Origin of the sequence: Paracoccus binzhouensis, assembly GCF_016446475.1 — a bacterium.
Taxonomy (GTDB): domain Bacteria; phylum Pseudomonadota; class Alphaproteobacteria; order Rhodobacterales; family Rhodobacteraceae; genus Paracoccus; species Paracoccus binzhouensis.
The window spans coordinates 1-56,250 of the sequence record NZ_JAEHFP010000011.1; the positions used below are offsets into that span (position 1 = coordinate 1).

Here is a 56,250-nt window from a genome sequence, read left to right on the forward strand (position 1 = left end):
GCTACGACAAAACCGCAGACAGTTTCCTCGGCTTCATCGACATCGCCTGCATCAGGCTCTGGCTTCGCCATTTGTCAACATGACCTAAACAGTAAGGAAGGGACCTCCGCAACTTCTCACGACGCACGGAAATCCAAATAAATTACGACTGCATCATATTTGTAACAGTCAATATCCAGGGCCGGGACACACCAAAAATTTCCCGATTGCAGGGCCCGTCAGCACGACGATAAGTTGTGGGCATGATGCTGAACACGATCCCTCATATCGCCTTTACGGCCTTCCGCCTGATACGCTGATCCATCCGGATCGGGCGCAGGGTATCGCTCAGCCTGATGCTTCCTCTGATCGCCGGAAACGGACCCGAATCGCCTGCCATAAAGCAGGCCGTTCCAGGACCGCCCGGACCATTCAAAGGGCCATCCACCCCCAAGCTTTCCTACGGCAGGCGAAATTCGGCAATCAGGCCGAGTGTTTTTCGCACCGTCGAAGCCCAATCTGGACCGGAGCGGAGGAACTGTCTGTCGCGGCTCCAGAGGGCTGGTCTACAAGACCTGCCCTCACCGGGCGCCAAACGGAATGCTAAAAACGGAATCCCCTTTGGGGTCCAGATCAACCCGTTGATAAGACGTGCTTTCTTCCAATCCAACGGGCTGCGGGATATTGTGCGCGCAAAAGCCACACAGTTTTTGGAGGGATGAACGATGAAGACCTGATGCCCCCAGATACGAAAACGCCGGAATGTTGGCGCATTCCGACGTGATCGTTTCGAGGAAGACCGAAGCCCTCCAGCTCACATACTGGTTCCTTAGCAGATTCAGCGGCCCGCCGCAAGGAATCCGCATGGGCGACGGACTTCCTCACACCAACAAGCCCCTTTCCGGGGTCGGCTAGAACGACCCACCCGGTCCTGATCGCAAGCGCGACGGGCCGGAAACGGCCCGTTCATGCCTGGATCCGGAAAGCGGCTGTGAGTGAACCGCGTCCCGCCGAAGGGGCGCTCCGAAAATCACGGTCATGAGACACCACGGCTGATCCGATGCCCGACAGGCCGGCAAGCTGTGCCTCTCATGCCCATCCCACATTCGCCGGAAGCGTCGCTTCCGGCAACGAGAGGGGTTTGCCCATGGCGAACAAGACGACGAAGAAGGACACCAAGGCCATGCGGCCGGCGGATCCGGGGTATTCCGGGTTGAACTATTTTGGAAACGGTCTCGATCTGCATCTGCCCTCACGGGCGGAGCGGAAGATCGCGCGCTTTTCGAAGGGACATTTCACCGGACGCATCGTGACTGGGGACGCCGAAGGGCACAGCGCCGGACGTCTGGTTATGGTGGAGAGTCACTTGGAGTTTTGCTGGTGCCTGGTGCTGCTTGCGCGGTCCGCCACCACCGACCTTCGTGAACAGGCGGCATTCGACTGGCAGGATCGGGATGGAGAAGTGCATACGCATTACTTCGACTTCCTGGTCACGGAGCGAGATGGGAAGCGGATCGCCTACGCGGTGCGGCCGGCCTTGCGCACCGGCGGCCGCTTCGGTGCGACCATGCCGCGGATCGCACACCAGGCGCGGCAGCGCGGTTTTGTCCATGATGTCCGCCTGCTGACCGATGATGACCTCGATCAGGTCGACCTGTTCAATGGGAAGCTGATGCACGGCATGCGGCAGCCGCAGCCGGATGCGGATATCGCGGCGGAAAGAATGATTTCGGAAATGACCGGCATCGCCGTGATCGAGGATCTGGTCCGACGCATCGGCATGGGCGCCGATGGCTACCGGGCCGTGGTCCGGCTGATCCGCCGCCAGCGCCTCCGTCTCCTCGATCATGTGCGTATCGACTATCAGGCCGCCGTATATGCCGCCCCCGGTTCCAGGGTCTGATGCCATGCAGCAAATCACCTTTGAACCGAGTCCTGCGCATCGGCTGGCTCTGAGCACCTACGACCGCCTGACCATCGCCGGCATGTCGGTGCCGCTGCGCCCGATCAGCTGCAATGACCATGGTTGGGTCTTGGCCGAGACCGAAGGGAATGGCCTGTCTGAGGTCTATCCGCACATGCAGCTGGCCGGTCTCGACAGGGCAGGCCATATCCGGCACGAGCGCGGATACTTTGACCAGAACCGGGCACGGGCGCGCTCGAGCAGGCCGTCCCAGGCGCTGATTTCCGCGCTCCCGCCAAAGCAGCTCGCCGCTTTCCTGAAGAGCAGCGCCTATCTCGCGGCCTACGAGAAGCTCAGGTCGGAAGGGCTGATCAAGGCCAGCCAAGAGTCGTATACGGCGAATGAAGCCCTGCTTTTCGCCACCGCGTCGCGACTGGTCGATGAACTTTACCCGACGGGCGGGAGCGGTCTGTCGAAGTCGGCAGATTTCCGCGAGGTTCCATCCTGGTCGACGCTGAAGCGCTGGCAGAAGCGAGCTCGCCTCGGTGGTGAGGCCGCATTGCCGGGGCGTTTCCACAAGCGCGGCAACCGGAACCGCAAGATGGATGGAGAGGCCATCGCCCTGATGGTCAAGACGATCCGGCGCGCTTGGCTCGACGAGAACCGCAAGGAGGCAAAACAGGTCTGGGAAGCGGTCGATCGCGCTTTCAAGATCGCCAACGAACAACGCAGGATCGACGGCCATCTGCCGCTGGTTCCCCCTTCGCGGGAGACCGTGAGAAAAGAGATCGCGCTTATCGATCCTTTCGGTGCAACGCTCGCACGCATCGGCCCTGGTGCCGCCCGGACGAAGTTCAGACCGGTAGGGGCTGGCATCGAGGTAACCCGGGCTGGTGAGCGGGTGGAGATCGACGAGATCTCCCTCGACCTCTTCACCATTCCCGAGATGCGCATGTTCATCGACGGAATCCCTGCGGCGCTGCGCAGACGGCTCGGCCTCGAGAAGAAGTCTGTTCGATGGACCGTCACCGTGGCCATCGACGTCCGGACGCGTTGCATCCTGGGCATCGCAATCAGCCGGACGCCCAATCACCGCGCTGCGCGGCAGGTGCTGCAGATGACCATGGTGAACAAGGGTCGATGGGCCTGTGCCGCCGACTGCCATGACCCTTGGGACATGGCCTGCCCGCCGGAACTGATCGTCTCGGATGGTGGATCCGCCTTTATCGCGCCCGAGTTCAAGATGGCCTGCGCCGACCTCGGCATCGCCACCGAGATCGCTGTCGGGGGGCTGCCTGAGCTTCGGGCCTTCATCGAGAGAATCTTCGGAACACTCAACCTACGCCTGCTTCCACTGCTGAGCGGCCGGACCTTCGGTGATGTGGTTGAAAAGGGCGAGGCGGATCCGCAGTCGCTCGCCGCCCTGACCTTCGACGATCTGGCCTTCTGCCTGACCAGATGGATCGTCGACGCATATCACAACACGCCGCATTCGGGCCTGGGCGGCAAGACACCCCGACAGGTTTGGCAGGAACTCGTGGCCCGGGACGGGGTCGCCCCGTCCCCCGACAACCAGCGCTGGCGAATGGTGTTCGGAGAACGCCTGATCCGCGCCCTGGACAAACGCGGCATCGTGGTTCTGGGGGTGCGCTATCACTGCGAGGCGCTGGCGCTCTGGATGAGCCGCAAAGGTGAACAGAAGCTGCATGTGCGCTGGCATCCCCGCGACCTCGGCGGCATCGAGGTTTACCTCGGCGATCAATGGATCACGGTGCCTGCGGTCAAGAACGGCTTCGAGACCTGGGACGCGCTGGTTGGAAAAAGCGCCAACATTTGGCTGGATGCCATTCGCAACCTCCGCGCCGCCCATCCGGACCGCAAGACCCTCTACTTCGACATGATCGACGAGGCGATGCAGGCGATCGATGCACGCAACGAGCAGGCCAGGTGGCTGGCCGATCTGTTCGTCGACGAATGGACCGAGGAGCGTATCGAAAAGGCGCGGCAACGCCTCTTCATCGGTTTCCGCACCTCCGCCCGTCCGCAGTCGGGGATGCCGGCCACCGATGGCCCGGGCCGTTCGATTCCTGCACCTGACGACGATGAGGAGGAAGATCGGCTGCCGATCCCGCGCGCCGCCGAGAGGCCTGCCCTGCACAAGCCCAACATTCCCGCCCGCACCGCCTCCGCCCCGCCGGCCGAAATTCCCTCTGACAAAAACTGGAGCATCGAAGAATGACCATGCGTAGCCCCGCCGACATCACCGAGACCATGAACAAGATCCGGAGCCTCTATATCCGGACCGAGCGCGACAATAACTTTGGCGACCACCTGGACCGCCTGCTTTCCCGCGACGCCGAGGGCAACCTCCTGCCCGTGGCGCAGCGATTTACCACGACCCGCGAAACCCGCGGGGTGATGGTGATCGACGAGCCAGGCGGCGGCAAGTCCACCCTCATCGACCATGCTCTCCGGCGCCATCCGGCGCTCAATGCCGGGCCGGACGGACAGCAGGCATGGCTTGCCGGCTCGGTTCCGTCGCCTGCCACGTTCAAGAGCATGATTGGCCATCTTCTGGAACAGAGCGGCTATCCTCCAATCGAGGGCCGCCGGGAGGCGTGGTCGCTGGTGCAGTTGCTACGAGCCCGGTTCACGGTCCGCGGCATTGCCGTCCTTTTGATCGACGAGGCCCATGACCTGTTCTGCGCCGACCGCGGCCTGATCCTGCGGGCGATCAAATCGCTGATGCAGGGCGACGAGGCTGTTGCCATCATTCTCTCCGGCACCGGGAAGCTGCGCGATATCCTGCGGTCCGATCCCCAGGTCCAGCGTCGCTTCACCACGCTCCTCCTACCGCCTGTCGACGCGGTGGCCGACCGTGCTCATATCACCGACATGATCGCGGCCTATTGTAAGCGGGCCAACCTGGAGCCGCCCGCCGAGGCCGATCTGGTCGACCGGCTGGTCCATGCTTCCCGCCACCGTTTCGGTCGCTGCATCGAAGCCGTCATCGGCGCCATCGAACGCGCCTTGATCTGCGGGCACGAAAGTCTGGACATGGGTCATTTCGCCGAGGACTGGACGCTGAAGGAGGGGAGCGAGCCGCATCGCAATATCTTCCTCGCGGAAGAATGGTGGCTCATCGATCCCGACCGCGAGCCGGAGGAGGACATGCCTGTTGTCGTCCCGCGCCGGAAGCGGAGCAAATGATCATGGCCTTTCTGTTCCCCCGCCTGCCCTTCGTGCCCGACGAAACTCCGCTCTCCTGGGCCGCGCGCCTTGCCGCCTTCCATACCGGCGGGCGGCTGGTGCCGTTCCTCAACGATCTCGGCATCGCGCTCAAGGATCTGGTCGCGGGCGCGACGGACGCGATCACCCGTCTCTGCGACGTGGCGGATCAGGATCCTGAGCCGGTGCTGCACAATACCATTCACGCCTTGGGAGAGCGCCAGTTCCTTTTGCGCAGCGAGGCCTTTACCGCCGAGATGACCACCGGACCGCAGACGCGGTTCTGTCCGGCCTGTCTGGCCGAGGATGATACGGGCCACCACAGACCCGATGCCATGCGCCGCGGGCGGCTCATTTGGCGCTTGCAACCGGTCCGGGTCTGCCCGGTCCATCATCTGACGCTGATCTCGCGCCGGCTGAACAAGTGGGACGATATCACGCATGAGCTTTCGGTTCTCGTGCCGGAAGACCAACGGGCGTTGCTGGCCTTGGCGGAAACCGCCCACGTCCAACCGCCTTCCCCTCTGCAGGACTATGTCCTTGCGCGCTTTGAGGGCCGATCGGGTCCCGCCTGGGCTGACGGACAGGGTATCGAACAGGTCACCCGTGCAACCGAAATGCTCGGCGGGGTGCTGGAGTTCGGGACGCAGGCCAAGCCGGCGGAGCTCTCGATGACCGACTGGAATCGTGCCAGCAACAATGCTTGGTCATATGTCCGGCAGGGCGAGGACGGTGTCCGATCCGGGCTGGAAATGCTGCAACAGAGGGCTATTGAGCGGGGCATGGTCGGTCATCATAACCGGTTCGCCACCTTCGGCATGCTCTACCGATGGCTTTCCTCCCCAAAACTTACCAAGGATCCCGGTCCGATCCGCGAATTGCTGCGCCAGCACATCATCGACACCACGGATATCCTGCCTCAGGAAAAACTGCTCGGTAAGATGGTGACCATGCCGAAATGGGGCAGTATCACCTCCATCGCGAAATCTGGTGGCGTGCATCCGCTCACCCTGCGGGACGTGCTCATCGCCAGGCGGGTCATCCCGGCCAAGGCGAAAGACCAGCCTTGTTCAGCCACGCTTGTGGACTTTCAGATCGGGCATGAGGTGGCGTTGGAGATGCGCCGGGCCGTCGCGGTCACCGCGCTGCCCAGCCTCCTGAACGCTTCGCGCCCGATGGCGACCTGTCTCATCAACACCGGTCTTCTGGCCGCGCTGCATGGCGGCAACGGTCAGAAACAGGGCAAGGTCAGCCGTTCGATTGACGGGTTACGTGTGGAAGCGCTGATCAACGAAATCAACCGAGGCTTCCCAAAGGTGGGCACCGCGCCAGAGGGATTCGTGAAGCTGGCAAAGGCCGCCGAGATGAGCCGGGTGCCGATGGAGGTCATCCTTATCGGGGTGTTCCGGCACCATCTAGAACGCGTGTTCCGTCTGCAGAGCGAGCCGGGTCTGGGTGGTTTGCTCGTCGATCCACAAGAGGTGAAAGTGCTGCCCGCCAGGATTCCGGACAAGGACATGCCCTTCGTGCTCTGAACCTGTCCCAGCGGATTCCGCTTTCGGCTCGGACATCATCTATGCTCAGGTGATTCCGCCTCATCCTCCCCCGAGCATCTTTCGAACGCCTCCAATCCTGGGACTTCATACATGCCGCCTTCGGGCGGCATTTTTCTTGCCTGAATCTCGAAGATTCGAGGGTCATTTTATGCTTGCAAAAGGGGCAAAGACTTGACGTTTCCGAGGAACCCATAAAAATTATTAAGTCCTTTCAGTGCATTGTAGATCGCCCTGATTGAAATGGCTCATTTTATGCTTGGCGGCACAGCCCCACCACCTGACCAGCCCCCAAGCCCCGGGCGGGTCGTCGGCGCCGCCGCCCGGTTACGGCTTGTTGGCCAGCAAGGCGCGCAGCTGCGCCGGGAAAAGCTGCAACAGCAGGGTTTCGGTCACCGCGGCATCGCCGTTCGAGACGAAGGCGCGCAGGTCGATGGGGCTGTCGTCGCGCGGCGCCTGCGCGTCGAAGCTGCCGAAGCCCAGATCGAACATGGCCCGCCATGTCGGCCGGCCGACGATGGGATAGACCGCATCGTTCGACACCACCCCGCGCGAGGCCGAGATGTTGAAGCGCGGCTTGTCGCCCGGCGACAGGCCATGCGGGGTGAAGTCGCAGACGATCTTCATGGTATCGCGCGGCCGCGGCTGGCCGGGCACGCCGCCGGCGCCGACGCGGACCGCCACGAACTGCCCGGTGCTGCCGGTCAGCGGGCTGTCCTTGAGCCAGGACAGCGTATAGTCCAGCGCATAGGCATCGCCGGCCCTGGCCGGGACAGCGGGCTGCCAGAAGGCGACGATATTGTCGTGGATCTCGTCCTCGGTGCGCAGCTCGACCAGGGTGACGGTGCCGTCGCCCCAGTCGCCCCTGGGCGCCACCCAGGCGCTGGCGCGCTTCTCGTAGAAAACGCCATCATCCTGGTATTGCTCGAAATTCCTTTCCCGCTGCATCAGCCCGAACCCCTTGATCGAGGGTGCGGCGAAGGTGTTGGCCATGGTATGCGGCGGGTTGTTCAGCGGCCGCCAGATGCGCTCGCCGCTGCCAGTCAGGATCTCGAGCCCGTCGGAATCGTGGATCTCGGGGCGCCAATCGGCGGCCAGATGCGGCGTGTTCTTGCCGAACCAGTACATCGAGGTCAGGGGCGCGATGCCCAGCCGCTCGACCGCGTCGCGCATGAAGATGCGGGCGGTCACCTCCTGCACCACGCCCTCGCCCCGGCGCGAGACGATGCGATAGGCGCCGGTCGCCCGCGGGCTGTCCAGCAGCGCATAGGTGGTCTGGCCGCTTTCGGTTTCCGGCTCCAGCCAGAAATGCGTGAACAGCGGGAATTCCTCGGGGCCGTCGGGAATGGCGGTGTCGATCGCCAGGCCGCGGGCCGACAGGCCGAACTGGCCGCTATAGCCCGAGGTTCGCCAGTAGGAGGCGCCCAGGAACGCCATCCAGTCCAGCCCAGTTTCCGCATCCATGACGCTGAAGCCGGCAAATCCGTCGGTCTTGGCCAGCCGCCGCGCCGGGTTGTCCGGGGGGATGTCGAACAGCTCCAGCGAGAACGGGATTTCCGAGGCCATGCCGTCGTCGAGGCTGTAAAGATGCACCGGCTGCTTGAAATAGCGGCCGGGAAAGAAGAACCGCACCTGCGAGGCGACCGGGCGGTCGCGCCACAGCGCCCGGTCCTGGCGGAAGCGGATCTCGTTATGGCGGTCGTAATCCACCTGTTCCAGGATCTCGGCATCCTCGACCTGCGGTGGCTGGTGGGCCTGCTGCGCCAGGTCGCGCGCCCGATCCGTCAGCATCTCGAAGGAGAACGGCTGCGGCTCGCCGGCGGCGGCACCGTTCCCCGCCGCCTGCGCGATCCGCGGCAGCAGGAAGAAAGCGCCGCCGCCCAGGGCGGCCTGCAGCATGGTGCGGCGGGCGAGTTTGCGCGAATACATGATACCCCGAGAAAATTGAGATTCCTTCCGCGGCCATCGAGACGCAGGTTGACCGACAATACAAGATCTTGCCCTGTTCTTGGCCGAGTTTTGCCGATCCTGACGCGGAAAAAATACGGTGGCTTGCCCGGTCTTGCCAAGCCCACAGGCATTTGCGGCACCTCTTGCTGACGATAGGGTCGATCCGCATGATTTCGCTTACCATTGCTCGGCCGGCCCAAGGCGCAAGCAGCGGCGCGGCACTAGGCCCGCAGCCAGCCCGGCGCGTGACGGATCTCCTCCACCCCGGCCAGCGGTGCGATGCGCTGCAATTCGGCCGCCAGCCCGGCCAGCCGGGCCCGGCCCATGCGCAGCCCAGGCTCGGGCCAGAAGGCGCGGACCACCAGCGCGCCCTCCTCGCGCTTGGCATCCAGCCGCCCGATCAGCCTGTCGCCCTGCAGGACCGGAAAGACATAATAGCCGTATTGCCGCTTTTCCGCCGGCACGAAGATCTCGATGCGGTAGCGAAAGCCGAACAGCCGCTCGGCCCGCGCCCGGTCGCGCAGGGCCGGATCGAAGGGCGAGAGCAGCCGGATGCGCGAGGACGGCTCGGGCAGCATGGCGACCTGGTCCAGCAGCGCCGGGGTCGAGAAACTGCGCCGCAGCGAGCCGTCGGCCATTTCCACGTCGATCTCGACGATGCGGCCGGCGGCCAGCGCCCGGGCGCACCAGAGCCTCGCCTCGTCGCGCGTGGCGATGGCGAAGAAGCCGGCCAGCTCGCCGCTGGTGGCGAAGCCCAGCCGCTCCAGCGCCGCGGCCAGCGCCCAGTCGACGATCTCGGTCTCGTCAAGGCGTGTCGCCAGGTGCTCGGCCGGGATCACCCGCTCGGCCAGGTCATAGACCTTGCGGAAACCGGCGCGATGCCGGATTGCCAGCCGGCCCGAGCGCCACAGGTATTCCAGCGCCGTCTTGGACGGGTGCCAGTCCCACCAGCCGCCCGACGCCCTGGGCTCGTCACCGCCCAGGTCCGAGGCGCTGGCGGGACCGTGATCGGCGATATGGCGCAGCACGCTGTCGAACTCCGCATCCCAGCCCTCGCGCCGCCATTTCGGCCAGCGGCGCTGCATATGCGCCTCGTCCCGGGCGAATTTCAGCCGCCACATCGGATAGAAGCGCATCGGGATCACGGCGGCGTCGTGGGTCCAGTGCTCGAAACCGGCGCGGTGGCGGGCGATCAGGCTGTCCAGCGCCGGCGGCCGGTAGCGCCCGCGCCGCGACCACAGGATCAGGTCATGCGCGCGCGCCAGGGTGTTGACGCTGTCCACCTGCACGAAGCCCAGGCCGGTCAGCAGCTGTTCCAGATCCGCGCCGCGGCCGGGCCCCGCAGCGGGGCGCAGCAGCAGATGCCGGTCCAGGAACAGCCGGCGTGCGTCGCGGTTCATCAGCAGGGGGCGGGTCGTCATGGTTCCGTTTGTCCTGTTGCGCGTTCTGCTCTACAGGTTTTGCCACATCAACGGGGGACAAAGAATGACCGATGCCGATCTGGACACCTTGTCGCTGGCCGAGCTGAAGCAGCTGCGCCGGAACGTCGAAAGGGCCATCGACGGCTACGAGGCCCGGCGCATGGCCGAAGCCAAGGCCAAGGCCGAGGACGCCGCGAAGGAATACGGCTTCTCGCTGGCCGAGCTGGTCGTGGCAGCGGCGGCACGCCCGGCCCCGGCCGCGAAATACCGCCACCCGGAAAACCCGGCCCTGACCTGGAGTGGCCGCGGCCGCAAGCCCGGCTGGATCGCCGACGCCCTGGCCGCCGGCAAGCCGCTCGAGGATTTCGCCATCTGAATGGCCGGCGGGCCACGTCAAGAAACCGGGTGACAAGCCGCGCCGCAGCCGCTATGCAGGGCGCATGTCGCAACAGATGTCCTACACCGCCTCGTTTTATTGGTTCCGCTGCATCCAGCGGAGCCGGGCTGCCGTGTAGCGCATAGGCGCGATACCGATCCCCGAAGCCGCTGGCCAGACCGGCGGCTTTTTTCTTGCGATGCGCGTCCGGTCCGGCCTCTCCACCAGGAAAGAGCCATGCCCATCCAGACCGAGAACCTGCATATCGACACGCTTCGCCCCCTGCCCGCCCCGGCCGCGCTGGCCGCCAGCCTGCCGCGGGATGAGGCGATCTCGCGCCTCGTGACCGACAGCCGCGCCGCCATCCGCGCCATCCTGGCCGGCCGCGACGACAGGCTGCTGGTCATCGCCGGCCCCTGCTCGATCCACGATCCCGACGCGGCGCTGGATTACGCCGCCCGGCTGGCCGAGTTGCGCCACGCGCTTGCCGACCGGCTGGAGATCGTCATGCGGGTCTATTTCGAGAAGCCCCGCACCACCCTGGGCTGGAAGGGGCTGATCAGCGACCCGCATCTGGACGGCTCGGACCGCATCGAGGACGGGCTGCCGCTGGCTCGCCGCCTGCTCCTGGAGATCAACCGCATGGGCCTGCCGGCGGCGACCGAGTTCCTGGACCCGATCCTGCCGCAATATTTCGCCGACCTGATCGCCTGGGGCGCCATCGGCGCGCGCACCACCGAAAGCCAGATCCATCGCCAGCTGGCCTCGGGCCTGTCCTGCCCGGTCGGGTTCAAGAACGGCACCGATGGCGGGGTGCAGGTGGCGCTGGACGCCATCCGCTCGGCGGCCGGTCCGCACAGCTTCCCGGCCATCACCGCCGAGGGGCGCGCGGCCATCGCCACGACCACCGGCAACCCTGACTGCCATGTGGTGCTGCGCGGCGGCCATGCCGGGCCGAATTACGGCGCCGCCCATGTCGCGGCGGTGGCCGAGGCGGCGGCGAAGGCGGGGATCGATCCCGGCATCGTCATCGACGCGAGCCATGCCAACAGCGGCAAGGATCCGGCCCGCCAGCCAGCGGTCATCGCCGATATCGCCGCGCAGATCCGCGGCGGCGAGGCGCGCATTCGCGGCGTCATGCTGGAAAGCAACCTGGTTGCCGGCCGGCAGGAACTGGTCGCCGGCCATGCCCCGGCCTATGGCCAGAGCATCACCGACGGCTGCATCGGCTGGGAGGAGACCCGCGCCCTGCTGCGGAACCTAGCCGAGACGGCGGCGGCCGGCCGGCTGCGCATCGCCGCCTGACCGGCGGCTTAGGGCTGATGCGGTCCGGCCCGGTGGTTGCGGCCGGCCCGCATCCTGCCGCCGCCGGCCGGCGGTCACAGCGGCCAGAACAGCGGGATGGTCAGGCAGGCCACGATGCCGCAGATGATGTCCAGGGGCACGCCCACCTTGACGAAATCGCTGAACTTGTAGCCGCCGGGCCCGTAGACCATCAGATGCGTCTGGTAGCCGATGGGCGTCGCGAAGGCGACCGTGGCCGAGAACATCACCGCCACCACATAGGCGCGCGGATCGTGACCCAGGGATTTCGCCAGCGCGATGGCCATGGGCGTCAGCAGCACGGCGACGGCGTTGTTCGACAGCACCTCGGTCATCACCAGGCCCAGGAAATAGACCGCGATCAGCGTGGCAAAGGCCGGAAGGCCCTGCAGCCAGGGCGCGACAAAATCCACCACCAGCTGCACCGTGCCGGTATGTTCCAGCGCCTCGCCCACCGCCAGCATGGCGAAGATCATCGCCATCAGCCTTGCATCGACGAAGGAGAAGGCCTCCTCGGCATCGACGCAATGGGTGATCAGCACGATCGCCGCGGCGATGAAGGCCAGCGCCATGATCGGCGCCACGTCCAGCGCCGCCAGGCTGACCACGGCCAGCAGGCAGAGGATGGCGATGGGCGCCTTCGAGCGCCGGAACGGCCGGGCCGAGGGCCGCGAGACATCGACCAGCTCCATGTCGGCGGCCAGGCGGGCGATGTCCTCGGGCGCGCCTTCCAGAAGCAGCGTGTCGCCGGTCTGCACCACCAGGTCGTCCAGCTGCCGGCCGATGTTCTGGCTGCGGCGATGCGCGGCCAGCACATAGACGCCATAGCGCCGGCGCAGGCGCATGTCGCCCAGCCGCCGCCCGATCAGCCGCGCCCCGGGCGAGATCAGCACCTCGACCGTTTCGGTCGCGACCGAACTGAGCTTGTCGACCATCTGGAAGTTCTTGTTTTCCTGCATCTCCAGCAGCTCGGCCATTTCCGAACGCAGCACCACGCGGTCGCCCGGCTCCAGCACCACCTCGGCCAGGTTGCGGCGCAGCGAGGCATCGCCGCGCAGCACGTCGATCACCCGCACCGAATCGCGCTTGAAGATCGGCGCCGACAGCACCGGCTGGCCGACCAGGCTGGAATCCTCGGGGATGGCGACCTCGGTGAAGTATTTCATCTCGCGCCGGGTGCCCAGGAAACCGGCCAGCGAGGTGCGCTCGGGCAGAAGCTTCCAGCCGATCAGCACGAAATAGGCGATCCCGGCCAGGGTGATGGCGATGCCGACCGGGGCGATCTCGAAGATGGAAAAGGGCGTCATGCCCTGCTCGCGCGCCACCCCGTCGACCAGCAGGCTGGTCGAGGTGCCGATCAGCGTCATCATGCCGCCCAGGATGGTGAAATAGCTCAGCGGCATCAGGAATTTCGACGGCGAGGCGCCCAGCCGCAGCGCCAGCTGGATGAAGATCGGGATCATCACCGCTACCACCGGCGTGTTGTTCATGATCGCCGAGGCGAGGATGACGAAACCGAACAGCGCGCACAGCGTCAGTCGGGGATGGGTGTCGGCCCGCGCCGTCACCAGCCGCGACATGATCTCGAGCGCGCCGGTCCGCAAGAGACCGCCCATGATCAGGAACATGAAGGCGATGGTCCAGGGCGCCGAATTCGACAGCACCGAGGCAGCATCCTTGATCGGCAGAAGGCCCAGCAGCATCAGCACCGCGGCCGTGCCGATGGCGACGACCTCGGGCGGGCGCCGTTCCCGGATGAACTCGATGAACATGATGGTCACGATGATCAGCATGGCGATCGCCGCGTTCGTTCCGGTCAGTGCAAAACCAAACATGCAAGTCCTGTCCAGAGGCCCGGTTAATCACGGCCCATTCGATGGGGTAATAGAATTATTTTCCCCGCCGTCGCAAGCGAAAGCGCCGGCCCGGCCACGCTCAGGCGGAAATCGGCGAGGCGGACAGCCGGCCGCCGGCGCGCACCGCCTCGACCGCGGTGGCCTTGCCGGTGCGGTCGTCGGTGGTGACCAGCACGCCCGACAGCGTCGCCTCGCCCTCGGCCGGGGTGAAGCGTTCCGCGGCCATGCCGGTCAGGAAGCGGCGCAGCGGCTCGGTCTTTTCCATGCCGATCACGCTGTCGTAGTCGCCGCACATGCCGGCGTCGGTCTGATAGGCGGAGCCGCGGTTCAGGATCATGGTGTCGGCGGTCGGCACATGGGTATGGGTGCCGACGACCAGGCTGGCGCGGCCGTCGCACCAATGGCCCATGGCCATCTTCTCGCTGGTGGCCTCGGCATGGATGTCCACCACCGTGGCCTGCACCAACCCACCCAGCGGATGCGCCTTCAGCACCGCGTCGATGGCCGAGAAGGGGTCGTCGAAGGGCCGCTTCATGAAGACCTGGCCCAGCACCTGCGCCACCAGCACCTTGCGGCCGCGCGTCGCCTCGAACACGCGGGCGCCGCGGCCGGGCGCAACCTTGGAATAGTTCAGCGGCCGGATGATGCGCGGCTCGGTCTCGATATAGGACAGCATTTCCTTCTGGTCGAAGGCATGGTCGCCCAGTGTCACGCAATCTGCACCCGAATCGAGTATGAGCTTGGCGTGTCCCCCGGTCAGACCCATGCCGCCGCTGGCATTCTCGCCGTTGACGACGGTGAAATCGACCCCCAGTCGCTGTTTCAGCGGCCCGAGCCTTTCCGAAATGGCGCGCCGACCGGCGCGCCCCATCACATCGCCAAGATAGAGAATCCGCATGCGCCAGCGTTAGGCCAAAGCACCAGCACGCTCAAGCCCCGCCGCGTGGCGGCCGCAAGGCTCAGCCCAGCCAGGCCCCCAGCGCCGTGCCCGCCAAGGCGGCCACAGCCCCCAGGACCATGCCAAGCGCCAATCCCCGCCCCCGGTGCGGCGGGGGCGGCGACGCGACCGGCTCGCGCAGCAGCTCGGGCATGCGGCGTTCCAGGAATTCCGGCAGCAGCGGCGCGAAGCGGCCCAGCACCTGCGCCGCCCGCGCCAGGTCGCGCGTCGCGGCCCTGGGCCCCAGGTTGTCGCGGATATAGCTTTCCACCACCGGCCGCGCGACCTGCCACATGTTGATCTGCGGGTCGAGCGAGCGCGCCACCCCCTCGACCACCACCATGGTGCGCTGCAGCAGGATCAGTTCGGTCCGCGTGGCCATGCCGAAGCGCTCGGTCACCTCGAACAGATAGGCCAGCAGGTTCGCCATCGAGATCTGGCTGGCATCGGCGCCGAAGATCGGCTCGCCCACCGCCCGCAGCGCGCGGGCGAATTCCTTGATGTCGCGGTCGGGCGGCACATAGCCCGCCTCGAAATGCACCCGCGCCACGCGCTCGTAGTCGCGGCGGATGAAGCCCATCAGGATCTCGGCATAGACCCGGCGGGTGTATTCGTCGATCTCGCCCATGATGCCGAAATCGTAGATGACGATATCGCCGTTCCTTGCCACCTTCAGGTTGCCCTGGTGCATGTCGGCGTGGAAATAGCCGTCGCGCAGCGCATGGCGCAGGAACAGCTGCAGCACCCGCTCGCCCAGCTTCGGCAGGTCGTGGCCGGCAGCGCGCAACGCGGCGATGTCGCCCAGCGGCGTGCCCTCGGCCCAATCGGTGGTCAGCACCCGGCGGGCGCTGAGATGCCAATGCGGGCGCGGCACCTTCATCCCCTCGTCGCCCCCGGTGTTCTCGGCGAATTCCGAGGCGGAGGCGGCCTCGAGCCGCAGATCCAGTTCGCCCGTGACCACCGATTCGAAATGCGCCACCACGTCGCGCGGCCGCAGCCGGCGGGTGGCGGGTGACAGCCGCTCGATCATGCCGGCGGCGAAGTGGAAGGCGTCGATGTCGCGGCGGAAGGCGGATTCGATGCCCGGCCGCAGCACCTTGACCGCCACCTCGCGGCCGTTGTCGGCGCGGCGCGCGCGATGGACCTGGGCGATCGAGGCCGCCGCCACCGGCTCGGAGAATTCGTCGAACAGCGCCTCGACCGGCTGGCCCAGCTCGACCCGCAGGGTGCGGCGCGCCTGTTCCTGGGAAAAGGGCGGCAGGCGGTCCTGCAGCATGGAAAGCTGGTCGGCCAACTCGACCCCCACCACATCCGGCCGGGTCGAGAGGATCTGGCCGAACTTCACATAGGCCGGCCCCAGCGCGGTGATTGCGCGGGTGACCGGCGGCAGGGCCGGGTCGCCCCTGTAGCCCAGCCAGGCGAAGGGCCAGCCAAGGATGCGGGCGGCGATGCGCAGCCGGGCGGGCGCGTCCGCCGCGTCCAGCGCCACCTTCATCGCGCCGGTGCGTTCGAAGGTGGCGCCGGTGCGGATCAGGCGCCAGATGTTGTGCGGGCCGCGCATGTCAGAGCTTCCAGCCTGAATGCAGCGCGGCGATGCCCATGGACAGGTTGCGCCATTGCACGCGGCCGAAGCCCGCCTCGCGGATCATCTCGGCGAAGGTTTCCTGATCGGGGAACTTGCGGATCGATTCGACCAGGTATTGATAGCTGTCGCGGTCGTTCGCCACGATCTGGCCCATGACCGGGATCACGTTGAAGCTGTAGCGGTCATAGAGCCATTGCAGCATCGGCACCGGCATCTGGCTGAATTCCAGCACCAGCAGCCGGCCGCCGGGCTTGAGCACGCGCCGCGCCTCGGCCAGCGCCTGCGGGATGCGGGTGACGTTGCGGATGCCGAAACTGATCGTGTAGCGGTCGAAACTGTCATCGGCGAAGGGCAGCGCCATGGCGTCGCCGGTGACCCAGGCGAGGCGATCCGCAAGCTTGCCGGCCTCGGCCCGCTTCCTGCCCTCGACCAGCATCGACTCGGTCATGTCGCAGACGGTGACGCGGGCGCCCGGCGCGCGTTCCAGGAAGCGGAAGGCGATGTCGCCGGTGCCGCCGGCCACGTCCAGCAAATGCTGGCCGTCGCGCGGCGCCAGCCAGTCCATCATCGCCGTTTTCCAGACCCGGTGGATGCCAACGCTCATCAGGTCGTTCATCACGTCATAGCGCGAGGCGACGCGCGAGAAGACGCCATGGACCAGCCCGGCCTTGTCCTTTTCGGCCACGGTGCGAAAGCCGAAATGGGTCTCCCCGTTGCTGTTGCCGCTGGTCTCGCCGCGCTCGTCTGGGGTCATGTCGCTTGTCCATCCGTCGTTTCGCGCCCAGATAGTCCGAAAGCGCGCCGCGCGCCATACCGGGGACGCGGGCCGCACCATGCGACGAACGGGAAGAAAATGCCAGAACTGCCAGAGGTCGAAACCGTCCGACGCGGCCTTCAGCCGTATCTCGAGGGGCGCGTCATCGCCCGCGCCGAAGCCCGCCGCCCCGACCTGCGCTGGCCCCTGCCGCCCGATCTGGTGCAGGTGCTGACCGGCGCGCGGGTGACGCGCCTGCTGCGGCGCTCGAAATACATCCTCGCCGAGTTGGAGGATCGGGGCAGCCTGCTTTTGCACCTGGGCATGTCGGGGCGGATGCTGATCGAGGGGGAAACGCAGGGCGAATTCCACCGCGACCCGGCGATCCTGCCGCGCCACGACCATGTGGTGCTGTGGACCGACCAGGGCACCCGCATCACCTTCAACGACGCGCGGCGGTTCGGCATGGTCGACCTGGTGGCGCCGGGCGCGACGCATCCGCTGCTGGCGCATCTGGGCCCCGAGCCGCTGTCCGAGGCCTTCACCCCCGAGGCCCTGGGGCGGGCCTTCGCCGGGCGGCGGATGCCGGTCAAGGCGGCGCTGCTCGACCAGCGGATCGTGGCCGGGCTGGGCAATATCTACGTCTCCGAGGCGCTGCACCGCGCCGGCATCGACCCGCGCCGGCTGGCCGGCGCGGTCGCGGCGCCCGAACTCGTGGCGCTGGTCGGCCATGTCCGCGCCGTGCTGGAGGAGGCGATCGCCGCCGGCGGCTCGTCGCTGCGCGACCACCGGCAGGCGACGGGCGAGCTTGGCTATTTCCAGCATGCCTTCCGCGTCTACGACCGTGAGGGGGCGCCCTGCCCCCGTCCGGGCTGCGGCGGCACCGTGCAGCGCATCGTGCAATCCGGCCGGTCGAGCTATTTCTGCCCGCTCTGCCAAGGCTGAAGCCGCCGCCGGCGGGAGCATTGGCCCGACAGAGAAGCGCGCTGGCCTTGCGGTCGCGCTTTTGTTACGAGTCGCGGTCAGCTTGTTTGCGAAAGGCAAGGAGTCGATGGCTTACCAGACCCTCACCGTCGAGATCGACGACTACGTAGCGCTGATCCGGCTGAACCGGCCCGAGGCGCTGAACGCACTGAACTCTCAGCTCATGGGCGAACTGGCCGAGGCGATGGCCGAGGCCGACCGCAACGAGAAGGTGCGCTGCATCGTCCTGACCGGCAGCGAAAAGGCCTTCGCCGCCGGCGCCGACATCAAGGAGATGTCCCGCAAGAGCTTCGTCGAGGTCTATAACGAGAACATCTTCGGCGACGAGATCGACCGCATCACCGCCACCCGCAAGCCGATCATCGCCGCCGTCTCGGGCTATGCGCTGGGGGGCGGTTGCGAGCTGGCCATGGCCTGCGACTTCATCCTCTGCGCCGACAATGCCAAGTTCGGCCAGCCCGAGATCAACCTGGGCGTCATCGCCGGCATCGGCGGAACCCAGCGCCTGACCCGCTTCGTCGGCAAGTCGAAGTCGATGGAGATGCACCTGACCGGCCGCTTCATGGATGCGGCCGAGGCCGAGCGCTCGGGCCTGGTCAGCCGCGTGGTGCCGGCCGCCAAGCTGATCCCCGAGGCGCTGGCGGCGGCGAAGAAGATCGCCGAAAAGAGCCAGATCGCCGTCGCCGCCGCCAAGGAGGCGGTGAACCGCGCCTATGAGACCACGCTGCGCGAGGGCGTGCTGTTCGAGCGCCGCAGCTTCCAGGCGCTCTTCGCCACCGAGGACCAGAAGGAGGGCATGGCCGCCTTCCTGGAAAAGCGCGAGCCGCAGTTCCGCGACCGCTGATTCCGGCTTGGCTTTCGCCCCGGGCCGCTGTATAGGCCCGGGCTTACATGCGCGTGGGCCCGCTTAAGGCAAGAATCATGACCGTCCGCTTTCGGACGGTGCCGTGGGGCTTTTGCGTAATCGAGATACGAGAAAGAGAACAGGACCCATGGCCAACACGCCCCAGTCGAAGAAACGCGCCCGCCAGATCGAGCGCCAGACCGCCGTCAACAAGGCCCGCCGCTCGCGCATCCGCACCTTCCTGCGCAAGGTCGAGGAAGCCATCGCCAGCGGCAATGCCGACGCCGCCCGCGAAGCCCTGAAGAGCGCGCAGCCCGAACTGATGCGCGGCGTGACCAAAGGCGTCGTCCACAAGAACACCGCCGCGCGCAAGATCTCGCGCCTGTCGGCCCGGGTGAAGGCCCTGGCGACCGCCTGATCGGCTGCGGCATTTGCGCAACTATCGGTAGCAATGACTTGGGCGCGCTCCACCCGGGCGCGCCCGATTTTGTCTGGCCTTCCAGGATTTCCCGATCATTTTCAGCGACTTGCCCAATGTCACGGCAATGTCGCATCCTTGCGAGATTCGATCCGGCAAAGTGACTGTCAAGCGCGAAGATCGGTTGCTGGCCGGCGCGGGTTCTTGCTAGCTTGTTCCCTGCGATTCACCGTCGCGCCTGGGGGACATGCTCGGAGCGGGGGACAATTACTGTCAACCGTCAGAGCGGCAGCAGGATCACAGCGATCCGCTACCGAAGATGCACGAGCCGGCTGCCACCGGCATCGTGCGCGTGTCTAATCGTTTCGGCCGCAGGACGGCCCCTGAACGCCGCTTCGGTGGTGCGGGGTGTCTTGTTGCCGAGGCTTGTCCGTTCGGGCCGCGCCGTCGAATCGCCTCACGCCGGAGGATTTCGGCGGGCATGGGGACAAGAGACGGAACTGGGCGAGATGGACAGACTTTGGGGGCAGGCACGTGAAGAACTTCAGAAGATCGTCGGAACCGACAGTTTCTCGACCTGGATCGAGCCGCTCCGCCTGACCGGGGTCGAGGACGGCACGGCGATCATCGCCTGCCCGACCCGTTTCCTGTCCGACTGGGTGTCGCGCCATTACAGCGACGACATCCTGAAGGTTCTGGACCGCATGGGCGGCCCGGTGCAGCGCCTGAGCTTCCAGACCCGCAGCCAGACCGCCCGCCAGGCCGCCGCGCCGGCCGCCAGGCGCCCCGCCGCCCCGCGCCCCTCGGGCGAGGAGGAGCTGGCCGCGCCGCTCGACAGCCGCTTCACCTTCGACAATTTCGTTGTCGGCAAGCCCAACGAGCTGGCCCATGCCGCCGCCCGCCGGGTGGCCGAGGGCGGGCCGGTGACCTTCAACCCGTTGTTCCTTTACGGCGGCGTGGGCTTGGGCAAGACCCACCTGATGCATGCCATCGCCCGCGAGATCCAGAACCGCCAGCCCGAGGCACGGGTGCTCTACTTGTCCGCCGAGCAGTTCATGTATCGCTTCGTCCAGGCACTGCGCGACCGCACGGTGATGGATTTCAAGGAACTGTTCCGCACGGTTTCGGTGCTGATGGTCGATGACGTGCAATTCATCGCCGGCAAGGAATCCACGCAGGAGGAATTCTTCCACACATTCAACACCCTGGTCGATCAGGGCAAGCAGATCGTCATCTCGGCCGACCGCGCGCCGGGCGAGATCAAGGACATGGAGGAGCGCATCAAGTCCCGCCTGCAATGCGGGCTGGTGGTGGACCTGCACCCGACCGATTACGAGCTGCGCCTGGGCATCCTGCAAAGCAAGACCGACAGTTTCCGCGCGCAATATCCCGGGCTGCAGATCGCGCCGGGGGTGCTGGAATTCCTGGCGCATCGCATCACCTCGAACGTCCGGGTGCTGGAAGGCGCGCTGCAGCGGCTGTTTGCCTTCGCCAGCCTGATGGGCCGCGAGATCACGCTGGACATGACCCAGGAATGCCTAGCCGACATCCTGCGCGCCAACGACCGCAAGGTCTCGATCGAGGAGATCCAGCGGAAAGTGGCCGAGCATTACAACATCCGCCTCGCCGACATGATCGGGCCCAAGCGCGTGCGCACCGTCGCCCGGCCGCGGCAGATCGCCATGTATCTGTCCAAGCAGATGACCTCGCGCAGCCTGCCCGAGATCGGGCGCCGCTTCGGCGGCCGCGACCACACCACCATCATGCATGGGGTGAAGAAGATCGAGGAGCTGCGCAGCGCCGACCGCAGCCTGGCGGAAGACATCGACCTGCTGCGCCGGCTGCTGGAAGCCTGATCGCATCCGCTTGACCTTGCGCGGGATTGTGCCACATTGGCGCCCCGCGCCGGGCGCGGCAAGGCCAAGACATAAGGGTGGACCATGAAGTTTTCCATTGAACGCGCCGATCTGGTGAAGGCCGTTTCCCAGGCCCAGTCCGTCGTCGAACGCCGCAACACCATCCCGATCCTGGCCAATGTGCTGATCGAGGCCACGCCCGACGGCGTCAGCTTCCGCGCCACCGATCTGGATACCGAGATCGTGGACCGCGCCACGGCCCAGGTCGAGCGGCCCGGCGCCACCACCGTCTCGGCCGGGATGCTGAACGACATCGCCCGCAAGCTGCCGGACGGTGCGCTGGTGCAGCTCAGCCTCGACGCCGCCTCGCAGCGGCTGGCGGTGCAAGCCGGGCGTTCGAATTTCAGCCTGGCCACCCTGCCGCGCGAGGATTTCCCGGTCATGTCTTCCTCGGAATATTCGGCGAATTTCTCGGCCCCCGCCACGGTGCTGCGCCGGCTGTTCGACAAGTCCAAGTTCGCCATCTCGAACGAGGAGACCCGCTATTACCTGAACGGCGTCTACATGCATGTCGCGCAGGGCGAGGACGGCCCGACCCTGCGCTGCGTCGCCACCGACGGCCACCGGCTGGCGCGGATCGACGCGCCGCTGCCCTCGGGCGCCGAAGAGATGCCGGGCGTGATCGTGCCGCGCAAGACCGTGGCCGAGCTGCGCAAGCTGCTGGACGACGACGAGGCCGAGATCGCGGTCTCGGTCAGCGAGACCAAGGTGCGCTTCGCCACGCCCACCATCACGCTCACCTCGAAGGTGATCGACGGCACCTTCCCGGATTACAGCCGCGTGATCCCCTCGGCCAATGCCCGCAAGCTGGAGGTCGATGCCGGCGATTTCGCCAAGGCGGTGGACCGGGTGGCGACGGTCAGCAGCGAGCGTTCGCGCGCCGTCAAGCTGTCGCTCGACGAGGATCGGCTGGTCCTGTCGGTGAACGCCCCCGATGCCGGCGCGGCCGACGAGGAGCTGCCGGTCGCCTATGCCGACGAGCCGCTGGAGATCGGCTTCAACGCCAAATACCTGCACGAGATCGCCAGCCAGATCGAGCGCGAGAACGCGGTCTTCCTGTTCAACGGCTCGGGCGACGCGGCGCTGATCCGCGAGGGCGGCGACACCAGCGCGGTCTATGTCGTCATGCCGATGCGCGTGTGACGCTGAGCCTGCTGCACCTGACCCAGTTCCGCAGCTGGGCCAGGCTGGAGATCGAGGCCGACCGCCGCCCCCTTGCCATCCATGGCCCGAACGGCGCCGGCAAGACCAATATCCTGGAAGCCGTCTCGATGCTGTCGCCCGGCCGCGGCATGCGCGGCGCCGCGCCCGGCGACCAGGCCCGCAAGGGGCCGGATGTCGGCTGGCAGATCCGCGCCCGGATCGGCGAGCACGAGGTGGCGACCCGCGCCCTGCCCGGCGAGCGGCGTGAGGTGGTGATCGACGACAAGCCCGCGACGCAGATCGCGCTTGGCGGGCTGATGCGGGTGATCTGGCTGACCCCGGCCATGGACCGGCTGTGGACCGACGCGCCGGAACAGCGCCGGCGCTTCCTGGACCGGGTGACGCTGAGCTTCACCCCCGGCCATGCCGAGGATGCGCTGTCCTATGAAAAGGCCATGCGCGAGCGCAACCGGCTGCTCAAGGACGAGATCCGCGACCCCGGCTGGTATCGGGCGCTGGAGGCGCAGATGGCCGATACTGGTTCGGCGGTGACGCGCAACCGGCTGGGCGCCATCGCCCGGATCATGGCAGCGCAGGATGGGGCCGGGACCGCCTTCCCCTCGGCCAGCCTGACCCTGCTGCCGGGCGAGGGTTTCGCGGACGATCCCGATCCCGATAGCATCGCCGCCCGGCTGGCCGAGGGGCGCGGCCGCGACATGGCCGCCGGCCGCAGCCTGACCGGCCCGCATCGCGCCGACCTAGGCGCGCATTGGGGGCCGCAGGCGATGCCCGCCGCGCTGTCCTCGACCGGCGAGCAAAAGGCGCTGCTCTTGTCGCTGATCCTCGCCAATGCCCGGGCGCTGGCCGAGGAAAGCCCGGTGCTGCTGTTGGACGAGGTGGCGGCGCATCTGGACGCAAACCGCCGTGCCGCGCTTTACGACGAGATCTGCGCGCTTGGCGCCCAGGCCTGGCTGACCGGCTCCGGGCCGGAGCTGTTCGAGGCGCTGCGCGGCCGGGCGCAATTCCTGGCGGTCGCGCGCGACGCCGAGGTCTCGCGCATCATGGGTATTTGAGGAGCAAAGAAGCCGGCTGGGCGCCGAAAGCGGTGAAGCTCAAGGGTCGAGCATCAGCTCCACCAATTCGAAGCGGGTGACATCGACCAGCCCCAGGTCCGAGATCCGCAATTCGGGGATCACCACCAGCGCCAGCAGCGAATGCTGCATATAGGCGTTGTTGAGCGTGCAACCGCAATCCTGCATCGCCCTGACGATGCCCTGCGCGGCCTCGGCCACCTCCTCGGCCGGGCGGTCGGACATCAGCCCGGCGATGGGCAGCGGCACGGTCGCCAGTTCCTCACCGTCGCGGAACGCGGTGACGCCGCCGCCGATCCGGCCCAGGTGGTTCGCCGCCGCCGCCATGCTGTCGCGATCCGTGCCGACGACGATCATGTGATGGCTGTCATGCGCCACGGTCGAGGCCACCGCCATCCGGCCTCGGTAGCCAAAGCCCGAGACGAAGCCGTTCACCACGGCGCCGGTCGCCCGGTGGCGCTCGACCAGCGCGATATGGCAGGTCTCGCCCTGCCCCTCGATCACGCCGTCGCGGATCGGCAGCTCGGCGGTCAGCGCCTTGGTCGGGGCCTGGTTCTCGACCACGCCGATGACGCGGACGCGGGCGCTGTCGCCGGTGGCGCGGATTTCGAAGTCGCCGGCGGTCAGGGTCTTGCCCAGGTGGATCGAGTTGCGGGCGCTCTCGGGCCAGTCGATGCGCGGGCAGGCGGCCAGCAGGCGGCCGTTCTCGGCCACGAGCCTGCCTTGGGCGATCACCGTCTCGATGGGCAGGGTCTTGAGGTCGCTGGTCAGGATCAGGTCGGCCCGCCGGCCCGGGGTGATGCTGCCCAGCTCGCGTTGCAGCCCGAAATGGCTGGCGGCATTGATCGTCGCCATCTGGATCGCCACCAGCGGATCGCAGCCGCAGTCGATGGCGTGGCGCACCACGCGGTTCATGTGGCCCTCATGGACCAGCGTGCCGGAATGGCTGTCGTCGGTGCAGAGGATGAAGAAGCGCGGATCGAGCCCCTTGTCGGTGATCGCGGTGATCTGGCTTGCCACGTCATACCAGGCCGAGCCCAACCGCATCATGCAGCCCATGCCCTGGCGCACGCGGGCGATGCCCTGCGCCTCGGTCGTGGTCTCGTGATCGTCATTGGCGCCGCCGGCGACATAGGCGTGGAAGGGCCGGCCAAGGTCGGGGCTGGCGTAATGCCCGCCAACGGTCTTGCCCGCCGCGCGGGTCGCGGCGATCTCGGCCAGCATCTGGCGGTCGCCCGCGGCGACGCCGGGGAAATTCATCATCTCGCCCAAGGCCACGATGCCCTCCCAGCCCATGGCCTGCGCCACCTCGCCCTCGGTGATCGGCTGGCCGGTGGTCTCCAGCCCCGGGGCAGAGGGCGCACAGCTGGGCATCTGGGTGAACATGCTGATCGGCTGAAGCAGCGATTCGTCCCGCATCAGCCGCACACCTTCAAGGCCCAGCACGTTCGCGATCTCGTGCGGGTCGTGGAAGATCGTCGTGGTGCCATGCGGGATCACCGCCGCCGCGAAGCCGGCCGGCGTGAGCATCCCCGATTCGACATGCATATGCGCGTCGATCAGGCCCGGGACCATGAAGCGGCCCGCCGCCTCGATCACCTGCGTGTCGGGGCCGATCGCGGGGCCCGCATCCGGCCCGACATAGGCCACCCGGCCGTCGGCCACGGCGATGTCGGTGGCGGGGATCACCTCGCGCGTGTGGACATTGACCCATTGCCCGCCCCGGATCACCAGATCGGCGGGCGCACGCCCCGCCGCCACCTCGACCAGCCGGGCCTGCGATTGGGTCCACGGTTTCAACATGCCTGCCTCCTTGTTCATCGCCCCCAGATTGCGGCAGGGTGGCACGGAAGGAAAGGCGGCGCGATGGAATGGAGCGGCGAGGCCAGCGTGATGGCGCTGCAAAGGCACGGCGAAAGCGCGGTGATCCTGACCGTGCTGTCGCGCGAGGCCGGACTGCTGCGCGGCCTGGTGCCGGGCGGCGCCAGCGCCAGGCGCGCCGCCATGCTGCAGCCCGGGAACCGGGTCAGCCTGCGCTGGCGGGCCCGGCTGGAGGAGCAGCTGGGCACCTTCGCGGCCGAGCCGGCGCGGGCGCGGCCGGGGCTGCTGGCCGGCGCCGATGCGTTGGCGGGCGTGAACGCGGTCACCGCGCTGCTGACCTATGCCCTGCCCGAGCGTGACCCGCATCCGCGCCTGGCCGACGCGACCGAGGCACTGCTGGACCTGATGGATGCGGGGAAAAACTGGGCCGAGGCCTATCTGCGCTGGGAAATGCGGCTGCTCGATGAGCTGGGCTTCGGCCTTGACCTGGCAAGCTGCGCGGTGACCGGCACGCGCGAGGGGCTGGCCTATGTCAGCCCGCGCTCGGGCCGGGCGGTTTCGGCCCAGGCGGCGGGGGAATGGGCGCCGCGGCTGCTGCCCTTGCCCGCCATGCTGGGCGGGCGCGGCAATGGCGGCATCGAGGATGCGCTGGCCCTGACCGGGCATTTCCTGCAGGCGCGGCTGGCCGAGGCGCATGCGGGCAAGCCCTTGCCGCCCGCCCGCGCCCGGCTGGTCGCCCGGCTTATTGCGTCACCGCCCGCCAGCGGATGGTGACATCGGGCCCGGTCATCACCAGCTCCTCGCCCTCGCGCCTGGCCTCGCGCACGGCGCCGAGCGCCTGGAAGAAGGCCTGCTCGCCGCCCTCCTGCAGGCAGGCGCGGCGGGTGGTGGCCAGCGCGCCCAGGTCCAGCCTCGGCAGCGCCGCATTGTTGCGGCCGCTGAACAGGTTGCACGGCCCCTGCCCCGAGACCGCGCCATCCTCGGCGATCCGCAGCGTAGGCGTGCCCGAGATCGCAACCCCTTCCACCGCGACCAGTTCGTAATCTCCGGGGATGGCCGCGGGATCCGACTCAGACATGCAGGCGGCCAGCGCCAGAGGCAGGGCCAACAAGATCTTGCGCATCATTCTCTCCTTCAGGCCGTGGCCGCAAGCTCACTTCTCCTTGCGATAGCCCGGCTCATAGGTCAGGTAGGTCGGTCCCTTGATGGTCAGCACGCCGCCTTCATAGGTAATGCCGTTGGCTGCCGACAGCGCCTGGAAATAGCGCGATTCCAGCCGCCCGGCCAACCCGCTGCAAGCCATTTCCGTCCGGGTCAGCGACCCCAGAGCAAAGGCAGGCGGCTCGGCGTTCTGGCTTGCCGAGTAATGGTTGCAGGGCGCCTGGCCCGAGATCGAGCCGTCCGCCTCGATGGTCATGCCGACATTGCGCTGCGGCACGGTGTCCGAGCCGATGCCGACCAGCACATAGGGGCCGGTCGGGATATTGGCGCCGGGGGTCGGCGGCGTGGTCGGCTCGCAGGCGGCAAGGCCGAGCGTGGCGGCAATCGCCGCGGAAATCATGGGGATGCGGGTCATTGGCAGCTCCGTTCTGTTCTCTTGCCGCCATAATGCCCTAACGGCCCCCGCTGTCCAGCAGGGGCCGGCATTTCATCCTAGTCCAGTAGCCTGCGTGCAATAACCTGGGCCTGGATCTCGGCCGCGCCCTCGAAGATGTTGAGGATGCGCGCGTCGCACAGCACCCGGCTGATGGCGTATTCCAGCGCAAAGCCGTTGCCGCCGTGGATCTGCAGCGCATTGTCGGCCGCGGCCCAGGCGACGCGGGCGCCCAGGAGCTTGGCCATCCCGGCCTCGAGATCGCAGCGACGGCCGTGGTCCTTTTCCCAGGCGCTGAAATAGGTCAGCTGCCGGGCGATCATGATCTCGACCGCCATCATGGCCAGCTTGTCGGCGACGCGCGGGAACTCGATCAGCGGTTTGCCGAACTGCTTGCGGTCGATGGCATATTGCATGCCGATCTCGGCCGCGCATTGCGCCACGCCGACGGCACGGGCGGCCGTCTGGATCCGGGCCGATTCAAAGGTTTCCATCAGCTGCTTGAAGCCACGTCCCGGCTCGCCGCCCAGCAGGTTCTCGCCCTTGACGCGGAAGCCATCGAAGCCCAGCTCGTATTCCTTCATGCCGCGATAGCCCAGCACCTCGATCTCGCCGCCGGTCATGCCGGGGGTCGGGAAGGGGTCGTCATCGGTGCCGGGGGTCTTTTCCGCCAGGAACATCGACAGGCCGCGCCAGTCGCTGCTTTCGGGATCGGTGCGCGCCAGCAGCGTCATGACATGCGTGCGCTGCGCATGGGTGATCCAGGTCTTGTTGCCGGTGATCACCCAGTCCTCGCCATCGCGCACGGCGCGGGTGCGCAGGCTGCCCAGGTCGCTGCCGGTATTCGGCTCGGTGAACACCGCCGTCGACAGGATCTCACCCGAGGCAAGGGCCGGCAGCCATTTCGCCTTCTGCGCCTCGGTGCCGCCGCAAAGGATCAACTCGGCGGCGATCTCGCTGCGGGTGCCCAGGCTGCCCACGCCGATATAGCCGCGCGACAGCTCCTCGGTGACAACGACCATGGACGCCTTGGACAGGCCCAGACCGCCGAATTCCTCGGGGATGGTCAGGCCGAAGACGCCGAGCTCCGCCAGTTCCTCGATGATCTCCATCGGGATCAGCTGATCCTTCAGATGCCATTCGTGCGCATTCGGAATCACCCGGTCCTCGGCATAGCGGCGGAACTGGTCGCGGATCATTTCCAGATCTTCGTCGAGCCCGGTGGCGCCGAAGGTCGCCCCGCCCCGGTTGTCCTGCATCAGCCGCACGAGCTCCGCCCGCGCCGGGGCGCTGTTGCCGCGCATCAGCCCCAGCGCCGCCTCGCCCGGCTGCCAGTCGATCCCCAGATCCGAGAGCCGGGCGAATTCCGTCTGGCTCATCGGGATGCCGCCGGCGATCTGGGTCAGGTATTCGCCCAGGCCGATCTGCAGGATCAGCGCCTCGGTCCGGCCCAGCTTGCCCGCCTCGGCCAGCCGCGCCGCCCAGCCGGTCAGCTGGCGGATCGATTCGACATAGGTGGCAAGCCAGGACAGGGCATGGGCGGCGTGCTGGTGCTGCTCGAGCAGGTCCGGTTGCGGCTTGCCCGAGGGCGCCACCAGCGTCCGCAGCGCCTCGGTGGCACGGGATTGCAGGGCCTCGAGCTCGGGCAGGGCGGCGGCGGCAAGCGCCAGCAGAGCGGAAGGCGTATCGGCGGGCATCGCGGGCATGTCCTTCATGGCAGACTCCTTGTGCGGCGTTGCGGCATAAGTAGCGCCTTCGCATCCGCAGCGCAACTATCATGCGCAATGTCGACAATACGCGAACTAAAATGTCCTTCCGGAGAATGGCCAAATACCACTCCTGCCCTTGCCGCGATCGGCGCGCCGACCGACCGAACATCCGCGGCCGGGGCCGGAAAACCCGCATGGAAGGCTTCCGGAATCCTGTCGGAATATCAACGATGATCGGGGGGAGATGGCGCGGCGGCGACGGAAAGCCTTGCACATCTTCGCACTGCCGTGCTCCTCCAACGGAGGGCGAGTGCGGTGGCCAGACTCCGCGCGGGGTCGGCCAGGATCTGGTGAGCCGCGCAGAACCAACTGGTCAGGCGCAACACAAACCAGCCGGTCTTTCGGCGGAAAGGCAGCAAGCAGCTGCCCAGGTCGCCCAACCGCATCAGATGAATGCGCAACAACGCATCCCGCACGCCCTTCACGATAGCCAGGTGCTCCTTGTCATGCAGCGCCTTGACCGGCCGCTGTTCTCCGGGCTGCCAGGATGCGTGGGCGCGCCACTTGACCGCATGGTCACGCGCATTGATTACCAGCAACCCCACCCCGCGCCAGATGGCGTAGATCAACGCGCGGGACCGAGACGCCGCTGATTCCGTTCGCGAGCGGTCTTGAACCGGCACCGACTCGCTGATGCGGGCCTCCAGGTCGACATAGCCGAACAGTGACTCGCTCGCCCCGGCCGAACGAGCGATGCCGCCCTGCCATTGCCCGACGGGGGGAACCATGTTCTGTAAACCGCGTCGAGGCCCGACTGTTTCAGCGGCCTGCCAGGTCCCGAATGCGGAAGCAAGCCCAGGCCATGCCAAGATCAGAGCCGGCATTCTCGATCTCCATCCGTGACGCGCCTTGCCTACGTTCAGCGTCTGACAGCCGCAGGCCGGGAGAACCCGCAGCCAGAGACGGCGCCCTGAACATTATGGATAGCCGGTTACCCGGTGCCATTGGTCTCCGGTTCGACCGACCATGGAGCGGGCGGGGGCCGGCTTGGTCTGCGCCGTGGCGGTTCGCCGCGCCTTGACGGCCGAAGCAAGGAATCGCCGTCCCGGACGCCGGTCCTGGCTCCGGCCGAACAAGGCCGCCGGGGGTCGTGGACAGGCCGCGAAGAACGCCCACCATGTCCGGACAACGGGATCGGTCTCGGTTCGGGATAGGGCATGCAGGGCACATTCGCGGGAGTGGTGATCAGCCGGCTGATCGCCCATGTTCGTGACGGCCGGGATGGCGTCATCCTGATTGACGCCCTGTCCGGGACGGGACGCCGGGCCCTGCTTTCGACACTGGCTCATCGCCTTTGGGGGACATGTCTCGACCGCCTGGCTGGTGTCGCAGCCGACGGCTGTTCTTCAGCTTGCTGAAGCAACGCTCGCCCATGTTGCGCAGCGTGCAGATGGTGATGTCGACGGCCTTGCGCAGCTTTCGGTGCCTGCGCATCGGAATCATCGACAGGGCGTTGCGACTCTCGATGTCTTCGCGGATTCTATCAGGGTCATAGCCCCTGTCCGCCACCAGAACGGCAGGCTGCGGCAGGTTGTCGGCCATCACCGGATCATAGCCCGTATGATCGGAATCCTGGCCGGGCGTGATCTCGGTCCTCATCGGACGGCCCGCACCGTTGACGCGGCGATGGATCCTGGTCGGAAGGCCGCCCCCTGAACGGCCAAGAGCCTCTTTCGGAGTCCCCCTTTTGCGCCCACCGCATGATGATGGGCGCGGATCGCCGCACAGGGGCCTGGGCATGCAGGGGATTGCGGTGGCGCGGCGACAACCTGCCCGAGGGGCGCGGCCTGACCGGCCGGTTCCGGCCGCGATTCTGCGATGCAGCGGAAAGAATTTCCTTCCGTCGCCGATGCGAGATCCGCCTTCAGCCCAAATGTTCTGCCACCGGGAGACAGGGAAGCAAAACATCCCTGCCGGCCCCGCGATTTAAATACATAACATCTATCGACATTAAAGTATTTCTGCTTAGCCTTGGGTGTCCGGAACACAGCTGGACAGGTTGAACATGACCGACATGACTATTCGCCCCTTGCTGGCCCTGGCCGTCAGCCTTGCCCTTTCGACGCCGCCGGCCCTAGCGGCCGAGCCCCTGCCCGACGAGGTGCCCGAGGGCACGGTGCTGCGCGTCGGCGATCCGGTCACGCAGAAGGCTCTGGAAATCTCGGGCCTGATCGACGAGCTGACCTTCACCGTCGAATGGGCCAACCTCAGCGGCGGCCCGCAGACCAGCGAGGCGTTCCGCGCCCATGCGCTGGACGTCGCCAGCGTCGCCGAGATCCCTTCGATCCATGCGACATGGAACGACCTGCCGGTGCGCAACATCGCCTATCGCGAGCGGCTGGACCCCGTCGCCCACCCGATCTATCGCTTCGGCATCACCCCCAAGCTGGGCGGCACGATCAAGAGCCTTGGGGATTTCAAGGGCCACCGCATCGCCTACAGCCCCGGACAGGCGCAGGGCGCGCTGGTCCTGCGCACACTTGAGGCGGCGGGGCTGGGCCGGGACGACGTGACCCTGGTCGAGCTGCCCAGCACCGGCGACGTCTATCCGGTCGCGCTGGCGGCGGGACAGGTCGACATCGCGCCCCTGGGCAGCACCAATATCGCCCGCTACATCGACCAGTATGGCGATGACGGCGCGACGCTGATCGCCCATGGGCTGCGCGACGATCCCAGTCATCTCTGGGCGCCGCAATGGGTGCTGGACGATCCGGCCAAGGCCGCCGCGGCGGCGCAATACGTCAAGCTCTGGGCGCGGGCGACCGAGTGGATCAACGACCACCCCGAGCAGTTCATCCAGGGCTATTACGTCAAGGACCAGAACCTGTCCTATGAGGACGGCAAGGCCCTGGTCGAGCAGACCGGCACCCAGGTCATCCCCGCCAGTTGGGACGAGGTGATCGCCCGCCACACCCACACCATCGCCCTGGTGGCCGAAGCGACCGGCAACGAGCCCTTCGACGCCGAGAAGATCTTCGACCGCCGGTTCGAGAGGATCGCCGCCGAGGCCCTGTCCCGGGGCTCCAGCGCCATCAAGAAAGAGGAGCTGATCCAATGACCCTGATCGCGACGGACGATTTCAAGCCGCGGCGGGCGGAAGCCTCGGCCAACCTGCGGCAGCGCCGGCGCAGCGGGGCGCGGGTTCGCCTTGGCCCCGGCCCCGCCATCCCCTTCGGCCTCCAGATTGGCAGCGTCGGGCTGGTGGTCCTGTGGGCGCTCGGCTCGGGCCTCGGCCTGATCGACCCGCGCATCCTGTCGGCCCCCTGGACGGTGATGGAGGCCTTCGGGCGGCTGATCGCGGACGGCAAACTGCAGGAGCATCTGGGCATCTCGGCCTGGCGGGCGATCACCGGGCTGGTGATCGGCGTCGCCATCGGCACCGTGCTGGCGGTCATCGCCGGCCTGTCGCGCTGGGGCGAGGCGATCATCGACGGCCCGATCCAGATCAAGCGCGCCGTACCGACGCTGGCGCTGATCCCGCTGCTGATGCTGTGGTTCGGCATCGGCGAGCAGATGAAGATCATCACCATCGTCCTGGCGGTGATCGTGCCGATCTACATCCACACCCACAACGCGCTGCGCAGCATCGACAACCGCTATGTCGAGCTGTCCGAAACGCTGAACCTGTCCCGCGGGACCTTCATCCGGCAGGTGGTGCTGCCCGGGGCATTGCCCGGTTTCCTGCTGGGGTTGCGCTTCGCCGTGACGCTGTGCTGGGTGTCGCTGGTCGTGGTCGAGCAGGTGAACGCGACCAGCGGCCTGGGCTACATGATCAACCTGGCCCGCACCTATGGCCAGACCGAGGTCATCGTCGCCGGCATCGTCGTCTATGCCGTGCTGGGCCTTGCCTCGGATGCCGCCGTCCGCCTTGCCGAAAGGAGAGCCCTGTCATGGCGTCGCACCCTGTCGCAATAGAGGCCGATTTCGCCGTCCGAACCCGCGAGCTTTATCGCGGCTTCGACGGGCGCACCATTCTGGACGGGCTGGACCTGTCCATCCGGCGGGGCGAGTTCGTGGCCCTGCTGGGCCGGTCGGGATCGGGGAAGAGCACCTTCCTGAAGGCGCTGGCCGAACTGGATCACGACGTCACCGGATCGGGCGCGCTGGACGTGCCGGAAAACCGCTCGGTGGTGTTCCAGGACGCCCGGCTGCTGCCCTGGCGCAGCGTGTTGCAGAACGTGACCCTGGGCCTGACGGGGGCCGAGGCGGCCGGCCGCCGCATGCTGGCCGAGGTCGGTCTGGCCGGGCGCGAAGCGTCCTGGCCGATCGAGCTGTCGGGCGGCGAACAGCAGCGCGTGGCGCTGGCCCGGTCGCTGGTGCGCGAGCCGGAACTGCTGCTGGCCGACGAGCCCTTCGGGGCGCTGGATGCGCTGACCCGTATCCGCATGCATGTGCTGCTGAAGGAGCTTTGCGCCCGCCACCGCCCCGCCGTCCTGCTGGTTACGCATGACGTGGACGAGGCGATCACCCTGGCCGACCGCGTCCTGGTGCTGGAGGACGGCGCCTTCGTCGAGGATTTGCCCATCGACCTGCCAAGCCCGCGCGAACACGACAACCCGCGCTTCGGCCAGCTTCGCCGCCACCTGCTTGGCAAGCTGGGCGTCTCGACCCACTGATTTCGAAGGAAACCGACATGTCCCAGCGACAGCTTCACCTGAACCTTTTCATCTATCCCGGCGGCCATCACGAGGCGGGCTGGCGCTACAAGGGCTCGGACCCGCAGCGCGTGCTCGACATCGGCTATTACCAGGACCTGGCCCGCAAGGCCGAGGCGGCGAAATTCGACGCGCTGTTCCTTGCCGACGGCCCGGCGCTGGCGGACAATATCCGCTATGCCAGCCGCTTCCGGCTGGAGCCGCTGACCACGATCACCGCGCTGGCCGCCGCGACCGGCCGCATCGGGCTGATCGCCACCGCCTCGACCACCTATTCCGAGCCCTACAACCTCGCCCGGCTCTTCGCCTCGGTCGATCACATCTCGGGCGGGCGCGTGGGCTGGAACATTGTCACCACCGGCGCGGCGCAGGCGGCGCAGAACTTCGGGCTGGACGCCCATCCGGTCCATGCCGACCGCTACGGCCGCGCGCATGAGTTCCTGGAGGTGGTGACAAAGCTCTGGGACAGCTGGCAGGACGAGGCCCTGGTCATCGACCCCGACAGCGGCATATTCGCCGATGACGCCCGCATCCACCCCATCGACCATGCTGGCCCGCATTTCCGCGTGCGCGGCCCGCTGAACATCCCGCGCAGCCCGCAGGGGCGGCCGGTCTATGTGCAGGCCGGCTCGTCCGAAGACGGCCGCCATTTCGCCGCGCTGCATGCCGAGGCGATCTTCACCGCGCATCAGACGCTTGCCAGCGCGCAGGAATTCTATGCCGACATCAAGGCCCGCGCGCGGGGTGTCGGCCGCGATCCCGATCACATCAAGGTGCTGCCGGGCATCAGCCCTTATATCGGCTCGACCACGGCCGAGGCGCAGGCCCTGCACGACGAATTCAACGCCCTGACCCAGCCCGCCTATTCGCTGGACGTGCTGAAGCGGATGACCGGGCTGGACCTGACCGGGCACGATCTCGACGCGCCCTTCCCGCGCCATCTGGTCGCCCCCGATCCCGACCGGGCCGAGGCCAGCCGCTTCAAGCTGGTGCTGGACATCGTGGACCGCGAAAAGCCGACGATCCGGCAGCTGCTGCACCGGATCGCCGGCGCGCGCGGCCATTGGGTCAGCGTCGGCACCCCGGAAAAGATCGCCGACGACATCCAGACCTGGTTCGAGAACGGCGCCGCCGACGGCTTCAACGTCATGCCGCCCTGGCTGCACGGCGGCTTCGACGCCTTCGTCGAGCATGTCTTGCCGATCCTGCGCCGGCGCGGGCTGTTCCGCGACGAATATCGCGGCCGGACCCTGCGGGACCATTTCGGCCTGCCGCGTCCCGGCAGCCTTTACGACCATGCCGAAAGACGGAGCGCCTGAGATGCCGCAACCACGACGCCAGATCAAGCTGGGCGCCTTCCTGATGGCCACCGGCCACCATGTCGCGGCCTGGCGCCACCCCGAGGCACAGGCCGATGCCGGGATCAACATCGCCCATTACCGCCGGCTCGTCGAGACGGCCGAAAAGGCCCGGTTCGACCTGGTCTTCGTCGCCGACAGCCCGGCCGGCTGGCCACGCGCCAAGGAGCCGGAGGCCCAGCAGCGATCCAGCCAGGGCGCGCATTTCGAGCCGCTGACGCTTTGGTCGGCGCTGTCGCAGGTCACAAGCCATATCGGCTTCGTCGCCACCGCCTCGACCACCTACGAGGATCCCTACCTGCTGGCCCGCCGCTTCGCCTCGCTGGATCACCTGTCGGGCGGGCGGGCGGCCTGGAACGTGGTGACGACCGGCGCCGACGTGTCGCACAACTTTTCCATCGCCGGCTACCCGGCCCATGCCGACCGCTACGCGCGGGCCGAGGAATTCGTGGATCTGGTGCTCGACCTGTGGGATTCGCACGAGGACGGGGCCTTCCCGCGCGACAAGGACAGCGGCATCTTCGTCGACCTAGACAAGGTGCATCTGTTGAACCACAAGGGGGCGCATTTCTCGGTCCGGGGGCCCTTGAACGTGCCGCGCCCGGTGCAGGGCCATCCGGTGGTGGTGCAGGCCGGCGCCTCGGAACCCGGCCGCAGGCTGGCCGCCCGCACGGCCGAGATGATCTTCACCGCCAACCAGACGCTTGAGGATGCGCGGGCCTTCTATGCCGATGTCAAGGGCCGGCTGGCCGCCCATGGCCGTCGCCCCGAGGACCTGCTGATCGCCCCCGGCATCTTTCCCGTCCTGGGTGGCACAGAGGCCGAGGCGCGGCGCAACCATGAGGAGATCCAGAACCTGATCCATCCGGCGATCGCCTGGGAGATCCTGCGCCGGCACTATCAGGGGCGCGACCTCAGCGGCTATTCGCTGGACGACAAGGCCCCGCCGCTGCCCGAAGGCACCGAGCTGAACAAGAGCCGCCTGACGCTGGTCAGCGATCTTGTCGCGCGCGGCAACCTGACGCTGCGCCAGCTTTACCTGGCGGTCGCGGGGGCGCGCGGGCATCGCGAGGTGGTCGGCACCCCGGAGCAGGTGGCCGACGCCATGCAGGAATGGTTCCAGGGCGGCGCGGCGGATGCCTTCAACATCATGCCGCCGGTGCTGCCCGGGGGTCTGGACGATTTCGTGGCCGAAGTGGTGCCGATCCTGCGCCGCCGCGGCCTGTTCCGCGAGGAATACGAGGGGCCGACCCTGCGCGAGAACCTGGGACTGGCGCGGCCCGAGAACCGTTTCGCGGCGCGGCGCAGGGTCTCGGCGGCGGAATGAGGCAGGACAGCACGGGCGCCACCCGCGCCCCATGGCTGGTGCCGCTGGTCCTGTCGGTGGCGCTGTTCATGGAGAACATGGATTCGACCGTCATCGCGACCTCGCTGCCCGCGATCGCGGCCGATATCGGCACCACCCCGGTGGCGCTGAAACTGGCCTTCACCGCCTATTTCCTGGCGCTGGCGATCTTCATCCCGGTCAGCGCATGGCTGGGCGACCGCTTCGGGCCGACGCGGGTCTTCCGCGTCGCGATCCTGGTCTTCATGCTGGGATCGCTGGGCTGCGCCTTCGCGACCTCATTGGAAGGGTTCGTCGCCGCGCGGTTCCTGGGCGGCGCCGGCGGGGCGATGATGACGCCCCTGGCGCGGCTGATGCTGTATCGGATCACGCCGCGCGCGGGGCTGATGCGGGCGACGGCGACGATGACCATTCCGGCGGTGGTCGCGCCGCTGATGGGGCCGCTGGTCGGCGGGGCGCTGACCACCTTCGTCTCATGGCACTGGATCTTTCTGGTCAACCTGCCCGTGGGGCTGGCGGGAATCGTCGCGGTGGGCCTCCTGATCCGCGACGTGCCGGTGGCGCCGGCCCGCGCGCTGGACGGGCACGGCTTCCTGCTGCTCGCGCTGGCCTTTTCGGGGCTGATGGCGGGGCTGTCGCTGATCAGCCTGCCGATCCTGCCGCTCTGGGCCTCTGCGGGGCTCACCCTGGCCGGATTGGCCGGCGGCCGGGCCTATCTGCGCCATGCCCGCCGCCATCCCGCCCCGCTGCTGGACCCGGGCATCTTGCGCGATCCGGTGTTCCGGGGCGCGATCTCGGCCACGGCGACCTTCCTGATCGGGGCGGGGGCAGTGCCCTTCCTGCTGCCGCTGATGCTGCAGCTCGGCTTCGGGCTCTCGGCCTTTTCCTCGGGACTGATCACCTTCGCGGGCGGGATCGGCGCGATCGCGGCCAAGCTGGTCTCGACCCGCGTCTTTGCCAGCCACGGCTTTCGCAATCCGCTGATCCTGGCCGCGCTGCTGTCCTCGGCCGGGCTGGCGGCCAAGGGCCTGCTGACGCCCGGGACGCCGCATCTGCTGATCGCCGCCCTGCTGGTGGCCGGCGGCGTCCTGCGGTCGCTGTTCTTCACCGGCCAGCACGTCCTGGCCATATCCGAGATCGCGCCGGAAAACGTCGGGGCGGCGCTGGCCCTGAGCACCGTGATGCGGCCCATCGCCACCGCGCTTGGCGTCGCCATGGCCGGCGGGATGCTGGAGATCGGCAGCCGCCAGGCCGGCGGCCTGACCCTGGCCGCCTTTCACGCGGCCTTTTTCGTGTTGTCGCTGGTATCGGCCCTTGCGATCCTGCCGCTGCTGCGGATCGCGGCCAGTTCGGGCCATGAAATCTCGGGGCAGGCGGTGCCCTTGCGCGCCACCCCATGACCGGATGACTTGCAGGAGAGACATGAATGACACTCGACTATCGCCCCCTCGGCCGGACCGGCATCAAGGTTTCGGCCATCGCGCTTGGCACAATGACCTGGGGCGAGCAGAATACCGAGGCCGAGGGCCATGCCCAGCTGGACCGCGCCGTCGATTTCGGCATCAACCTGATCGACACGGCCGAGAACTATGCGATCCCGCCCCGGGCCGAGACGCAGGGCGCGACCGAAAGGATCATCGGCACCTGGCTGAAGGCACGCGGCGGGCGGGACCGGATCGTGCTGGCCTCGAAGGTGTCGGGGCCCAGCGACCGCACCTACCTGCGCGCCGATGGCCGGCCGCCGCGGCTGGATGCGAGAAACATCAACGAGGCGGTCGAAGGCTCGCTGCGGCGGCTGCAGACCGATTACCTGGACCTTTACCAGATCCACTGGCCGAACCGGGCGGTGCCGCTGTTCGGCAGCGGCCGCCACGCGCCGTCGCGCGGGCATGACGGCTCCGAAGTGCCGATCGAGGAAACGCTGGAGGCGCTGGACGCGCTGGTGGCGGCCGGCAAGGTCCGCCATATCGGCCTGTCGAACGAAACCGCCTGGGGCCTGTCGCGTTTCCTGCACCTGTCGGAAACGCGCGGCCTGCCGCGGGTCGTCTCGGTCCAGAACGCCTATAACCTGCTGAACCGCACCTATGAACAGGGCCTGGCCGAGTTCCATGCGCGCGAGGATGTCGGGCTGCTGGCCTATTCGCCTCTGGCCCAGGGCTTCCTGACCGGCAAGTACCGGAACGGCGCCCGGCCGGAAGGGGCGCGGCTGACGCTGTTCGACCGGGCCGACCGCTACCTGAAGCCCGGCGTCGCCGAAGCGGTCGAGGATTACCTGCAGATCGCCCGCGATTTCGGGCTGGACCCGGCGCAGCTGGCCATCGCCTATGCCACCAGCCGGCATTTCGTCACCGCCAACATCATCGGCGCGACCAGGGCGGAGCAGCTCGAGGCGGACCTGGCCTCGGCCGACGTGACCATCACTCCCGAGATCGAGGCCCGCATCGACGCGGTCTTCCAACTCCGCGGCAGCCCGGCACCGTGACGCACTGACCGAACCCTTTCAGGAAAGGACGAAGGCCATGAATGCTTCCGTTGATCGCCCGCTGGTCGCCGAGGCCGGCGAGGCGGCGACCGTCGCGAAACCCGCCGGCGTGGCGCTTGAGAGCCTGGACTATGCCGAGACCTTCCTGCTCGCCGCCCTCGACGCGGCGCTGGCGGCGGCGGAATCGCTGGGGCTTGGCGCGGTCTATATCGGCGCGCTGCGCAACGATCCCGCAGCGGTGGCGCGACTTCTGGACCTGCCGCCGCGGGCGGCGGCGGTGTCCGGCCTTGTCGTCGGCCATCCCGATCCCTCGGGCGCCACGGCGATCAAGCCCCACCTGCCGCGACGAGCAGAATCTGGTCCCGCAAGGCTGGAGCCATGCCGGCGCCAAGGCCGCGCTTTCGACCTGCCGCAGAGCCCCGCCCGGGAGGTCTTCCCCAGGCGCGCGCGCGTCACGCCCGGCCGGATCCAGACCGAAACCGCGGGCCGCGCGCGCGCAAGCGGCAATCATCACCGGCACGGAGCATGTGACCAAGGCCGGAACCGGGCCGACAGCGTGAGGCGGCGGCTCGGACCAGCGGCGCGCATCACAGTGCCGTCAACAGCGCGGGGATCTGCCGCTCGAAGAAATCCGAGAAGGCGGCGATCCTGGGCGGCAGCTTCCGGTAGGGCGGATAGTACAGCGTCAACCAGATCTGCGGCGGCGTCCAGCCGGGCAGGATCGACACCAATCGCCCGCTGCGCAGGTATTCCGCCACGATAAAGGCCGGCAACAGCACCACGCCCGCGCCATCGGCCGCCATATGCGCCAGCAGGTCGCCGTTATTGGCGCTGATGGACCGCCCCGCCGAGATGGCGACCGAGGCATTCCCGTCCGAGAGCTGCCAGCTTTCCCGGTGGCTGTCGGCGCTGTAGGCCAGGCAGTCGCCGGGCGACAACTCGTTGGGATGCCTGACCTTGGCATGCGGCGTGCCCGGCGCTGCGACCAGCAGGCGCTTGACCGGGCAGATCTTGCGCCAGATGGTGAACTTTTCCGAAGGCGCGGCAGAGATGCGGATCGCCAAGTCGAAATCCTCCTCGACCATGTCGAGGAAACGGTCGGTCAGGCGGACCTCCACGTCGATCCTGGGATAGAGATTGCGAAAGCCGCACAGGATCTGCGGCAGCACCCGTTGCCCCAGCGACATCGGCGCGTTGATGCGCAGCCGGCCTTCGTCGGCCTTGTGGGCATTGGCCATCTCCTGGCGCGCGGCCTCCAGGGTCTCGACGGCCTGCTCGATGCGCGAGGCAAAGATCGCCCCGTCCCCGGTCAGCGAGACCTGCCGGGTCGTGCGCACGAAAAGCTGCACGCCCAGCATCTCCTCGAGTGCCGCGATGGTGCGCGTGACCGAGGCGGGGGTCATGTCCAGTTCCCGCGCGACCTGCGCGAAGTTCCGCTTTTCCGCGGCCAACAGGAAGGTCTTCAGGGCTTTGAGCTCGTTCATGCCGATTATTACGCTTGTCGGAATACAATCGAAAGCAATGTGGCAATTCTCCGCAATTATCAACCGCCCTATCTTCGCTGCAACGGATCGAACGGCGGCAAGGACCGCAGAGAGGCAAGACCATGCTCGACCAGATCAAGGGCCTGCATCATGTGACGTCGATGGCGGCGGATGCCCGGCAGAACAATGCCTTCTTCACCGACACGCTGGGCCTGCGCCGGGTGAAGAAGACGGTGAACTTCGACGAGCCCGGCATCTATCACCTTTACTATGGCGACAAGATCGGCACGCCCGGCTCGGTGATGACCTATTTCCCCTTCCCGGATCTGATGCGCGGCCGACCCGGCGTCGGCGAGGTGGGCGAAACCCAGTTCTCGGTGCCCAAGGGCGCGCTGGGTTTCTGGCAGGAGCGGCTGGCGGCCAGGGGCGTCTCCGGTCTGGCACGGGACACGGCCTTCGGCGCCGAGCGCCTGCGCTTTCAGGGGCCGGACGGCGACGGGTTCACGCTGATCGAGAACGCGGACGACACCCGCGCGCCCTGGACCGCGGGCGGAATCGCCGAGGATGCCGCGATCCGCGGCTTCTGTGGCGCCAGGCTGCGGCTGCACGATACCGCGGCGACGGCGGAGCTTCTGGGCTTCATGGGCTATCAGCGCGCCGAGGCCCAGGGCAATGTGACCCGTTTCGTCATTCCTGGCGGGAACGGTGCCGACGTGATCGACCTCGAGGCGCTGCCGCGGGCGCAATTCGCCCGGCAGGGGGCCGGCTCGGTGCATCACATCGCCTTCGCCGTCCCGGATCGGGCCGCGCAGCGTCAGGTGCGCAAGGCGCTGATGGATACCGGCTATCAGGTCACGCCGGTGATCGACCGCGATTATTTCTGGGCGATCTATTTCCGCACCCCCGGCGGCGTGTTGTTCGAGATCGCCACCAACGAACCGGGCTTCGACCGGGACGAGGATACGGCCCATCTGGGAGAGGTGCTGAAGCTGCCCAGCCGCTACGAGCCCTATCGCGACAGGATCGAGGCCCATCTGGTTCCCCTCGCCGCCTGAACGGTCTTACCCGGGCGGACCATCAAGGAAATCGTCCATGACAAACGCCACCCATCACAGCCATCGCCACGAGGGACGGCAGGGCAGCCCGGTGGTCCTGGCCCTGCACGGCACCGGGGGCGACGAATATCAGTTCGTCGACCTGGTGCGGCGCATCCTTCCCGATGCCGGGCTGGTCGCCCCGCGCGGGGATGTCTCGGAACAGGGTGCGAACCGCTTCTTCCGCCGCAGCGGCGAGGGCGTCCATGACATGCAGGACCTGGCCGAAGATGCTGGGCTTCATCGAAGAGATCCGAGGCCGGTTTGCCGGTCGTCCGCTCTATGCCTTCGGCCATTCCAACGGCGCGAACATCCTGGCTGCGATGCTGTTCAGGCGGCCGCAGCTGTTCGACCGCGCGGCCCTGCTGCATCCGCTGATCCCCTGGGTTCCCGATCCGCAGCCCGGGTTGGCGGGTCTGCCGGTCCTGGTCGGCATCGGCCTGAACGATCCGATCTGCCCGCTGCCGCTGTCGCACCGGCTTGTCGACTGACTCGTCGAGCAGGGCGCGGATATGGATGTCGAGGCCAACCCGGGCGGCCACCAGCTTCACCCGGCCGAGATCGGCGGCCTGGTGCGGCTGCTGCGCGCGGCCCCGCAACTGGAGACGCAGCCATGAGCAATCTTCAGCCCTATCTGGTGTCGCTGGTCGCGGGCCTGGGCATCGGCGGGCTCTACGGCCTGCTGTCGGTCCGCTCTCCTGCCCCGCCGATCATCGCACTGCTGGGCCTGCTGGGAATGCTGGTGGCCGCGTCGGCCGGGCTGGCCGCGTCGGTTACTACTGGCACGGATCTGGCGGCTGCCAACGGATGCGACGACCGGCCTTGCCCCCCTCGAACCATTGAGCGGAACCCGTGATCGCCGTCCCGCCGGGGGATGATCGCGGCCCGGTGCTGATCGAGATCGAATATCGCGTCGATCCGGCTCGGATGGCCGAGTTCACCGCCGCCCTGCGCCGGTTCAACACCACCCGCCAGCGCGACGGCGCGATCCGCTGGGATCTGTGGGAGGACGTTGCCGAGCCGGGGCGGCTGGTCGAGGCCTTCGTGGTGGAAAGCTGGGTCGAGCACCAGCGCCAGCATGCCCGCGTCACCCATGCCGGTCAGCTGGACCAGCAGATGCTCAACGCCTTCCATATCGGCGAGGGGCCGCCGCGGGTCCGGCACCTGCTGCGGCCGCTGTGACCCGCCGCCCCGGCATGAGGCTGCATGGGACCCGATCCCGACAGTCCCGATGCCGCCTTGCGCAAGACCTGATACCCTGAACCTTCGCATCCCGGAGCCACGAAAGGAGCCCGACATGAGCTGGAACCCCACGCAGAACCCGGATTGCCCCGATCGCCAGGACTTGGCATCCATCGAGACGCTGATCATTCCGCGCGCCCGCGACCTGGGCGGCTTCGAGGTGCGCCGCGCGCTTCCCGCGCCGCGCCGGCAGATGGTCGGGCCCTTCATCTTCTTCGACCAGATGGGCCCGGCCGAGTTCCTGACCGGCGGCGGCATCGACGTGCGCCCGCATCCGCATATCGGGCTGGCAACGGTGACCTATCTCTACCAGGGGGAATTCCATCATCGCGACAGCACCGGCGCCGACCAGATGGTCTATCCCGGCGAGGTCAACTGGATGATCGCCGGCAAGGGCGTCACCCATTCCGAGCGCACCAGCGAGGCGATGCGCAAGCAGCCCGGCTCGCTTTTCGGCATCCAGACCTGGGTCGCGCTGCCCGAGCAGGCGGAAGACAGCGATGCCTCGTTCGAACATCACGGCAAGGACGCGCTGCCCTTCCTTGAGGAGGGCGGCAAGCAGGTGCGGCTGATCCTGGGTTCCGCCTGGGGGGCGCGCGCCCCGGTCAGGACCTTCACCGAGACCTTCTATGCCGATGTGGTCCTTGCCCCCGGCGCCGGCCTGCCGCTGCCCGACGACCACGAGGACCGCGGCGTCTATGTGGTCGAGGGCAGCATCCTGGTCGCCGGCGACACCTTCCCGGCCGGCCGGATGATGGTGTTCCGCCCCGGCGACCGCATCAGCCTGAAGGCCGGCGAGACCGGCGCCCGGCTGATGGTGCTGGGCGGCGAGACGATGAACGGGCCGCGCTACATTTCCTGGAACTTCGTCGCCTCGTCGCAGGAACGGATCGACGCCGCCAAGCAGGCATGGGCGCAGGGCGACTGGCAGCATGGCCGCTTCCAGCTGCCGCCGGGGGATGAGAGCGAGTTCATCCCCCTGCCCGACCAGCTGAGGTGACGGGACGCCTTTCGGACGCGGCAGCGGGAGGGGTCGTGCCGCCCTGCTCGCTGGTAGTCCGCCCGGAGATCCTCCGATCGTCATTATGGGCAGCATGATCGCGACGGGATAGAGGCAATACAAGCCTCGCCGCCAGCTTTTCCTCCTGCCTCAACGGGAGCGAAAGGCCATGGCCACCATTAAGGCGGCGGGGGTCGCCATGCCCAGCCAGGCCGAGACGGCAATGACCGCATTGCCCCAGGCCGCACAGGCCAGTGCCAGCGACAGGCCCAGCAGCACCAGCGCCCGCAGCCGTCAGGCCCATTGCCGGCCGGGGCCGGGCCTGCGGCGCAAAAGCTGCTCGTGATGCAGCGCCATGGCCAGCGCCAGCGTGGCAAAGCCCGATGTGCAGAGGATCGGTGACGACCGGCCCGCCATCATTTCGCCCTGTTCCGACCAGCCGCGCCCGGCCCGCCGGCCTGGCGCTGCCCGGATGCGCCCGCCAAGCCGCATGGCCGCAGATCAGCCCGCGAAGCAGCGCCGCCAACTCGACCGAGGCCCGCACCCAATCGCCGCGCCAGATCGCTTGCGGCAGCGATACCGGCCCGGTCGCCGCGCTCAGCAGCAGCAAGCCCAGCAGCGGGGCGGCGGTCAAGCCAAGCTGGGCGCTCCAGCTTTTCTGCTGGGGCCGCAGGAAGGCCCAAGACGTGGCCAGCAGCCAGATGGAGAAGAAGTCTGCGATCTCGGCTTGCGGGCGGTCGGGCAGCGCCGCCGGGATCAGCCGGTTGGCCCGGAAATAACCGGTTGTCGCCAGCACCCGCCCGGCGATGCCGCCGATATTCAGCCGCTGCACCAGTCGCAAACCCGGCGGCGGATGCTCGGCAAGGGCGTGTTTCGCGGCGCGTTTCGACACCCACAGCAGCAGCCCGCTGCCGGTTATGGCCGTGCCCGCCAGCCCGGCGACGAAGAACAGCCAGCGCAGCCCGATGTCTGCGAAGCGCGCCCGGTGCAGCGACCCCAGCGCATTGCCGAAGCGCGCGACGGCCGAGGCGCGGGGCTGGCCGGTCGCCTCGATCAGCCGCCCGTCGCGGCCATCGAAGCGCATCCGCTCGACGCCATTCGAGCCCGAGCCGCCATGCACCGTCACGACGCTGTTGCGGCGGGAAACCAGCACGATCTCGGGCATGCCGAGGTCGCGCTTCTCGATCAGGATGCGACCGACGGGCATGGACCAGGTGGCCTCGGCTTGCACGATCAGCGGGGCGATCGCGGCCAACGGCGGCGGCGCGGGCGAGGCCGCGACCGACGCTTCGGCCGCCGGGCCGGGCGCGCGTGGATCGGGGCCCTGCGCGACCAGCGGCATCAGGGTGGCTGCGAACAGCACCCGCCCGGAGAAGGTGATCATCAAGTGATCGGGCAGCGCCAGCACTCCGGTCATGTTGTGCATGTCCAGCCAGGACCGCTGGCCCTTGCGCGGATGGAAAGTGAAGAATTCCTTGAAGATCTTCTTGTGGATGATCACACCCGAGATGATGGCAATGAACATGGCCATGGTGGCGATGCCAACGATCCGGCGCGCGACCGCCCGGGGGCAGGCTGTGAAGCTCGCAATGGAAGCGATAGAGGAAATTGCCGCCGGAGGTCTCGCGCGGGTGCAGCAGCGCGCCGGTGGCGGCGTCGATATGCGCGGTGTTTGCCATGGCCCGGCCGCAGCGCTCGGCAGCACCGGCATCGGTCCGTGTCCGGCTGCGACAGCGACAAGATCATCCATCTCTACCGCGACGAAGACCCGCGGCCCGAGCGGCTGATCTCGGCATGTCCGAGCGGAATGTAGCAAAGCACATGGCCAAGGCGGTGGCGCGCTGCGCCGAAGCCCTGGAAGACCAGCGCAACCAGTGAGGCCCGACCTTGGCAGCACGCCACGATTCCCAGGCCCGCATCCGGGCCGAGGCCGCCGAGTGGATGGTGCGCCTGGTCGGCGATCCGGCCCTGAAGGACGACCCGGCCTGCCGCGACTGGCTCGCGCGCGACCCGGCCCATGCGCGCGCCTTTTCCGACGCGAGGCGCGGCTGGGAGATCGCGGCCGAGGTCGGCGCCTCGGTCCGTGCCCCCGTGCCGCAAAGGCGCCGGTTCCGCCGGCCTCTGGCGGCCGGGCTGGGCCTTGCCACAGTGGCCCTGGCCGGGTTGTGGCTGAACACCGTGCGCCCCGACCTGCTGGAGCGCATGACGGCCGATCACGTCACCGCGCCCGGCCCGGTGCAGGTGCTGGTGCTGTCATCACCCGCCCGGTGCCGGAAAGCTATTCGAGAACGGCTGGACCTTGGCCTGACCGCCGGCGATGGCAGCACGACGCAGGCCGGCTTTGCGTTGGGAGGACCGCTGCTTTGCGACCGGCTGGGGCTGCTGCTCTATGGCGCCCGGATCGGCTGGCACGACACCGATGCCGGCAGCCGCACGCCCCGCCCGGGCTTCGGCGAAATGCGCAACCGCGACGTCAGCCCGACGCATCGCCTGCGTTGGAGCGCGGCCGAGACGGTCTCGTTCCTGCGGTGTGAGCGCACCGATTTCCATATCGGCAGCGACAGCGGGAACGTGCGGGTTGGCAGCGACGATCCCCGGCCACGGCGGCTGTCCCTGGTCTTGAACGCGGCATTCTGAACTGTGATTCTGCAAGGTCCGTTGTTGCTGTCGGGATCGAGCGCCCGCATGCGCGATGGCATCAGCGCAGCGCTCGGCTGTCCCGCGATTGCCGGAGATCCGGTGCAGGACAGCTTCCTGCTTCCTGCGGCTTTCAGGCCGCGCCGCCGGGTGGAGCGGCGATGTCGGCAGCTATCTGAACCGCCGTGGCAGGAGCGCGGCGATCGATCGCATCCGGGCCGAGAACGCCGGCTGGCCGGAATAGACCAGTTCCTCAGCCACCGCCGGAGCTTCCGACAGGATGTCCAGTCAGCCGGAAGGATGGACATGTTCATGTTCGCTGCTCAGGCTTTCCGGGATGGTCCGGCGACTGACGCCGTGGAAGCCATCGCAACCGGTGACATGGACGCTGTCGATGCGCAGCCCCGGCCCTGGTGGATGAAGGAGACACAGGACACGTCGCTGTCGGCGCCATGGAGCTCCCCCTCCTCGCTCTGGTGGGAGACAGGCGCCCCGAACCGGTGCAGCGTCTGAAGGTCGTGGGTGATCTCGGTTGGCCATGGATCATCATCGGGTTGCCGGTCAGCTGCTTGAAGTCGACCTGCACCGCCGTGCCATGGAAAGCGATGAAAGTGCCGCCATGGACGAAACCTTCAGCATCCATGAGGGCACCGGCGCCGGCCTCGCGCAGGATAATGTCACACAAGCCCTGCTCCGGCGCCCCGGACGCGAAGACATGCACGCCCAGGCCGTGCCCGATCCTCTACGAAACCAACATGCGCCCGACATCGGCAAGGCCGCGGCCCGGAAGATGACGCGAGCCGTCCCCGAAATCCTGAATGCCGATCAGGGATCAAATACTCTGTTTCAGCGCATGCTTCATCACCTTGCCCGATCCGGTGCGGGGCAGGCTTTCGACAATGCGGAACTGCTTGGGCACCTTGTAGCGGGCGATCAGGCGCTGGCAATGCGCGGTCAGCTCATCGGGGGTCGGGGTGGCGCCGGGCGCGGGCACGATGAAGGCGCAGCCGACCTCGCCCCAGCGCGCATCGGGAATGCCGATCACGGCGACCTCGCGCACGGCGGCATGTTCGACCAGCGCGGCCTCGACCTCGACCGGATAGACGTTCTCGCCGCCCGAGATGAACATGTCCTTCTTGCGGTCGGCGATGCTGATGAAACCGTCGGCGTCGCGGATGCCGATGTCGCCGGTGCGGATCCAGCCGTCGGGAGTAAAGGCGCGGTCGCGTTCCTCGGGACGGTTCCAGTAGCCGGGGATGACGTTCAGGCCGAAGACCAGGATCTCGCCCGCGGTGCCGTCGCGCACGTCGCGATCCGCCTCATCGACCAGCCGCACCGTGGTCAGCGGTCCGGGCAGGCCGACGGCGCCGGCCTTGTCGCGGATCAGGTCGGGGTTCAGCGGCATGCCCAGCGTGGTCCCCGTCTCGGTCATGCCATAGCCGTCGACCATGCGCACGCCCTGGTCCAGCCACCAGCGGATATGCGCGGGCGGGTTCGGCGCGCCGCCGGTGAACAGCGCCTTGAGCCGGGTCCAGCGGCCGGGGGCGAAGTTCGGCGCATGACGCAGCGCCTCGGCCATCTGCGGCACGCAGAAATAATGCGTCACCGCCAGTTCGGCATCGCCCAGCCGGTCGTTGGTGCGTTCCGCGTCGAAACCGGGCGAGACGAGGATCGTGCCGCCCCGCAAAAGCGGCGGCCAGATCTGCGTGACGATGCCGATGACATGGAACATCGGGCTGTCGCAGAGGAACACGGCGCCGGTGTCCACCTCGCCCAGGACGTTGAAGTTCACCGCCGTCGCCAGCAGGAATTGCGATGTCAGCATCGCCCCCTTGGGCGTCCCGGATGTGCCCGACGTGTACAGGATGATGCAGCAGTCCAGCCCCGAATGCGGCGGGCAGCGCGGCGCGGGCTGCGCCGCGTCCAGGGCTGCGGAAAATTCCGCCATGGTCGTCGCCACGCAGCCCGGCGGCAGGTCCGGCAGCTCCTGGTCGGCGACCAGCAGGCGCGGCGTGCAGTCCAGCATCAGCCGCGCCAGCTCTGGCAGCGACAGCCGCCAGTTCAGCGGCACGAAGATCGCGCCGATGCGCATCAGCGCCTGTTGCAGGACGACCTGGTGCACACTGTTGCGGGCCAGCGCCGCCACCCGATCCCCCCGGGTGACGCCGGCCGCGGCCAGGACGGCGACGGCACGCTGGATGTCCCGGTCCAGCTGCCGGAACGTCCAGCGACGCCCGGCCTGCAGGTCGACGGCCGCCTCGGCCTGCGGCCGCAGCCGCGCATGCAGCGCCACCGGATCGGGCGAGATGAAATCGAGCATGGTGTCCTCCTCCCTTGCCCGGGATCAGCCCTGCCGGCTCTTGTCATAGGCGCCAAGGCCGGGCTTGTAGCTCTTTTCGTCGATGAACTGGCGGATGCCTTCCTTGCGGCCCGCGTTGTCGTAGGAATTGGCCGCCTCCTGGGCGCGGACCAGGTAATCCTCGGCATCGTCGTAACTCATCAGGCCGACGCGCCGCACGGCATCCTTGGTCGCCTTCAGCGCGACCGGGTTCTTCTCCAGCAGGATATTCGCGACCTGGATCACCCGCTCCTTGAGCTGGGCCAGGGGCAGGGATTCGTTGACCAGCCCCCAGTCGGCAGCGGTCTTGCCGTCGATCGGCTCGCCCAGCATGGCGTGATACATCGCCTTGCGGAAGGGCAGCAGTTCGACCGCCACCTTGGTTGCGCCGCCACCGGGCAGGATGCCCCAGTTGATTTCCGACAGGCCGAACTTCGCCTCGTCCGCGCAGAAGGCCAGGTCGCAGGCGAACAGCGGGCCATAGCCGCCGCCGAAGCACCAGCCGTTGACCATGGCGATGGTCGGCTTCTGATACCAGCGCAGCCGCCGCCACCAGCCATAGCTCTCGCGCTGCGCCTTGCGGGTGCCTTTCAGGCCCTGCGCCTCGGTCTCGCGGAAATATTCCTTGAGATCCATGCCGGCGGTCCAGGCCGAGCCCTCGCCGGTCAGCACCAGCACGCCGACATCGTCGCGGAATTCCAGCTCGTCCAGCGCCTCCATCATGGCGCGGTTCAGGGTGGGGGACATGGCGTTGCGCTTCTCGGGGCGGTTGAAGCGCAGCCAAGCGACGCCGTCCTGGACGTCGTGGGCGACGGTGTCGTGATCGTTTGCCATTTCGGGGATCCTTTCGGGATGTGTCACGCCGGGCCGCGCCGAAGGGTTCGGCGCGCGCATCGCGGCAGGATGGGGGGGTGAAGGTCTTACAGCGGGTAGTGGCCCGGCTGGGTCTCGATGGTGATCCAGCGCAGTTCGGTGAATTCGGCGATGCCGGCCTTGCCGCCGAAACGGCCATAGCCCGAGTCCCTGGTGCCGCCGAAGGGCATCTGCGCCTCGTCATGCACGGTCGGGCCGTTGATATGGCAGATGCCGGATTTGATCTGGCGCGCGACCGTCATGGCGCGGGCCACGTCTTTCGAGAACACCGCCGCCGACAGGCCGTATTCGGTGGCATTGGCAAGGCGGATGGCGTCCTCCTCGTCCCGCGCGCGGAAGATCGCGACCACGGGGCCGAAACTCTCCTCGGTGGCAATGCGCATCGTCTCGGTCACGCGGTCCACCACCTGCGCCGGCATCAGCACACCCTCGGCGGCGCCGGCGGAATGGATCTCGGCACCCTTGCCGCGCGCATCCTCGATCAGCGCCGTGACCTTTTCCACGGTATGGGCATCGACCACGGCACCCAGCGGCGCCTTGCCGTCGCGCGGATCGCCGGCCTTCAACACGGCGGCGCGGGTGGTGAAGCGGGCCACGAACTCATCGGCGATCTCGGGCGCCAGGATGATGCGCTCGGTCGACATGCAGATCTGGCCCTGATTGAAGAAGGCGCCGAAGATGGCGGCCTTCACCGCCTCGTCCAGATCGGCGTCCTTCAGCACCAGGAACGGCGCCTTGCCGCCCAGCTCCAGCAGGCAGGGCTTCAGCTGCCGCGCCGCCCGTTCGGCGATGATCCGGCCGACCTTGGTCGAGCCGGTGAAATTGATGCGCCGCACCGCCGGGTGATCGACCAGCGCACCGACGATCTCGCCCGCATCTTCGGGGGCGTTGGTGACCAGGCTGACCAGACCGGCGGGCAGGCCGCCCTCATCCAGCGCTTCGACGATCAGCCCGTGGGTGCGCGGGCAGATTTCCGAGGCCTTGAACACCACGGCATTGCCGCAGGCCAAGGGCGTCGCCAGCGCCCGCACGCCCAGGATCACCGGTGCGTTCCAAGGGGCGATGCCCAGGCAGACGCCGGCCGGCTCGCGGATCGCCATCGCCATGCAGCCCGGCTTGTCCGAGGGAATGACCTCGCCCGCGACCTGGGTGGTCAGGGCGGCGGCCTCGCGCAGCATGGACGCAGCGATCATCACGTTGAACCGCGCCCAGGGCTCGGTCGTGCCGGTTTCATCGGCCATGGCAGCGACGAAGGCATCGCCCTTGGCAGCCAGCGCATCGGCGGCCTTCAACAGCGCCGCACGCCGGGCATTCGGACCCAGCGCGGCCCAGGCCGGAAAGGCCGCGGCGGCGGCATCGGCGGCGGCAATTGCATCGGCCACGCTGGCGGCCGGGGCCTCGCTGGCCACCGCGCCGGTGATCGGGTTCAGCCGGCGGAACGTGCGGCCGTCCGAGGCGACACGGTCGGCGCCCGCGATCTTCATGCTGACGAAACTCATGCTTTTCCTCCTCCAGGGCATGGCCGGCAGCGTGAACCGAATCGCACGCCAAGCCAACTGCTATGTAACATAGCGATTGACTGTTATGTTGCATAGCATTATTTTCGGCCCTATCGAATGCACCCCGCTGGAGGCAGGCATGTCCGGAGAATCCTTGAAGAAAGCGCAGGAAACCGGGGCCGAATCGCCCCTGCAGCTGCGCGACCTGATCGGCTATCACCTGAAGCGCGCCTCGGCCTGGGATCTGCATGGCGCCAATGCCGCGCTGGAGGCCGCGGGGCTGCGCACCGTGTCGATGAGCGTGCTGCTGACCATCACCGAAAACCCCGGCGTCAGCGCGGCCGAGATCTGCCGCATCCTGCGCATGCAGCGCGCCAATATCGTGGCGGTGCTGGCGGAACTGGAATCGCGCGGGCTGTTCCTGCGTGAGGCCGATCCCGGCGACAACCGCATCCAGCGGCTGTTCCCGACCGCCAAGGGACGCGAAGAGGCACAGCACATGCTGAGCCTGATCGGCGCGCATGAAGAGAAGATGCTGGCCGGCCTGACCCTGGCCGAGCGAGACGAATTGCGCCGCATGCTGGCCATCATCTGGAGAGAGGACGGCGAGGGCTAGGCCCCCGCCGCATCATTCGCGGGGAGAAGAGGCCCCGCCCAAGGGAGGAATCCATGCAGACCATCACTGACCACCGCCACGGCGGGGGGCGGGCGCTGACGCTTGCCTTTCTGGCCGCCGTCATCGAGGGCTTCGACCTGCAGGCCGCCGGCGTCGCCGTGCCGAAGCTGGCCCCGGCCTTCGGCCTGACGCCGCAGCAGATCGGGCTGTTCTTTTCCTCGGCCACCTTCGGGCTGATCTTCGGCGCGCTGGCCGGCGGGCGCATCGCCGATGCCTGGGGCCGGCGCACCGGGCTGGTGATCGCGCTGGTGGCCTTTGGCGTCTTTTCCATCGCCACCGCCTATACCGCCACTTTCGAGCAATTGGTCGCGATGCGCTTCCTGACCGGCGTCGGCCTGGGCGGGGCGCTGCCGAACCTGGTCAACATCGCTGCGGAATCGACCGATCCGGCCAATCGCGGCAAGGCGGTCTCGATCATGTATGCCGGCATTCCCCTGGGCGGGGCCATCGCCAGCGGCGTGTCGATGCTGGGCCTGCACGGCGGCGACTGGCACACGATCTTCCTGGTCGGAGGCATCCTACCGCTGGTCCTGGGGCCCCTCGTGCAGTTCATGCTGCCACCGCTGGCAGTGGTGAAGGCCGAGACGAAATCCGCCACCGGCGCGCTGTCGCAGGTCTTCGCGCCGGGCACGCTGGCCACCACGGCGGCGCTGTGGCTGTCCTTCTTCCTGGGTCTGCTGGTCGTCTATCTGCTGCTGAACTGGATGCCGCAGCTGCTGGTGTCGCGCGGGCTGGAGCGTTCCGAAGCCTCGACCGTGCAGATCCTGTTCAATGTCGGCGGCGTCCTGGGCAGCCTGATCGGCGGCCGCATGCTGGACCGCGCCCGGCCTGTCGGCCCAGTGGCGCTGTGCTTTGCCGCCGCGGCCGCCGCGCTGCTGATGCTGGCGATGCTGCCGGCGAACCTGGCGCTGATGCTGGTCGGCGGCATGCTGGTCGGGGGCGCGATCCTCTGCGTGCAGGCGATCCTCTATGGCATCGCGCCGCAATGCTACCCGTTCGAGATCCGGGGGACCGGCGTCGGCACCGCGGTCGCCGTCGGCCGGCTGGGCTCTATCGCCGGGCCGCTGCTGGCGGGTGCGCTGGTGGCTGCGGGCTTCACGCCCTCGGACGTGATGGTGGCGCTGGTGCCGATCACCCTGGCCGCCGGCCTGACCACGGTGGTGCTGCTGACACGCCGCCGGACCGCCGCAAAGCCGGCCTGAAGCGGAGCTTGCCATGATCGACCTGGCAGCCGTGCGGGCCATCGATTTTCACACCCATGCCGAAGAGCCCTGCGGCTGCCATGCCGATGACGGCTATGACGCTCTGCAATCGGCCATGGCGCGCTATTTCCGCGCTCCATGGCAGCACCCGCCGACCATCGACGAAACGGCGGCGCATTACCGCGCGCAGCGGATCGCGGCGGTGATCTTTCCCGTCGATGCCGAGCGCGAGACCGGCTATCGCCGCTATGCCAACGAGGAAGTCGCCGAGGCCTGCGCCCGCCACGCCGACATCCTGATCCCCTTCGCCTCGATCGACCCGGCGCGCGGCCGCATGGGCGCGCGCGAGGCGCGGCGGCTGATCGCCGATCATGGTATTCGCGGCTTCAAGTTCCATCCGACCATGCAGGGCTTTTGTCCCAACGACCGCATGGCCTGGCCGCTCTATGAGGCGATCGCCGAATCCGGCTTGCCGGCCCTGTTCCACACCGGCCAGACCGGTGTCGGCGCGGGCATGCGCGGCGGCAACGGCATGCGGCTGAAATACTCGAACCCGATCCATCTCGATGACGTGGCGGTGGATTTCCCCGACATGCCCATTGTCATGGCGCATCCCTCCTTCCCCTGGCAAGAGGAGGCGCTGGCCGTGGCCGTGCACAAGCCCAACGTCTGGATCGACCTGTCCGGCTGGCGGCCCAGATATTTCCCGCCGATCCTGGTTCGGTATGCCGATACCCTGCTGAAGGATCGTGTCCTGTTCGGATCGGACTGGCCGATGATCGCTCCCGAAGGCTGGCTCGACGAGTTCGAGGCCCTGTCGATCAAGCCCGAAAACCGTCCGAGAATCCTGAAAGACAACGCCGCCCGCCTGCTCGGGCTGAAGGAGGATGCATGATCCCATTCGCTGCGCCCGTGGACAATATCCTGTTCACCTTCGAACATGTTGCGCAGGCGGGCAGGCTGCCCGACTGGGACGCCGATCTGGCGCGCGAGGTGATCATCCAGTTCGCGCGTTTTGCCGAGGGCGCAGTCGCCCCGGCCGACGAGGCCGCCGACCGCGTCGGTTGCCGGCTGGAAAACGGTCGCGTCCAGATGCCGGCCGGGCTGGTGGCTGCCTACAGAAGCTTTGCCGAACAGGGTTGGCCTGCGCTGTCCTTGCCCGAGGAGGCGGGGGGACAGGCGATGTCCGGACCCCTGGCGGGCGCAACGACCGAGATCCTGGCCGGTGCCTCCCATGCCTTCCAGATGGTCGTGGGGCTGGTGCCGGGCGCTGCACGCACAATCTCGCTATACGGGTCCGACGCGCAGAAGACGCGCTGGCTGCCGCGCCTCGCCTCGGGCGACTGGCTGGCAACCATGGCGCTGACCGAACCCGGCGCGGGCTCGGATCTCTCCGGCCTTCGCACCCGCGCCGAGCGAAAGGCCGGGCATTGGCGGATCGCAGGCGAGAAGATCTTCATCTCTGGCGGCGATCAGAACCTGACCTCGCGCATCCTGCACCTGGTCCTGGCACGCAGCGGAGAGGCCGCCAGCGGCACCAGGGGGCTGAGCCTGTTTCTGGTCCCCTCGCATGACGAGGACGGCAAGGCGCAGCCTGTCTCCGTCACGCGGATCGAGGAGAAGATGGGTCTGCACGCCTCCCCCACCTGCCAGATGCTGTTCGATGATGCTCCGGCCGAGTTGCTGGGGCCCGAGGGGGGCGGGCTGAAGGCCATGTTCACGATGATGAACCATGCGCGGCTGGACGTGGCGCTGCAGGGCGTGGCCCATGCCGCCCGCGCCAGCCACTTGGCGCGTGCCTATGCAGCAACGCGCCGCCAGGGCCGGGTCGGAGGCGCGCCGGCGATGCTGGATGCTCATCCCGATGTGCGGCGCATGCTGGACGAGGCCGAGGCACTGGCCATCGGTGGACGGGCGCTGACCTATCGCACCCTGGTGGAGCTGGAATTGAACGAGCGGCCGGGCCTCGTCGATATCCTGACCCCGGTTTGCAAGTTCGCCTGCACCGAAGGGGGTGTTGCTGCCGCCAACCTCGCCATCCAGGTGATGGGCGGCTACGGCTATTTGCGCGAATACCGTGTCGAACAGGCGCTGCGCGACGCCCGCATCACCACGATCTATGAGGGCGCGAACGGCATTCACGCCGTGGCCTTGGCAACGCGGTTGCTGCAGCAGGCGGATGGGGCGGCGGCCAGGGCCTTTGCCGAGTTCCTGGATCCCCTGCCCGAAACCCGCGCCATCTGGGAAGCCGCGTGCAAGCGGATGCTGGCGGCGCCGGACCCGGCCGTTGCAGCGCATCCCTTCATGCTGCTGACAATCGAGGCCGCGATGGCGGCAGTCTGGCAGAGATTGAACGAGGCTGCAGGACAAGCCCCCGATCCCGCGCGGCTTGCCTATCTGTGTGCTCGGCAAACGGCGCTGCACCCAATCCGCCTGCGTCATCAGGCAGATCTCGTCGCACTGGCACTCGCAGGGGCGCCACAGCAGGCCGGCACCCCGCCCTGACCATGAAGCCGGTCGTCTGGACGGCCGGATTGCGGAATGTATCGGAGCCTAGCGTATTGGAGCCTAGCTGTTCAGTCCCGGCATCTGGTGGATCGGATTGACGATGAATCTGTCGGGCTCTGAAGTCCAGACCTTGCAAGATGTATTCGTAGGGCGTGAGGCCATTGAGGATCTTGAGCCTGCGGGCGAAGTTGTAGGCCGCGAGGAAGTCGCTCAGGTGTCGGCGCAACTGACCGTGGCTGTCGTAATGGAAGCGTTTTACCGTTGCCTCCTTGATTGTTCGGTTCATCCGTTCGACCTGACCATTGGTCCAGGGATGGTTGATCTTGGTGAGCCTGTGCTCGATGCCGTTCTCGTCGCAGACGCGATCAAAGATGTGGTGGAAGGCGTATGTATGGTGAGCGTGATTGGTGAACTGGACGCCGTTGTCGGTAAGCACCGTATGCAGTCGGTAGGGAACGGCCACGACCAGATCACGCAGGAACTGGGCGGCTGCCATCTTGCCGGCCTTTTCGACCAGGCGGGTGAAGGCGAACTTGCTGGTCCGGTCGATGGCCACAAAGCGGTAGAGCTTGCCCTCAGCGGTTTGGACCTCAGCGATGCCGATGTGAAAGAACCCAATGGGATAGCGTTTGAAGCGCTGCCGCTTCGGCTTGTCGCCCTCGACATCGGGCAGGCGGGAAATACCATGCCGCTGAAGGCAGCGGTGCAGCGCCGAGCGGGTCAGGTGCGGGATCGTCGGCTGCAGGCCGTAGAGGCAATCGTCCAGAGGCAACAGGGTGTGCCGCCGGAACGCGACCACCATCGCCTCCTCCACCTCGCTCAGAACGGTCGAGCGGGGCTCCTTCGGTCCGGTCTTCAGATCCTCGACTGTCGCCCGCTTGCGCCACTTGGCCACTGTCTTCGGATTGATGCCAAACTCGCGGCTCAACACCGCGAGCGAAGCTTGCGATCGCTGTATTGCTGCTCGGACGGCGTGCGTGGTCGTGGCGCTCCCGTGACGAACTTGTCCCATAGGGCCTCCTTCCATTCTGTAGAAAGGATCGCACCATCAAATTGTGGGATCAAACACCTAGCGTATTCTGGCGTTGGTTCCGTTCCCGTCGCGATTCCAGAAATACTTGCCTTTGCATCAAGGGGGCCGGCTGCCGGCGGGATCCTTGGCCGCATGAACATTACGGTTCGGAAATTCCACCCTCCAGGATCGCACCCGGACCATCCCAGCTACCGGCTGCGTATAGCGACCGGCATCGGCACCATCCCCTGGATCGACTTCGCTTGATCCCGTCGGCCTCACCGCAGGTGACGGCATAGACGAGAACCTCCCTCGTGCCGTCGTCAATCTTGAAGACCACCACACCCTTGCGCCCCGCCGAGATCAAGCGAAGCCCCGGTGCCATCTGATCGCGGCGGCT

Annotated in this window: 49 protein-coding genes and 4 pseudogenes (1 of these 53 only partly in view); 34 read left to right on the forward strand and 19 right to left on the reverse strand. The window is 67.5% G+C overall.

Going from position 1 to position 56,250, the window contains the following annotated elements:
- The 5 genes and pseudogenes from I9P22_RS05000 to I9P22_RS05020 all read left to right on the forward strand — a co-directional run.
- Positions 1-83 (forward strand): annotated as a pseudogene (locus I9P22_RS05000) (IS5/IS1182 family transposase); the annotation flags it as partial.
- A gap of 1,043 nt (positions 84-1,126) precedes the next feature.
- Positions 1,127-1,882 carry a hypothetical protein gene (locus I9P22_RS05005; RefSeq protein WP_199258261.1) on the forward strand — a complete coding sequence of 252 codons (756 nt, stop codon included), beginning with the start codon at positions 1,127-1,129 and terminating at the stop codon, positions 1,880-1,882.
- Positions 1,883-1,886: 4 nt separating this feature from the next.
- A complete protein-coding gene (locus I9P22_RS05010) occupies positions 1,887-4,121 on the forward strand; it encodes a Mu transposase C-terminal domain-containing protein (RefSeq protein WP_199258262.1) in 2,235 nt (744 codons plus the stop codon).
- Positions 4,118-5,092, forward strand: a complete 975-nt coding sequence (locus tag I9P22_RS05015; RefSeq protein WP_233253228.1) for a TniB family NTP-binding protein — start codon at positions 4,118-4,120, stop codon at positions 5,090-5,092. The genes I9P22_RS05010 and I9P22_RS05015 overlap by 4 nt, the downstream gene beginning before the upstream one ends.
- 2 nt (positions 5,093-5,094) lie before the next feature.
- On the forward strand, positions 5,095-6,645 hold the full coding sequence (locus tag I9P22_RS05020; protein WP_199258263.1) for a TniQ family protein: 1,551 nt from the start codon (positions 5,095-5,097) through the stop codon (positions 6,643-6,645).
- 345 nt (positions 6,646-6,990) lie between these two features.
- Here I9P22_RS05020 and I9P22_RS05025 read toward each other — a convergent pair whose 3' ends face one another.
- A complete protein-coding gene (locus I9P22_RS05025; protein ID WP_199258264.1) occupies positions 6,991-8,592 on the reverse strand; it encodes a glucan biosynthesis protein in 1,602 nt (533 codons plus the stop codon).
- 242 nt (positions 8,593-8,834) lie between these two features.
- Positions 8,835-10,034, reverse strand: coding sequence for a winged helix-turn-helix domain-containing protein (locus I9P22_RS05030; protein WP_199258265.1), 1,200 nt, complete (start codon positions 10,032-10,034; stop codon positions 8,835-8,837).
- A gap of 64 nt (positions 10,035-10,098) precedes the next feature.
- On the opposite strand from I9P22_RS05030, the gene I9P22_RS05035 reads away from it, so the two are divergent.
- Positions 10,099-10,410, forward strand: a complete 312-nt coding sequence (locus tag I9P22_RS05035) for an H-NS histone family protein (RefSeq protein ID WP_199258266.1) — start codon at positions 10,099-10,101, stop codon at positions 10,408-10,410.
- Positions 10,411-10,647: 237 nt separating this feature from the next.
- Positions 10,648-11,715: a 3-deoxy-7-phosphoheptulonate synthase gene (locus I9P22_RS05040; protein ID WP_199258267.1), complete on the forward strand. Its 1,068-nt coding sequence runs from the start codon at positions 10,648-10,650 to the stop codon at positions 11,713-11,715.
- Positions 11,716-11,789: 74 nt separating this feature from the next.
- Here the strand turns inward: I9P22_RS05040 and I9P22_RS05045 are convergent, their stop codons facing one another.
- The 4 genes from I9P22_RS05045 to ubiE form a co-directional block, all read right to left on the reverse strand.
- Entirely contained in the window at positions 11,790-13,568 is a 1,779-nt protein-coding gene (locus I9P22_RS05045) for an SLC13 family permease (RefSeq protein WP_199258268.1), read from the reverse strand.
- Positions 13,569-13,668: 100 nt separating this feature from the next.
- Positions 13,669-14,487 carry a TIGR00282 family metallophosphoesterase gene (locus tag I9P22_RS05050; protein WP_199258269.1) on the reverse strand — a complete coding sequence of 273 codons (819 nt, stop codon included), beginning with the start codon at positions 14,485-14,487 and terminating at the stop codon, positions 13,669-13,671.
- A 61-nt stretch (positions 14,488-14,548) separates the two neighbouring features.
- Positions 14,549-16,087, reverse strand: coding sequence for a 2-polyprenylphenol 6-hydroxylase (gene ubiB, locus I9P22_RS05055; RefSeq protein ID WP_199258270.1), 1,539 nt, complete (start codon positions 16,085-16,087; stop codon positions 14,549-14,551).
- A 1-nt stretch (position 16,088) separates the two neighbouring features.
- A complete protein-coding gene (gene ubiE, locus I9P22_RS05060; RefSeq protein ID WP_199258271.1) occupies positions 16,089-16,865 on the reverse strand; it encodes a bifunctional demethylmenaquinone methyltransferase/2-methoxy-6-polyprenyl-1,4-benzoquinol methylase UbiE in 777 nt (258 codons plus the stop codon).
- A gap of 99 nt (positions 16,866-16,964) precedes the next feature.
- Here ubiE and mutM point away from each other — a divergent pair, with 99 nt between their 5' ends.
- The 6 genes from mutM to recF all read left to right on the forward strand — a co-directional run bounded on the left by mutM (position 16,965) and on the right by recF (position 23,243).
- On the forward strand, positions 16,965-17,810 hold the full coding sequence (mutM, locus tag I9P22_RS05065; RefSeq protein ID WP_199258272.1) for a bifunctional DNA-formamidopyrimidine glycosylase/DNA-(apurinic or apyrimidinic site) lyase: 846 nt from the start codon (positions 16,965-16,967) through the stop codon (positions 17,808-17,810).
- Positions 17,811-17,916: 106 nt separating this feature from the next.
- Positions 17,917-18,693 carry an enoyl-CoA hydratase gene (locus I9P22_RS05070; protein ID WP_199258273.1) on the forward strand — a complete coding sequence of 259 codons (777 nt, stop codon included), beginning with the start codon at positions 17,917-17,919 and terminating at the stop codon, positions 18,691-18,693.
- Positions 18,694-18,841: 148 nt separating this feature from the next.
- Positions 18,842-19,111, forward strand: coding sequence for a 30S ribosomal protein S20 (gene rpsT / locus I9P22_RS05075; RefSeq protein WP_199258274.1), 270 nt, complete (start codon positions 18,842-18,844; stop codon positions 19,109-19,111).
- A 509-nt stretch (positions 19,112-19,620) separates the two neighbouring features.
- Positions 19,621-20,967 carry a chromosomal replication initiator protein DnaA gene (gene dnaA, locus I9P22_RS05080; protein WP_199258275.1) on the forward strand — a complete coding sequence of 449 codons (1,347 nt, stop codon included), beginning with the start codon at positions 19,621-19,623 and terminating at the stop codon, positions 20,965-20,967.
- 84 nt (positions 20,968-21,051) lie between these two features.
- On the forward strand, positions 21,052-22,170 hold the full coding sequence (gene dnaN, locus I9P22_RS05085) for a DNA polymerase III subunit beta (protein ID WP_199258276.1): 1,119 nt from the start codon (positions 21,052-21,054) through the stop codon (positions 22,168-22,170).
- The gene (gene recF / locus I9P22_RS05090) at positions 22,167-23,243 is read left to right on the forward strand and encodes a DNA replication/repair protein RecF (RefSeq protein WP_199258277.1); all 1,077 of its coding nucleotides are present in this window, start codon (positions 22,167-22,169) and stop codon (positions 23,241-23,243) included. Before dnaN ends, recF begins: the two co-directional genes overlap by 4 nt.
- A 39-nt stretch (positions 23,244-23,282) precedes the next feature.
- On the opposite strand, the gene ade is transcribed toward recF, so the two are convergent.
- A complete protein-coding gene (ade, locus tag I9P22_RS05095; protein ID WP_199258278.1) occupies positions 23,283-25,064 on the reverse strand; it encodes an adenine deaminase in 1,782 nt (593 codons plus the stop codon).
- 63 nt (positions 25,065-25,127) lie between these two features.
- Here ade and recO point away from each other — a divergent pair, with 63 nt between their 5' ends.
- On the forward strand, positions 25,128-25,856 hold the full coding sequence (gene recO, locus I9P22_RS05100; protein ID WP_199258279.1) for a DNA repair protein RecO: 729 nt from the start codon (positions 25,128-25,130) through the stop codon (positions 25,854-25,856).
- Here the strand turns inward: recO and I9P22_RS05105 are convergent.
- The 5 genes and pseudogenes from I9P22_RS05105 to I9P22_RS05125 form a co-directional block, all read right to left on the reverse strand.
- Positions 25,825-26,205 carry an META domain-containing protein gene (locus tag I9P22_RS05105; protein ID WP_199258280.1) on the reverse strand — a complete coding sequence of 127 codons (381 nt, stop codon included), beginning with the start codon at positions 26,203-26,205 and terminating at the stop codon, positions 25,825-25,827. The genes recO and I9P22_RS05105 overlap by 32 nt on opposite strands.
- A 30-nt stretch (positions 26,206-26,235) precedes the next feature.
- Complete coding sequence (locus tag I9P22_RS05110) at positions 26,236-26,658, reverse strand: META domain-containing protein (protein WP_199258281.1); 423 nt, start codon at positions 26,656-26,658, stop codon at positions 26,236-26,238.
- A 77-nt stretch (positions 26,659-26,735) separates the two neighbouring features.
- A complete protein-coding gene (locus I9P22_RS05115) occupies positions 26,736-28,391 on the reverse strand; it encodes an acyl-CoA dehydrogenase family protein (RefSeq protein ID WP_199258282.1) in 1,656 nt (551 codons plus the stop codon).
- 218 nt (positions 28,392-28,609) lie between these two features.
- Positions 28,610-29,269, reverse strand: a complete 660-nt coding sequence (locus I9P22_RS05120; protein ID WP_199258283.1) for a hypothetical protein — start codon at positions 29,267-29,269, stop codon at positions 28,610-28,612.
- A gap of 505 nt (positions 29,270-29,774) precedes the next feature.
- Positions 29,775-30,163, reverse strand: a pseudogene (locus I9P22_RS05125) (transposase); the annotation flags it as partial.
- Between the two features lie 287 nt (positions 30,164-30,450).
- Between I9P22_RS05125 and I9P22_RS05130 the strand changes: the two are divergent.
- Genes I9P22_RS05130 through I9P22_RS05160 form a run of 7 tightly spaced genes read left to right on the forward strand, consistent with a single transcriptional unit; the run spans position 30,451 to position 38,285 of the window.
- Complete coding sequence (locus I9P22_RS05130; RefSeq protein ID WP_199258284.1) at positions 30,451-31,503, forward strand: ABC transporter substrate-binding protein; 1,053 nt, start codon at positions 30,451-30,453, stop codon at positions 31,501-31,503.
- The gene (locus I9P22_RS05135) at positions 31,500-32,360 is read left to right on the forward strand and encodes an ABC transporter permease (RefSeq protein WP_199258285.1); all 861 of its coding nucleotides are present in this window, start codon (positions 31,500-31,502) and stop codon (positions 32,358-32,360) included. Before I9P22_RS05130 ends, I9P22_RS05135 begins: the two co-directional genes overlap by 4 nt.
- Positions 32,336-33,061 (forward strand): ABC transporter ATP-binding protein, encoded by a 726-nt coding sequence (locus I9P22_RS05140; RefSeq protein WP_199258286.1) that lies wholly within the window; start codon positions 32,336-32,338, stop codon positions 33,059-33,061. The genes I9P22_RS05135 and I9P22_RS05140 overlap by 25 nt, the downstream gene beginning before the upstream one ends.
- 17 nt (positions 33,062-33,078) lie before the next feature.
- Positions 33,079-34,419 carry an LLM class flavin-dependent oxidoreductase gene (locus tag I9P22_RS05145; RefSeq protein WP_199258287.1) on the forward strand — a complete coding sequence of 447 codons (1,341 nt, stop codon included), beginning with the start codon at positions 33,079-33,081 and terminating at the stop codon, positions 34,417-34,419.
- A gap of 1 nt (position 34,420) precedes the next feature.
- Positions 34,421-35,785 carry an LLM class flavin-dependent oxidoreductase gene (locus I9P22_RS05150; protein WP_199258288.1) on the forward strand — a complete coding sequence of 455 codons (1,365 nt, stop codon included), beginning with the start codon at positions 34,421-34,423 and terminating at the stop codon, positions 35,783-35,785.
- On the forward strand, positions 35,782-37,203 hold the full coding sequence (locus tag I9P22_RS05155) for an MFS transporter (RefSeq protein ID WP_199258289.1): 1,422 nt from the start codon (positions 35,782-35,784) through the stop codon (positions 37,201-37,203). Before I9P22_RS05150 ends, I9P22_RS05155 begins: the two co-directional genes overlap by 4 nt.
- A gap of 26 nt (positions 37,204-37,229) precedes the next feature.
- Positions 37,230-38,285 (forward strand): aldo/keto reductase, encoded by a 1,056-nt coding sequence (locus I9P22_RS05160; protein WP_199258290.1) that lies wholly within the window; start codon positions 37,230-37,232, stop codon positions 38,283-38,285.
- Positions 38,286-38,872: 587 nt separating this feature from the next.
- Here the strand turns inward: I9P22_RS05160 and I9P22_RS05170 are convergent.
- Positions 38,873-39,769: a LysR family transcriptional regulator gene (locus I9P22_RS05170; RefSeq protein ID WP_199258291.1), complete on the reverse strand. Its 897-nt coding sequence runs from the start codon at positions 39,767-39,769 to the stop codon at positions 38,873-38,875.
- 122 nt (positions 39,770-39,891) lie between these two features.
- On the opposite strand from I9P22_RS05170, the gene I9P22_RS05175 reads away from it, so the two are divergent.
- Positions 39,892-40,824, forward strand: a complete 933-nt coding sequence (locus I9P22_RS05175) for a VOC family protein (protein ID WP_199258292.1) — start codon at positions 39,892-39,894, stop codon at positions 40,822-40,824.
- A gap of 22 nt (positions 40,825-40,846) precedes the next feature.
- Here I9P22_RS05175 and I9P22_RS24955 read toward each other — a convergent pair whose 3' ends face one another.
- On the reverse strand, positions 40,847-41,107 hold the full coding sequence (locus I9P22_RS24955) for a hypothetical protein (protein ID WP_332909006.1): 261 nt from the start codon (positions 41,105-41,107) through the stop codon (positions 40,847-40,849).
- Between I9P22_RS24955 and I9P22_RS24960 the strand changes: the two genes are divergently transcribed.
- From I9P22_RS24960 to I9P22_RS05195, 4 genes are all read left to right on the forward strand, one after another.
- The gene (locus I9P22_RS24960; RefSeq protein WP_332909007.1) at positions 41,094-41,354 is read left to right on the forward strand and encodes an alpha/beta hydrolase; all 261 of its coding nucleotides are present in this window, start codon (positions 41,094-41,096) and stop codon (positions 41,352-41,354) included. The genes I9P22_RS24955 and I9P22_RS24960 overlap by 14 nt on opposite strands.
- 122 nt (positions 41,355-41,476) lie before the next feature.
- The gene (locus I9P22_RS05185; RefSeq protein ID WP_199258293.1) at positions 41,477-41,719 is read left to right on the forward strand and encodes a DUF1427 family protein; all 243 of its coding nucleotides are present in this window, start codon (positions 41,477-41,479) and stop codon (positions 41,717-41,719) included.
- Positions 41,716-42,045, forward strand: a complete 330-nt coding sequence (locus I9P22_RS05190; protein ID WP_199258294.1) for an MFS transporter — start codon at positions 41,716-41,718, stop codon at positions 42,043-42,045. Before I9P22_RS05185 ends, I9P22_RS05190 begins: the two co-directional genes overlap by 4 nt.
- Positions 42,046-42,160: 115 nt before the next feature.
- Positions 42,161-43,105 (forward strand): pirin family protein, encoded by a 945-nt coding sequence (locus I9P22_RS05195; protein ID WP_199258295.1) that lies wholly within the window; start codon positions 42,161-42,163, stop codon positions 43,103-43,105.
- On the opposite strand, the gene I9P22_RS25135 is transcribed toward I9P22_RS05195, so the two are convergent.
- A complete protein-coding gene (locus I9P22_RS25135; RefSeq protein WP_199258296.1) occupies positions 43,077-44,636 on the reverse strand; it encodes a PepSY-associated TM helix domain-containing protein in 1,560 nt (519 codons plus the stop codon). The genes I9P22_RS05195 and I9P22_RS25135 overlap by 29 nt on opposite strands.
- Here I9P22_RS25135 and I9P22_RS05205 point away from each other — a divergent pair.
- The 3 genes from I9P22_RS05205 (at position 44,623) to I9P22_RS05215 (ending at position 46,255) form a co-directional block, all read left to right on the forward strand.
- Positions 44,623-44,892: a hypothetical protein gene (locus I9P22_RS05205; protein ID WP_199258297.1), complete on the forward strand. Its 270-nt coding sequence runs from the start codon at positions 44,623-44,625 to the stop codon at positions 44,890-44,892. The genes I9P22_RS25135 and I9P22_RS05205 overlap by 14 nt on opposite strands.
- A 100-nt stretch (positions 44,893-44,992) precedes the next feature.
- Positions 44,993-45,742 carry a FecR/PupR family sigma factor regulator gene (locus tag I9P22_RS05210; RefSeq protein ID WP_199258298.1) on the forward strand — a complete coding sequence of 250 codons (750 nt, stop codon included), beginning with the start codon at positions 44,993-44,995 and terminating at the stop codon, positions 45,740-45,742.
- A 48-nt stretch (positions 45,743-45,790) separates the two neighbouring features.
- Positions 45,791-46,255: a hypothetical protein gene (locus I9P22_RS05215; RefSeq protein ID WP_199258299.1), complete on the forward strand. Its 465-nt coding sequence runs from the start codon at positions 45,791-45,793 to the stop codon at positions 46,253-46,255.
- 319 nt (positions 46,256-46,574) lie between these two features.
- On the opposite strand, the gene I9P22_RS05220 is transcribed toward I9P22_RS05215, so the two are convergent.
- From I9P22_RS05220 to I9P22_RS05230, 3 genes are all read right to left on the reverse strand, one after another.
- A complete protein-coding gene (locus tag I9P22_RS05220) occupies positions 46,575-48,062 on the reverse strand; it encodes an AMP-binding protein (protein WP_199258300.1) in 1,488 nt (495 codons plus the stop codon).
- Between the two features lie 24 nt (positions 48,063-48,086).
- Positions 48,087-48,914 (reverse strand): p-hydroxycinnamoyl CoA hydratase/lyase, encoded by an 828-nt coding sequence (locus tag I9P22_RS05225; protein WP_199258301.1) that lies wholly within the window; start codon positions 48,912-48,914, stop codon positions 48,087-48,089.
- Between the two features lie 86 nt (positions 48,915-49,000).
- Entirely contained in the window at positions 49,001-50,452 is a 1,452-nt protein-coding gene (locus I9P22_RS05230; RefSeq protein WP_199258302.1) for an aldehyde dehydrogenase, read from the reverse strand.
- Between the two features lie 139 nt (positions 50,453-50,591).
- Here I9P22_RS05230 and I9P22_RS05235 point away from each other — a divergent pair, with 139 nt between their 5' ends.
- The 4 genes from I9P22_RS05235 to I9P22_RS05250 are packed head-to-tail and all read left to right on the forward strand — an operon-like array spanning position 50,592 to position 54,835.
- Entirely contained in the window at positions 50,592-51,068 is a 477-nt protein-coding gene (locus tag I9P22_RS05235; RefSeq protein WP_199258303.1) for a MarR family winged helix-turn-helix transcriptional regulator, read from the forward strand.
- Positions 51,069-51,121: 53 nt separating this feature from the next.
- Positions 51,122-52,330, forward strand: coding sequence for a 3-(3-hydroxy-phenyl)propionate transporter MhpT (gene mhpT, locus I9P22_RS05240; protein ID WP_199258304.1), 1,209 nt, complete (start codon positions 51,122-51,124; stop codon positions 52,328-52,330).
- Between the two features lie 13 nt (positions 52,331-52,343).
- The gene (locus I9P22_RS05245; RefSeq protein WP_199258305.1) at positions 52,344-53,225 is read left to right on the forward strand and encodes an amidohydrolase family protein; all 882 of its coding nucleotides are present in this window, start codon (positions 52,344-52,346) and stop codon (positions 53,223-53,225) included.
- On the forward strand, positions 53,222-54,835 hold the full coding sequence (locus I9P22_RS05250; protein ID WP_199258306.1) for an acyl-CoA dehydrogenase family protein: 1,614 nt from the start codon (positions 53,222-53,224) through the stop codon (positions 54,833-54,835). Before I9P22_RS05245 ends, I9P22_RS05250 begins: the two co-directional genes overlap by 4 nt.
- 63 nt (positions 54,836-54,898) lie before the next feature.
- On the opposite strand, the pseudogene I9P22_RS05255 reads toward I9P22_RS05250, so the two are convergent.
- A pseudogene (locus tag I9P22_RS05255) lies at positions 54,899-55,850 on the reverse strand (IS481 family transposase).
- Positions 55,851-56,245: 395 nt separating this feature from the next.
- Here I9P22_RS05255 and I9P22_RS05260 point away from each other — a divergent pair.
- Positions 56,246-56,250 (forward strand): annotated as a pseudogene (locus I9P22_RS05260) (transposase); its annotated part runs 730 nt beyond the window's last position; the annotation flags it as partial.

Excerpts from the sequence above, each read along its gene's own strand:
- recO (WP_199258279.1), top strand. The coding sequence starts at position 25,128 with ATGGAATGGAGCGGCGAGGCCAGCGTGATGGCGCTGCAAAGGCACGGC.
- I9P22_RS05105 (WP_199258280.1), bottom strand. The coding sequence starts at position 26,205 with ATGCGCAAGATCTTGTTGGCCCTGCCTCTGGCGCTGGCCGCCTGCATG.
- mhpT (WP_199258304.1), top strand. The coding sequence starts at position 51,122 with ATGCAGACCATCACTGACCACCGCCACGGCGGGGGGCGGGCGCTGACG.
- I9P22_RS05150 (WP_199258288.1), top strand. The coding sequence starts at position 34,421 with ATGCCGCAACCACGACGCCAGATCAAGCTGGGCGCCTTCCTGATGGCC.
- I9P22_RS05170 (WP_199258291.1), bottom strand. The coding sequence starts at position 39,769 with ATGAACGAGCTCAAAGCCCTGAAGACCTTCCTGTTGGCCGCGGAAAAG.
- I9P22_RS05185 (WP_199258293.1), top strand. The coding sequence starts at position 41,477 with ATGAGCAATCTTCAGCCCTATCTGGTGTCGCTGGTCGCGGGCCTGGGC.
- ubiE (WP_199258271.1), bottom strand. The coding sequence starts at position 16,865 with ATGACCCCAGACGAGCGCGGCGAGACCAGCGGCAACAGCAACGGGGAG.
- I9P22_RS05035 (WP_199258266.1), top strand. The coding sequence starts at position 10,099 with ATGACCGATGCCGATCTGGACACCTTGTCGCTGGCCGAGCTGAAGCAG.
- I9P22_RS05230 (WP_199258302.1), bottom strand. The coding sequence starts at position 50,452 with ATGAGTTTCGTCAGCATGAAGATCGCGGGCGCCGACCGTGTCGCCTCG.
- I9P22_RS05220 (WP_199258300.1), bottom strand. The coding sequence starts at position 48,062 with ATGCTCGATTTCATCTCGCCCGATCCGGTGGCGCTGCATGCGCGGCTG.
- I9P22_RS05020 (WP_199258263.1), top strand. The coding sequence starts at position 5,095 with ATGGCCTTTCTGTTCCCCCGCCTGCCCTTCGTGCCCGACGAAACTCCG.
- I9P22_RS05040 (WP_199258267.1), top strand. The coding sequence starts at position 10,648 with ATGCCCATCCAGACCGAGAACCTGCATATCGACACGCTTCGCCCCCTG.
- I9P22_RS05215 (WP_199258299.1), top strand. The coding sequence starts at position 45,791 with ATGCGCGATGGCATCAGCGCAGCGCTCGGCTGTCCCGCGATTGCCGGA.
- I9P22_RS25135 (WP_199258296.1), bottom strand. The coding sequence starts at position 44,636 with ATGGCCATGTTCATTGCCATCATCTCGGGTGTGATCATCCACAAGAAG.
- I9P22_RS05235 (WP_199258303.1), top strand. The coding sequence starts at position 50,592 with ATGTCCGGAGAATCCTTGAAGAAAGCGCAGGAAACCGGGGCCGAATCG.
- I9P22_RS05130 (WP_199258284.1), top strand. The coding sequence starts at position 30,451 with ATGACCGACATGACTATTCGCCCCTTGCTGGCCCTGGCCGTCAGCCTT.
- dnaA (WP_199258275.1), top strand. The coding sequence starts at position 19,621 with ATGGACAGACTTTGGGGGCAGGCACGTGAAGAACTTCAGAAGATCGTC.
- I9P22_RS05005 (WP_199258261.1), top strand. The coding sequence starts at position 1,127 with ATGGCGAACAAGACGACGAAGAAGGACACCAAGGCCATGCGGCCGGCG.
- I9P22_RS05010 (WP_199258262.1), top strand. The coding sequence starts at position 1,887 with ATGCAGCAAATCACCTTTGAACCGAGTCCTGCGCATCGGCTGGCTCTG.
- dnaN (WP_199258276.1), top strand. The coding sequence starts at position 21,052 with ATGAAGTTTTCCATTGAACGCGCCGATCTGGTGAAGGCCGTTTCCCAG.
- I9P22_RS05250 (WP_199258306.1), top strand. The coding sequence starts at position 53,222 with ATGATCCCATTCGCTGCGCCCGTGGACAATATCCTGTTCACCTTCGAA.
- I9P22_RS05050 (WP_199258269.1), bottom strand. The coding sequence starts at position 14,487 with ATGCGGATTCTCTATCTTGGCGATGTGATGGGGCGCGCCGGTCGGCGC.
- I9P22_RS05205 (WP_199258297.1), top strand. The coding sequence starts at position 44,623 with ATGAACATGGCCATGGTGGCGATGCCAACGATCCGGCGCGCGACCGCC.
- mutM (WP_199258272.1), top strand. The coding sequence starts at position 16,965 with ATGCCAGAACTGCCAGAGGTCGAAACCGTCCGACGCGGCCTTCAGCCG.
- I9P22_RS05135 (WP_199258285.1), top strand. The coding sequence starts at position 31,500 with ATGACCCTGATCGCGACGGACGATTTCAAGCCGCGGCGGGCGGAAGCC.
- I9P22_RS05015 (WP_233253228.1), top strand. The coding sequence starts at position 4,118 with ATGACCATGCGTAGCCCCGCCGACATCACCGAGACCATGAACAAGATC.
- I9P22_RS05145 (WP_199258287.1), top strand. The coding sequence starts at position 33,079 with ATGTCCCAGCGACAGCTTCACCTGAACCTTTTCATCTATCCCGGCGGC.
- I9P22_RS05070 (WP_199258273.1), top strand. The coding sequence starts at position 17,917 with ATGGCTTACCAGACCCTCACCGTCGAGATCGACGACTACGTAGCGCTG.
- I9P22_RS05120 (WP_199258283.1), bottom strand. The coding sequence starts at position 29,269 with ATGCCGGCTCTGATCTTGGCATGGCCTGGGCTTGCTTCCGCATTCGGG.
- rpsT (WP_199258274.1), top strand. The coding sequence starts at position 18,842 with ATGGCCAACACGCCCCAGTCGAAGAAACGCGCCCGCCAGATCGAGCGC.
- I9P22_RS05160 (WP_199258290.1), top strand. The coding sequence starts at position 37,230 with ATGACACTCGACTATCGCCCCCTCGGCCGGACCGGCATCAAGGTTTCG.
- I9P22_RS05025 (WP_199258264.1), bottom strand. The coding sequence starts at position 8,592 with ATGTATTCGCGCAAACTCGCCCGCCGCACCATGCTGCAGGCCGCCCTG.
- I9P22_RS05115 (WP_199258282.1), bottom strand. The coding sequence starts at position 28,391 with ATGAAGGACATGCCCGCGATGCCCGCCGATACGCCTTCCGCTCTGCTG.
- I9P22_RS05110 (WP_199258281.1), bottom strand. The coding sequence starts at position 26,658 with ATGACCCGCATCCCCATGATTTCCGCGGCGATTGCCGCCACGCTCGGC.
- I9P22_RS05045 (WP_199258268.1), bottom strand. The coding sequence starts at position 13,568 with ATGTTTGGTTTTGCACTGACCGGAACGAACGCGGCGATCGCCATGCTG.
- ubiB (WP_199258270.1), bottom strand. The coding sequence starts at position 16,087 with ATGCGCGGCCCGCACAACATCTGGCGCCTGATCCGCACCGGCGCCACC.
- I9P22_RS24960 (WP_332909007.1), top strand. The coding sequence starts at position 41,094 with ATGCTGGGCTTCATCGAAGAGATCCGAGGCCGGTTTGCCGGTCGTCCG.
- I9P22_RS05195 (WP_199258295.1), top strand. The coding sequence starts at position 42,161 with ATGAGCTGGAACCCCACGCAGAACCCGGATTGCCCCGATCGCCAGGAC.
- I9P22_RS05245 (WP_199258305.1), top strand. The coding sequence starts at position 52,344 with ATGATCGACCTGGCAGCCGTGCGGGCCATCGATTTTCACACCCATGCC.
- I9P22_RS05030 (WP_199258265.1), bottom strand. The coding sequence starts at position 10,034 with ATGACGACCCGCCCCCTGCTGATGAACCGCGACGCACGCCGGCTGTTC.
- I9P22_RS05225 (WP_199258301.1), bottom strand. The coding sequence starts at position 48,914 with ATGGCAAACGATCACGACACCGTCGCCCACGACGTCCAGGACGGCGTC.
- I9P22_RS24955 (WP_332909006.1), bottom strand. The coding sequence starts at position 41,107 with ATGAAGCCCAGCATCTTCGGCCAGGTCCTGCATGTCATGGACGCCCTC.
- ade (WP_199258278.1), bottom strand. The coding sequence starts at position 25,064 with ATGTTGAAACCGTGGACCCAATCGCAGGCCCGGCTGGTCGAGGTGGCG.
- I9P22_RS05175 (WP_199258292.1), top strand. The coding sequence starts at position 39,892 with ATGCTCGACCAGATCAAGGGCCTGCATCATGTGACGTCGATGGCGGCG.
- I9P22_RS05155 (WP_199258289.1), top strand. The coding sequence starts at position 35,782 with ATGAGGCAGGACAGCACGGGCGCCACCCGCGCCCCATGGCTGGTGCCG.
- I9P22_RS05140 (WP_199258286.1), top strand. The coding sequence starts at position 32,336 with ATGGCGTCGCACCCTGTCGCAATAGAGGCCGATTTCGCCGTCCGAACC.